The organism is Gluconacetobacter johannae (assembly GCF_014174305.1).
Taxonomy (GTDB): domain Bacteria; phylum Pseudomonadota; class Alphaproteobacteria; order Acetobacterales; family Acetobacteraceae; genus Gluconacetobacter; species Gluconacetobacter johannae.
The window spans coordinates 1-55493 of record NZ_JABEQH010000020.1 but is presented as its reverse complement, the minus strand read 5'-3'; the positions used below and the strand labels follow the sequence as shown (position 1 = coordinate 55493).

The following is a 55493-nucleotide window of genomic DNA, read 5'->3' as shown; positions in this document are numbered from 1 at the left end:
TCATGATCGACGACCTGACCACGCAGGGCGTCTCGGAACCCTATCGCATGTTCACCTCGCGCGCCGAATACCGGCTGAGCCTGCGGGCCGACAATGCCGACCTGCGCCTGACCGGGCGCGGGCTGGAATGGAGCTGCGTCGGCGCCGAGCGGGCCCGCCTGTTCCAGGCGGACCGCGATGCCATCGACGGCGCGATGCAGCGGGCGGCGGGCGAACATTTCCTGCCCGACGCCTTGAACCAGGCCGGCGTCCCGGTCTCGGCCGACGGGCGGCGCCGCACCCTGCTGGACGTGCTGGCCACAGCAGCGGCACCCGATGCCATCGACCGCGTCGCCCCCTGGTTCGCCGACCTGCCGGTGCGCGTCCGCCGCCATGTGGAAACCGAGGCGCGCTACAGCGGCTATCTGGCCCGCCAGGCGCGCGAGATCCGGCAGCTTGAGGCCGACACGCGCATCGTGCTGCCCCATGACCTCGATTATCGCCGCATCGGCGGGCTGAGCACCGAAATGCAGGAGCGCCTGGCCGCCGCCCGCCCGGCCAGCTTCAGCGCGGCGCAGCGCATTCCCGGCGTCACGCCCTCGGCGCTGGTGGCGCTGCTGTCGCATCTTCGGCAGGTGGCGTGATGTTTCACGTGAAACCGAACCCCGCAGGTGAGGCCGCGCCGTCGCCCGAACTGCGCCGCCGGCTGGACCTGTTCGCCGAGATCCTGACCCGCTGGAACGGGCGGATCAATCTGGTGTCGCCCCGCGACCTGCCCCATCTGTGGGACCGCCACATCGCCGACAGCCTGCAACTGGCCAGCCTGATCCCGCCCGGGGTCCGGCTGGCGGACATGGGCTCGGGCGGCGGCTTCCCCGGCCTGATCGTCGCCATGGCGACCGACGCCGACGTCACGCTGATCGAATCCGACGTCCGCAAGGCCGCTTTCCTGCGCGAGGCCGCGCGCCTGGTGGGCGTGCGCGCAACCATCGTGGCCCAGCGGATCGAACGGGCGGACATCGCGCCGGTGCAGGTCGTCACCGCCCGCGCGCTGGCCGCCTTGCCGCAATTGCTGGGCTGGGCCACCCGTTTCCTGGCCCCCGACGGATTTTGTCTGTTCCTGAAGGGCAGAAACGTCGAGGATGAGTTGACCTCGGCCGCTGCCGACTGGCACATGGCCATATCCCGATTACCAAGCCGCACCAACGCGGACGGTACCATTCTCAGATTGGGCGATATCAGGCGTGTCAGACACTCAGAAGAACGTGCAGCGGGTCCATGACGCCGTGCGCGCTCCTCGTATTCTTGCCCTCGCGAACCAGAAAGGCGGCGTCGGCAAGACCACGACGGCGATCAACCTGGCCGCGGGGCTGGCCGAGCAGGGCTTTTCGGTCCTGCTGATCGACATCGATCCGCAGGGCAATGCCTCGACCGGGCTGGGCGTCGGCTATGACGCCCGCCGGCTCGGCACCTACGCCCTGCTGATGGACGAAACCCCGCCGGGCGATCTGATCCAGGCCACCGAAGTTCCGAACCTGTCGATCGTCGCGGCGGATACCGAACTGGCCGGCGCGGAACTGGAACTGGTCATGCAGGACCGGCGGGAATTCCGGCTGCGCGAGGCCATCGCGCGGGCGGGGCAGGGCTTCGATGTGGTCCTGATCGACTGCCCGCCCAGCCTGGGCCTGCTGACCCTGAACGCCCTGGTCGCGGCCGACGGGGTCATCGTGCCCCTGCAATGCGAATTCTTCGCGCTGGAAGGCATCAGCCAACTGGTCCGCACGGTCGATCGCATCCGCCGCGCCTTCAATTCCGACCTGCATGTCGCGGGCATCGTGCTGACCATGTACGACCGGCGGAACAACCTGTCGGAACTGGTGGCCGCCGACGCGCGCGGCTTCTTCGGCGACCAGGTGATGGACACCCTGATCCCGCGCAACATCCGCATTTCCGAGGCCCAGAGCCATGGCCGCCCGGCCATGACCTACGACCCCAAATCCAGCGGCGCGATGGCCTATCTGGCCATGGCTAACGAAGTGGTGGCCCGGATGGGCATCAGCAAACCCAAACGGAAGGCCGCCCGGGCATGAGCACGAAGAAGGATCAGGCCCGCCCGCGTCTGGGCCGGGGGCTGGCGGCGCTGCTGGGGGACCAGGCCCCCACGATCGCCCGCGTGTCGGGCAAGGCGACCGGCGACCGGGCCGGCGCCCTGCCGGTCGATCTGCTGGAACCCGGTCCGTTCCAGCCGCGCCAGGTCATGGAACCCGAGGCCCTGAGCGAACTGGCGGATTCGATCCGCACGCGCGGCATCCTGCAACCGATCCTGGTCCGCCCGCACCCCGAGCGCGAGAACGTCTTTCAGATCATCGCCGGCGAACGGCGCTGGCGCGCGGCGCAGATGGCCGCGCTGCACGAAGTCCCGGTGCATATCCGCACGCTGGACGACGGCGACGCCATGGCGGCCGCCCTGGTCGAAAACCTGCAACGCGCCGACCTGAACGCGATCGAGGAAGCCGAGGGCCTGCAACGGCTGTTGCAGGATTATCGCCTGACGCAGGACGAACTGGCCGGCGCCCTGGGCAAGTCGCGGTCGCATGTCGCCAACATGGTCCGCTTGCTGAACCTGCCGGGGGCAGTTCGCAACGCCCTGCGTAATGGCGAGCTGACCGCCGGCCACGCCCGCGCCCTGCTGGCCCACCCCGACCCGGTGGCGGCGCTGAAGATCGTCCTGGACCAGGGCCTGAACGTCCGCCAGACCGAAGCCCTGATCCAGAAGACCGCCCGCCAGGCCCAAAAGCCCGCGCCCGCCGCCGCCGAACGCAAGGACCCGGAAATCCAGGTCCTGGAACGCGACCTGTCGGCCCGCCTGGGCCTGAAGGTGCAGATCGCATTCGACGGGAAGGGCGGGTCGATCCGCATCCTCTATCATTCGCTGGACCAGTTCGATGCGGTACTGGCCCGCCTGAACGGCTGACGGACCGTCTGAACCAGGGGGATTTTTTTCAACAAACCCCCTTGCCCTGACGGTGGTGCGCTGTTAGAAGCGCGTCACCCGAAAGGGCCAACTCCATGGGCGCATAGCTCAGTTGGTAGAGCAGCTGACTCTTAATCAGCGGGTCCAAGGTTCGAGTCCTTGTGCGCCCACCATGGAGCCCTTGAAATTCCACGATTTTCCGATCTGCCCTCAAAAGGGCAAAAACTTGCGGACCCGTAGCGGACCCCGCAGAACAAGCCGAAATGCGGACTTCGGCCGGACTCATGACAGAGCCTCACTGATCACCGCCAGGCGGCTTTCAATCTCATTCCCGACCCATTCCATGGCCATCGCGTAGGCCTCGGGCCTGACCCTGTCGTCATGCAGTGCCGCTCGACTGGCGCTGACTATCAGCACCGACAGCATGGCGAGGTCGCGGGTCTGTTGGTTGATTGCAGCAATGCGATCGGGCGTCGCCACAGGTAGCTTGCGGCTCATACCCTGGCCTCCTGCTGTTGATGCTGACGGGACACCCGAAACGCTGGGCGCCCCAATACCTCCTGCCAGTAACGGGAGCAGGTGACGTGCGGCAGGCCGAGCCGTGCGCCGATCTGCTTCCAGGTCAGTCCGGCCTCGCGCAGCCGGACCAGTTCACGGACCCGCGCCTCGGGCCAGACTTTGCGGGGACGGCCCATCAGGCTTGCGCCTCCCGCCAGAGACGTAGCGTGAAAGCCCCCAGGGCGCTGCTGGCACGGACGGACCAGCAGGCAATCGGGACCAGGACGAACAACGCGGCCTGTAGAGTGACGCGCCTCATCGCCGCCTCCCCGCCAGTGCCAGAATGTCGTGCGCAAGAGCCACGCCCCACTCGTCGGTATCGGGGCTATGCCTCGTGTCCTCGATCACCAGCCGCGCCTTCGCGACCAGATCCGCCATGGTGCGGGGGCGCCCCTCGTAGACCTTTGCCCGGGTTGCGATGTAGGCGCGGTTCACGCGCCGTCTCTCCGCCGCGGCAGCTGGCGCCCACTGCCCATCCGGGATAAGGCTGAGCGGGGCCTCTATCCGCCATGATCGGCGCTCGGTTCCCAGCGCGGACATGACCAGGCTGCGGAGGCGGCTCATGCCGCACCACCTTTCCGCAGGGCAGCGGCATCCTTGTCAGCGTTCTGAGCGATCCGCTCGGCATAGGCTGCCATCCACTGAACCGCGCCAATCCAGTCCGACACCACTTCCTCGGCGGGAGTGCGCACCAGATCCATGTCGCGACCAATCGCAAGGGCGACGTCGCGAAGGTCGCGTGTGTGGAGGGCCTGCCATTCGAGGGCGTAAGGATGGACCAGGACATCCTTCGTCCCGTCGGTGACGCCCTGGTGGTGGTCGATCGTCCGTTTCATCGTGACCACTCCCCCGACGGGTCTGCGGCGTCGGTGATTTCCTCCGACAGCCGAAAGAGTTCCTCCCCAGCCTGCTGCATGGCGAAACCGAGATGAGACAGCCGCTCCTGTGTCGCCTCGAAACAGGTCTGCCCGGCCGCGTTTCCGGCCCAGATCAGGAGCGTCGCAAGGTTCTGAACCTTGAAGCCGGCGGCCGCGATGGCATCCATGCGCTTCTGGCTCATCGGCCGCCCTCCGCCAGCACCAGCGGCGCATGAGCGGGCCGGGCCGTGTGGCTGGCCAGCGTCTCCGGCTGGGCGAAGCCGGCCAGGGCGACGAAAAAGAGGAACGCCATTGCAACCGATATCCCGGTTGCGCGTACGAGTGTCCATGCCCACGTCTGTGGGGATGTGCTATAGGCACGACTGGCCATTGCCGAGGTCTCCTCTCGGATGTGGTTAGGCCGGCTCCACGAGGACCAGTCGCGGTGCCGGCCAGCATTGGCCTTTCAGCCAAGGTCAGCTATAATCACTGATATTGCCCAAAGTCAATCATAGGAACCAATGTCAGATTTGACACCTGAGCAATGCCTGGGCGCTCGTGCGATGCTTCGCATGAAGCGCGATGACCTCGCGCGCAAAGCAGAGGTTGCTGTGGCAACATTGGCTGACTTCGAGGCGGGACGGCGCAACCCTCATCCCCGGACCCTCGTCGCTATCCGGTTGGCCCTAGAAGCGGCGGGAGTCGCATTCATTTCGGAAAATGGGGAAGGCGTTGGAGTCCGAATGAAGAGAAGTGTGGACAGCATCCATGAGGAATTATTCGGAAGGCCCCGGACAGAAGAGGAACGCCAACGCTATCGACCTTTGAATGAAACCCCTCAATGCAAGCCTTCGAGGGCAAACGTTACGAGCACATCGAAGCAAAACGAAGAGCAGGACACTTAACCCTTACTTGTCTTCCTGGAATCCGCCCGCATGGGGTTCGTTCCACAAGGAACCGTGCAACCATCCTGCGGGCTCGCCCTTGTCTTCTCATGGCAAGGAGAACAACCGATGGACGACATCACGCCCCTCATGACGATTGCACAGGCCGCTGCCTTATTAGGGCTGCACCCGGAGACGCTTCGTCGCGATATCCGCAGTGGCAAATTGGAGGCCTATAGACGCCCCCGGGCGACCCGGATCAGCCGACCTGCACTCCAAGCCTATCTCGAGCAGTTTAGAAGCCCGATGATTGATGCTGCCGGCATCGGGCCCGAAGAACGCCGATCCGTAGAAAGTGGCGTTGAAGTCGCTTTACGGATTGCAAAACTGAAGGCCATGGTGAAGCGATAACGTGCATTGTTATCTGGCGCCATCCGCACCGCCCTGGAGACCGCCGGCGTGGAATTCATCGCCGAGAACGGGGGTGGAGCTGGGGTGCGGCTGAGGAAGGACACGGGCCGGGGGCAATCGGCAACGTCGTAAATTGTCTTGACTTTTACCCGAATGGCGTGGCATACGAGCGAACGCATTGGGGCGTTAGCCCCCACCCCAAACCGGGGGTCGTGAGTTCGAATCTCACCCAGAGCGCCAATTTCTTCGGCTCTGGTAGCTCAGTCGGATAGAGCGCCGGTCTTCCATCAGCCCCCGCTTTCGAGCGGGGGTTTTCGTTTTGTCTCGAGAATTCGGCATTCCTCTTGAGATGACGCTGCTGTTCAGCGTGCTGGAGAGGCCGGATGAGGTTGACGAGAGTCACTGGCTCGATGGTCTTCGAGGAAAAGGCATCGACCGATGACGCCTATTTTTGTCGAGAAGTGGCCGTTTGATGAGGATTTCCCCTATCACCCCATCGGCTCTCAGCCAAAGCAGATTTTGATCTGCCCGAGCGATGAAACTGATGGCCGGGTTGTGGCTGGTCAGACTTACATTTTCAAGACAGCCAAGCGTTCATGGCAGGCGAATCAGCTTTGGTCTGAGATGATAGCGTCTCGCTTAGGGCAAAATCTCGGCCTCACTGTCCCGACATGTCATGTCGGCCTCAATCAGGAGACTGGGGCTCTAGGCGTGCTGATGCAGTCATTTATTCAAGGTCCTACAATCTCAAGGTCACGACGACTAATCCATGCCAAGGATATGCTAGCCCGCGTACTACGTGACCAAAAAACTGGGCGCCCGCACTCACTCCAGCTCAATTTATGGATTTGCCGATTGCTAGGGGCAAGATATGGATGGAGTGCGGTCGATTGGTGGGCAAAGACAATCGCCTTTGACACGTTGATAGGTAACTCTGACCGACATCCCGAAAATTGGGGATTCCTGAACGAGCCTGAGGTTGGCCTAACGATGGCGCCTCTGTTCGACAATGGCACTAGCCTCGGCTACGAGCACAACGATAGCAAAATCCAGGGCTGGGGGGTGAGGGAACTCGAACGATATGTATCCAAGGGCACCCATCACTGCTCTTGGGTTCTGGACGCGGATAAGGGCACACCCCATATTGACCTTTGTGAAATTTTGGTACAGGCGAACCCTGAAGCTGGAACAAGCATGCAAAATATGATTCGCTTCGGGCAATCGCTCGTGGACGACATCCTGCAAGAATGTTGCAGCTATTCCGTAGACATCTCGTTCACACCAGAGCGTGCCGCATTCGTTCGTTCGCTCCTCGGGCTGCGGCAGGAGCGTTTAGGTGCCATTTTGGGAGGCTGACATGGAAAACTGGATCCAACACGTCGCGAATCCCAAGAAGCTCTATTTGGCGTGGCAAGCACCTGAAAACTTTAACGAACGCTTTCGATGGATTGTGGCCGAACTTTTGCCAGATCCCGCGGGTCTCAGCCTTCGTTATGTTGATGACCCTGAGGAGTTCAAGCGACTGAATAGTGGTAAGACGATCGAGCGTATCCGAGAACTAGGTTATGCTGGATATCCGGCATTTAATCAGAAGCGGTCTTTGCATACGGAGGGTGTTGTCGACGCTCTACTACGTCGGCTGCCGCCCCGTAGTCGACCAGACTTCGATGCATATAAGAAGTTATTTCGTCTTGCCCCTGATCTTGTTCTCTCGGACATTGCGCTTTTAGCCATGACAGAGGCCAAGCTCCCTAGTGATGGCTTTTCTGTTGTTAATCCTTTCGATACAGAAGGTGCTAATCTGGATTTGATGCTGGAGATCGCTGGATATCGGCATTATGCGAGTACTCTATCTTCCCCGCCAAGGGTCGGCGATCGTGTTGTCATCGTCGATGAGCCCGAGAATTCCTATGACGAAAACGCTGTGATGGTGACGAGGGGTGGAGAAAAGATTGGTAACATCAATCGCTTGCAAGCTAAGGCATTTCGCTCTTGGCTAAACGAACGACAAGTTGAAGCTGTCATAGAGCGCCTAAACGGACGGCCGGATCATCCGCGGGCATTTGTTTTTGTGAAGGTGCGTCTGGTGGCTAACCAGTTTGCTGCTTAAGGCGGCAGTCAGCCGGTAGCCACCCGCACCGCAAACGCCCCGATCATCGCTGCCTCCGCCCGGCCATCGTCCTTCTTCCGCCTGAACAGGTCGGCGCAGGTCGGAAAGATCTGCATGGCGCGGGTTCGGGCGCCGTCCTTGTCGGCGGGGCAGCGCATGACCCGTTTCCACTCGTTCGGCCGGACGGTCGTCAGCGGCTTGCCCAGCATGGCCACGGCGCCCTCGATGATCCCGACACCCCGGCCGAACGACATGGCCGACACGCCTCCCATCTGAGGGCCCGCGTGAACCTGTTCCATCCAGACCTCGGCCGGGTCGTGGGCGCGCAGCAGCATCGCCAGCAGGGGCGCTGACACGATCTGCCGGGCCTTGCCGGAAACCGTGATGGCGGAGGTCGGCATGTCCAAGATCTCCACCAGTTCGCCGCGCCCGTTCAGGATGGCGACCGCGCCCTCGTTCCCCGGATCTATGGCGGCGATGATCCTCCGCTCGGAATCCGCGCTCATTGCGTCAGCCCCGCCGCGCGGTATGGGCTCCACGAGGGCGAGAGCCAGAAGCCTTGGCTGTTCTCCTGCCGCACCCGGTTCTCGTAGCGGCGCAGATAGCCGGGGTTCATCATCTCCTGGAGCCGGTAATAGACCAGATATTCCATCGCGCTCTTGGCGTAGAACGTGTTCAGCAGGGCCGCCTGGGGGATCGCCGCCGGCCATGGCACGTCATTGATGCCGAACCGCAGCAGCGCGCTGCCGGCCTCCTGGTTGGCCTTATGCGTGAAGCCGTAGTGGATGTAGCCGTCCTTGATCGACTGATACAGCAGCACGGCATCCGAGAGGACGCCGGCGGTCGGGCCGGCCAGCGTCGTCAGCGGGCCACCGCCGAACCGGTTGGCCTCGCCGAACAGGAAGTCGCCGAAGATCCCGGCCCCGCCTCCCTGCACAGCGGAGGCTGCGACGACCTTGGCGAAGTCGGACTTCGTCTCCGGCACCCTGGGGTCGCGCCCCTTGGCCAGATCCTTCAGCGACATCGAGACGTAGCCCAGGGCGGTGGTGGTCGCGATCAGCCACGCCAGGCCGGGCACGTCCGCGCCCGCCATCACGGCACGCTGGAATCCTCGGAAGTCGCCGGTTTCGTTGCCCGGCCCCATGCGCATCAGCTCGCGCTTCATGGTCCGCGACATGTAGGTGAAGGCGTAGCTTTTGAACTGCATCATCAGCCGGACCATCTCGCCCGCCACGGTGCCCGACTGGGTGCCCCAATTGGCCATGGTCCGGGTGCCGGCGGTGCCTTCCGTCATGCCCTCGCGCACCTGGTCGATGATGTAGGTCTGGAGCTTGCGTTGCAGGTCCGCTTTTGTGGCTTCGGGCTCGCCGCCGAGATGCGCCACCGCCTCGCCGGGCAGGTCGGTCAGATGGGCCGGCAGGATGTAGTGCCGCCCATCGGCCGCGAACATCTTGGCCTTCCTCAGCGCTTTCCATTCCGCCTCCTCGATGCCGTAGCGGCGCAGCGTGATCTGTAGGCGCTGGGGCAGGCTGCCGAATGCCTTGCCGGCCTGGCGCGCGAGGTTGTGGCTGAGCATCAGGGCGCAGGAGCGGCGCATGGCGTCGGTCCAGTAGGTGAGGCCCGTCCACCGATGGAACCGGCTCACCTGGGCGGACATGCGCCCGAGGCGGTCGTCCTCGGAGCGGAACCGGCTGACGACATCGCCCAGCAGGGAATCATGTGCGGCGCCCAGCATCGTGGCTGCATAGGCCCGTTCCTTCGACGCGGTGGGCAGAAGCCCGCGGACCATGCCCTCGTATCGCTCCAGGACCGGCACGCCGTTGTGGCGCAGCATGGCGGAGTTGACGCCCAGATCACCGATCGAGCTGAACAGGACGCCGCCCAGCATCCGGACCTGATTGACCAGACGCGCCATCGATCCAACCTTTGCCAGCGTCACATCCGCAGGCTGGTTAGCTTTGCCGGTGATGGTGTCGAAGATCCTGTCGTTCCACTGGCCTTGTAACCGCTTGACGGCTTCCGCATCCCCACGCTTGTTGGCGCGGGCGATCAGCCGGTCCATCCAGTCGCGATACATGGCCTCGGGGTTGGTGCCGAACTGCTCCATCAGGGCTGCATTCCGCGCGCCGTGCATCAGCCCCCGGAAGATGCTGTCCGCGATGTGCCCCCGGCCGAAGCGCTCGTTGTAGGTCATCCAGGAATCGGCATCCTTGAAATGCAGGACACGGCCATGGCTGAGCCGCTTGGCCATGGCCCCGGCTCCTTTCGGGCCCGCCGGACCACTGGCGCCCGTCGTGTTCTCATGAATGCCCGTCCGCAGGGCGTTGTAGATCTCCCGCAACCAGGCATCCCGGTCGCCCTCGACCCCGTCGAAGGTCCGTTCGTCCAGCAGTGGCCGGATGAAACTGACCCACTCTTCGGCCGTGGCGGCGGCGATCTTCCACATGTCGTGGCTCTGGCGCGTCACGTAATGCGCCTGCTTGCCGATCCACGCCCCGGCCTTGTTCAGGCGCAGGCGAATCTTCTCCTGGTAGGTGTGCAGGATCTTCGCGATCTTGGCCGCCGCCTCGTTGCCGGTCGGCTTGCCTGCCGCCGGGTCTTCCAGGCGCCACAGCTCGCGGCCGATATCACGGTCGAAATCATGCGACCGGTCGAGCAGGGCATCAAGCACACCCGCCTGCTTCAGGTCAGCTTCCAGGGTGGAGATGATCGCGGCTTCGGACTGGTGCATGCGGGCATCGACTGAGTCCGCAAGTCCGCGCTTGTTGCCTTCCACGCCGGTCAGGATCGCCCGCACCCGCTGGGCTTCCTCTCCCTCGCCGACAGCCGCGACCAGGCCGCGCCGGATGCGCAGGTTGATGACCTTGTTCCGCCGCTCGACGATCGCGGCCAGGTTCCATTCATGGCCCAGCTGCCTGGCTGCCTCGGTCGCGGCGTCGCGGGGCGCCATACCCTCGCGCACCAGGCGATCGATGCGGTTCTGCGCGGCCGTAAAGAGGTCGTGCAGTTCGTCTTCGCTCAGCTCCCGGCCGGCGGCCTTGATGGCGGCGGCGAAGCAGTCGCGATATGATCCGTCAGCCATTACAGCCTCCCGGCCATGCAGAGGGTCGCGGCCTCGATCGCTCGCGCATCGCCCTCTTCGGTGGAAAATTCAGTGTCGATCGCGGCCAGGGCCTTGCGCTCTTCGTCGGTGACGCTGGCCTCGAATTCCGCCCGGTCCTGCTCATAGGCGGTCCGTGCCTCGGCCAGCTCGCGCGCGGGATCACTGGCATCGGCCTCCGGCGCACCATGCGCGCCCTGGTCGACGCTCTGGCGGGCAGCCTGGACCTCGGGATGGTCGGCCAGCGCGCTGCGGCGCAGGGCATCCATGGCGGCGGCCTGCTGGTTCGGCGCGTTCAGGATGTTCTGCGCGGCGCCGATCTCCGGCTCGCCCGTCTCGGCCACGCTGCCAGCGGTGGCCCGAAGGTAACCCTGGTAGGCTTCAGCCACCCGGTCGAGATAGTGCGGTGGCCGAGGGCCACGCGCGCGCCGGACCTGATCGAGCGCCGCGGCAATCGCCGGTCGCCGGTCATCGCCTGTCGCCTGCAAGACCGCCCGGGCCAGGGCGGCAAGATCGCGGTCGGAGGCCGAAGACCCGATGCGCCGGGCGTAACGCCCCAGGCTACGGTGGGTGAGGGCGTGCAGCACATCCTGCCGGGACTGGATGCGCGCTGCTGCTGCGCGAAACTCCGGCGTGTTCCAGGCATCGGGCCCGGCGACACGCACGCGCTTCATACGGGACTGGATTTGCCGGATCTGCTTCGCCAGCGCGCTCTGGCGCCGCTCCAGACCGCCGGCATGCGCCAGGGTGCGGGCCATCTCCAGCGCCCGGTCGGCAGCAGACTGGCCACCGCCTTCGGTCACCATGCGCAGTTCGTCTTCCAGCGCCGCGCGCCGCGTCGCCGGCAGGCTGTCCTGGGCCAACTCATCGCGGATGGCCGTGATCCGGTCGCCGGTCGTGTCCTCGACCTGTCGGGAGTAGCGGTCCCGTGCCGCCTGGGCTTCCTGTCCAAGCTGGTCATGCTCGGCCTGAAGCGCATCCGCTCGGCTTTGCAGGTCTTCCGTCGAGGCGCCCGCCCGGTCGTTCTGCGCCGAGGCCGCTTCGTCGGTTGTCGTCGCCTCGTTCAGCAGGCCGTCCTGATCCGCTGACAGGCCTTCTTGTTGCCGCTGCCAGCCCGCCAGTTCGTCCGAGACGTTGGCCGCTTCGTTCTGGTGAAGCAGGCTGTCCTGGAAGCCCAGCCCCTCGCTCACAATGTTCGGCCGGTCTTCGACCAGGGCGGCGATCCCCTCGCGCATGGCGGCATCGTGGGCCAGCGGGCCGGCCTCTTCCATGTGCTGCGCGATCGGGTTGACGGCTTCAGGGGCCGCTTCGGCCGCCTCGGCGGGCTGAGACGCCGCGCGCCCGGCACCCAGCCGATCGGCAATCGCGCCGCCGGCAGCATGCAGCCCGCCACCGAATAAGCCGCCGATGCCGATATCGATCAGGGCGCGCGACATGCTCCAGTCGTTCTGGTCGGCATGGTCGAGGGCCGCGTTGGTCGGTTCCAGCAGGGCCTGCCCGGCCATGCCTTGGGTGGCACCGGCCAGCGCCCGGGTTGCCAGCGTGCTTTCGATCCCGGCCCGGCCAAGGATCGCCGCCGCGCGGGTCTCGCCAAGGCCAGGAACGAACATCGAGGCCACATTGAGCGGGTCGAACATCTGAGGCAGCAGGCGCGAACCAAAGCCGCCGATGCCGGCAATGACGCCGCCCGGTCCGCGCGCGATGATGCTGCTCCGCATCGCCTGGTCCTGCCGGGCCTTGTAGAGCGAGGACGCCACGGAATCCGCCGTGTTGCTCTTGAAGCCCTCCCCCGGATAGCGGGCGTTCGCCTGCTCGGGCGTCAGCATCTCGCCGTTGGGGTCGTAGGACGAAGCCAGCCGGCCCAGGCGCGCGGTCGGTGTCTCGGCCATGCCCGACTGGAATTCGGCCGCCATCTGCTCGCCGAGAGAGCTGGAGATCAGGTTGACGCCCTGGGCGCGCTCCGTCGCGCTGTCGATCGGGTCGCCGGTGTAAAGGCCGGTCATTTCACAAGGCTCGGGCTGATGGAGGCAACGGAATTGATGCCGGGAAGCCTGGGCGGGTATTTCCCGTTGCGGATATCCTGGAACAGGACGGTGATCGGCTTCCCATCCTTGCCAAGGACCGGAAGAAAAGTGCTGCTCGACATCAGCGTCAGGCCGGTCTCATGCGCGTTCGGAATCCACGATCCTTTCCGCGCATCGCTGAGGGCGATTTCCTGTCTCTGTGCCTGCGTCAGGTTCGGGTCGCCGCCCTCGGGCGCGAGGCTGTCCGGTGCGAGTCCGTCCATGACCCGGCTGGTCGCGTCCTCGGTGGCTGACAGCATGCCCTTCGGGACGCGCATCGTGCCGTTGAAGTCGTATTTCCGGCCCAGGATGCCGTCGTAGGCATCGTTCATCGCCGTCTGGAAGCCCTTGCCGTTCGCCATGTAGTAGAGAACCAGCCGTTTCACGCTCCCATAGATGGCGTTGTAGGTCGCCAGCCCGGCGCGGTTGCCCATCGTGGTTCCCAGAAAGTCCCTCATCAGGGTCGGCAGGCCGGACGTGGGATCGTCGATCTTTCCGGCATCACTCCCGGCATGGACCCCGGCGGCGGCCGTCAGTTGCTGTTCCGACCCGGCGTGGATGGCCCGTTCCATGTCCGCCCGCGCGATCACCTGGTTGGGCTGGTTCATGATCCCCAGCGCCACATAGTCCGGGCTCAAGCCAAAATGCTCCTGATACTCGCCGAAGACCCGGGGCCACGCGCTGTCGTCGCTGTCTCCGCCATACCGGCCCGCCAGGGCATCCAGGATCTGGGCCGCGCTTGTCTTGGCGGGGTCCGCGTCCGTCAGCATCTGCACGTCATGCTGGCCTTGCGCTTCGGTCAGGATGCGGGGGCGCAGGACGCCCTGATGGGTCTGCATCGCATCGCTGGCGGTGATGGCGTCCCTCTGGGCCTGCGCGATCGCGTTCTGGTCGTTCGACTGCATGGCGTGGGCCAGATGCTGTTGGGCGGTCTGCACGGTCGAGGCTTCGGACACCGCTGCCACCGGGTCTTTCGCCAGAGCCTCCTGCCGGCGCTGGGCGAAGGCCGCGACACGCTCCACGAACTGCTGGTGTAGCTGGTAATCCTCGGGGGCGATCTGGCCATTCATGCCGGTCGCAGGGCTCGCCGTGGCGCCCATCATCCCCTTCATCGACCGGACGGCCGCTTTCGATCCGGCGCTGTTCGGATCCTGAAGCGACCGGATGCCGTCCGCGATCTCCTGCGGCGTGCCGTTCTTCATGCCGGCGAAGACCGTCGCGGCCTGCTGGCCGGTCACCAGGTCGTGGGTTTTCTGTTCGGCTTCCTGCGCGGGGTAGAGGGTCTGGAATTGCCCGATGATCGGAGTGATCGCCGGCTGATAGGAATCATCCCCGTTCAGCTGCGCCGCCTGGATGCCCGACACCTGCTTCTCCAAGGCGGCCCGCTGCGTCGCAGTCTGGACCTGCCACTGGTTGCGACGGGTAATGATATTGGCCCGGACCCGATCCCCGACTTCCGGGTCCATGCCTGCCGTTGCTGCATCCACTTTGGACAGAATCTTGTCATAGTCTGGTGGGCTATATCCGGCAGACAGTGCCGGCTTGCCATGGTTTTGGAGCCCAGCCCGCGACACGTAGGACCGCGACTCCCGGAACGGGATCTGCTTCAGCCAATCCGTATCGCTGATCGCGCCAGTCCTCGGATCGCCGTATGTCTTCAGCCATTCATCGACCCGGCCGGGGCCGGCATTGTAGGCCGCCGTCGCCAGCGTCTGATTGCCCCCATAGCGGTCCAGGAGCATGTCCTTGTAGGACCGGCTGACCGTCATGTTGTAGGCTTGGTCGTTCCTCAGGCGGTTCTCGTCCCATTGCAGCCCCACCCGCGCCGCGGCGGCTTTAGCGCTGCTGGGCCGGATCTGCCCGGCGCCGACCGGAGCGTCCGCACCGCCCACACCCGATGTCAGGGGCGCGCCGCTGGAATCGAACTGCTGACGTCCGCTCTCGATGCGGATCTGGCTGTCCATCACGTCGTCCGGGTTGGCATCGCGCGGAATCGCCACCACCCCGTCATCGGCAGGCTGCCCCAGCAGTTCGCGCGTAACCGCATCGGCATCGGCCTTCACGACATGCGGGCGCAGGTTCGCCGCGATGCTGGCATAGGCGGTCGGACTGATCAGGCCACGGTTCGCCAGGAGCCGCTGCTGTGCCTCGATCGGCTGCCCGTTCTGCAAGGCGGCTGTGATGGCCTTGTCGAAGAACTGGTCGCGGTCGTCCTGCAGCTTCTGCTGCACAACCGGATCGGACGGCTTCATGCCATAGGTCGTGGCATAGAAATCGGTGAGAACCTGCTGGCTGCGGCCCAGCCCCAGCGACAGCGCGCGGGGGTCGCCATAGTTCTGGACCCCCACTTGATGCGCCATCTGGACCGTGGAACCGACGCTCTGCCTCGCATAATCCTGAGCCTGGGCGGCCACATGTTGGCGCGCCTGGTCGAGCGCCATCTGAGTGTAGCGCATGCTGTTCTGGTCGAACTGGTCACGGGCTGTGGTGCCAGCCTGCAGCCCCGACCCTGCGTTTTGTTGCGTTTGCTTCAGCTGATTGACGAAGCCGTTCCATGCGGCGATGGCCGCCGGCCCCTGTTGGTTGAGGAAACCCGGCTTCGTGCTGTCGTTGGGGTCGCCATAGAGCAGCGTGTTGACCTGGTCGATGTGGCTGTTCTGGGCGTTGTTGGCCCGGACCATGCCGGCCTGCTCGGCCTGTCTGTTCTGAGACGCGGCCAGGACATCGCCGGCCTTTCCCATCTGGTCGCCGAAGCTGCGCAGACTGCTGGCAATGCCGGCGCCGAAGGCATCTGGATCGATCTTGGTTTCAGGTGCCGCCGCGATTCCGTCAGGGGATTTGCCGGGCGTGAATGTCGGGACATTGGCCATCAGGCGGTTACCCCATCCCAAATCAGGACACCACCGACATCTGTGAAGCATCCACAAAAGCCGCCGGCTTTCAGGTGGACGCGCATGGCGTTCTGCAGGTGCTCCCGGTTCATGGTGCGCCTCAGGAAATCGCCTAGGCTTTCCAGGCCGTCACCGTCGGACGGCGCCGAAGCCATGTCGGCTTTATGCTGCTGCGAATGGGTCATAATCGGCCTCCACTCTCGGCGCGCCCCAGGGACTGCCGTGCGGGGATGGAAGGATGGGATAGGCGAACGTCAGGGCCAGCGCGTCCGCCACGTCGGGCGAGGCGCCGATACGCTTGCGGATGGCGTCCTTCGGTTCGATCTGGATTTCGTCGCGGGCGTTGTGGCCGAACTCGGGCGCGGTCAGGTCGGCGATCAGTTCGGGATCATCTGGGATGGCACCGGTCTTCAGCCATTCCCGCATCATCCCCCACATCTCGGCGCGCTTGTTGGCGTAGCGCGAGGCATCGCTGGCATAGTTCGCCCGGTCGGCCTTCCCGCCGAACTGGACGCCGAAGACCGCCGGCACCCGGAGCTGACGCAGGCGATCCACGACACCAGCCCCGATGCCGCCCGCGTCCACGAACACAGCCTCGCACCGGTATTGCTGGGCCGTGTCTGCCACCTTGGCCGCGATCTGCATCAGGTCGGCCACCCGTAGTTTCAGGAGCGGCCAGTTGCGCGCATCCTGGCCTTTGCGGACATAAATGACGGTCTGGTCGGAACCTTGCCGTGCCACATCCACGCCAATGACGATGGCGTCAAAGCTCCTGCCGGCGGCATCCCGCATCCGTGCCGCCTCAACGGTGTCGGACGGGATGAACTGGGCCGAGCCGGCACGCGGGAAAACGCCTCGCACGCGGATGCGGACGAAGTCGCTGTCCTCGCCATAGTCGTCGACCCATTGCTGGATCTGTTCCTTGTTGGTGATCCGGACCGTGCGGCTGTCAATCTGGCGCGTCGTCCAACGATGCTTGAACCGGCCGAAGCAGTCGCGGAAACGGCCAGTGTTGCGCGTGGGGTTGCCGGCCACCAGCCAGATGATGTCCGTGTTGTCGTCGGTCAGCGCGCCTTCGGTCGTCTGCCAGATCACGTCCGGAATGGCCGAGGCTTCGTCGAAGACGACCAGGATGCGCTTGCCTTGGTTGTGCAGGCCGGCGAAGGACTCGACCCGATCAGGCGACCAGCTGATGGCGTCGATGCGCCATGTCTTGGCGTGGGTCGGGTCAGACGAATAGATCGCGGTGGCCGCGACCTCGAACCATGACCGCCACAGGAAGACCCGGAACCAGCGGTTCAACTCGGGCCAGGTCTTGGTCGCCAGCTGCGCCGCGGTGTTGGCGGTGACGACGCCGCGCGTGTCCTCGCATGTGGTGATAGCCCACAGGATCACCCATGACACCAGCGCCGATTTGCCGATGCCGTGCCCCGACGCAATCGCGATCTGGATCGCCTGGGCCGGCGACAGGATGCCTTGACCGATTGCCCGCAAGATATCAGCCTGCCACGCATCCGGGCCGTCCATGCTGGCCAGATCGGTCCCAGGTTCACCCCAGGGGAAGGCCGACTGCACGAACCGGAGCGGGTCGGTGGAACACTCGGCCGCCAGCTGGACCAGATCGTCCTGAAGCTGCTGCGTCAGAGGGGCATCCGGATCCATCATTCGGCGCTCCACCTGATACTATATCTGGTGATGAAATCGAGTTTAACCCCAGAAATCTGCCAATCTCCGTCGTGTCGTGTGATAAGCGGACCCAGAGCGGACCTTTCGCGACAGGAAATCATGCTTTTTCGGCCTCGGCGCTCGGTGCGATCGCCAGCGTCTTGGCCGCCTCGATCTGGCCAGTCGTCGCCCCTTCGATCGTCAGTTCCCGCTTGCGCGCGCGGGCGAGCTGATCCGCGATGCTGATTGTGTGCTTCACATCAGCCGTCACCGACGATGCCGATAGCGCGGGCTTCTCGAACCGGATGGCAGCCTTGGCGGCATCGAGCTTCAGGTCCAGTGGCACTTCGGGATGGCGATACATGGCGACCAGCACGTCATGAGCGCCGAATTGCGGACCACTGGCCACGTCATGCCCCAGCGTCGCCGTGATCCTCTCCATCTGCTCTTCCAGAGCGACCGTGCGCTTGCGACGGGTGCCCTTCTTGAGCCCCGCCGGATTGCCCGATTGTCCCGGCTGGAAGACCATTGCTTGCGATTGCTCTCGTCCGTGTCTGGTATTGTCACCCTACCAGATTGAATACTTCACCGTCACCTCGGCAGAAGCAGACAAGTTCGGACATTACTAGACAGGGAAACATTTTTTCCTGTCGTCACCCGGCATCTTCGACAGGATCGCACCTGGCGTCACTGATGGACGAAAGCGGCGTTGCAAGTGACGGTTGCTGAGGTGAGAAAAAGGGGCTGCAAGTGAGCTCTTCGTTTTAGAATGAACCGTTGCATAGTTACGAGGTAACGGGGGCACAGGCTCAGGATCGTCTCGCCCGTTTGCACGGGACTCGCACGGAACCTGCACGGGTGGATAGACCGCACGGATGGTCTATCCCCCTATAGGGTTCCGACATCCGTGCGCGCGCGGAAGTTGCACGGAAGTTGCGCGGATCATGCTTCGTCATCCTCAAGCCATGTGACGCTGTCGGGGAGGCCGTCAGTCGAGCGTAGACCTTTCCCCGTTCCTCTATTCGACCTTCTGAAGGTCGCAGTGATGAAGCCAGCGGCCATCAGCCCGTCCATGACCTTTCGCTGCCCGTCAGCCGTGACGATGCCATGTTCGACCAACAGCCTCTTGATTGATCGTGCATCGGCAGAAAAGCGCGGGCTCCACGGTCCAGCCGGGCTGCCTCTTTCCACACCGACCTGAATGGCTGCCATGGTGTCCTGAGAGATCGTATCTTCTGGCGGTGCCCAGGGCAGCATGACAGCCACATGGTCACCGTTCGCCAATTCGTAGGACTGGCGCTCGAACCATTCTTCACGACCGATCGGGGCAGCATTGATCTTGGCGCCGTCAACGCGCGAGAAATAGCGGCGCTGGTCAGCCTTGATGCCGAAGGTGTTGGCCTCATCCTCGCTCATCACGGTAACCGTCAGGACGATGCGTGCCGCGCCAATGACAGCGGAGGCACCGCGGGCGATGTCCGGATCTCCAGCTGTCGCTGCCGAGCCTTTGCGCGTGTGGTGCAGGAGAACGAGCGCGAGATTGTGCTGGATGGCCAGGCTGCGGAAATAGGCCATCACCGTCCTGACGGCCGTGTTGTCGTTCTCTTCGGCCTCGTGCAGTTCGACCAGCGGATCGAGCATCAGCACGTCCGGCTGCATCGTCTCGATCATCTTGAGCATCTGGTCCATGGCCGGCGTGGCGCGCAGTTCCTTGGTTTCACGATCATAGGCCAGGAGCGTACCGATTGTGTCCGTGCCCAGCCTCATCACGCACCCGGCGAGATCGGCCGGTCGGGCACCGAAGAAGCGGAGGGCACCAGAGAAGCGGCGCCGCTGCTCGTCCCTGTCGTCTTCCGTGTTGTAGGTCATCACCTTGACCGGCTGGACATCCATCCGCCCATAGGGCTTTCCAAGCGCCAGAGCGGTTGCCCATCCGACCATCAGGCTCGATTTGCCGGAAGCCGGCGCCCCGACCACGACCGTGACGGCACCGCGCAGCAGTAGCCCGGTCGCGACCCAAGGACGTCGTGGGATATCCTGCTCCAGCCAGCCCTCGGCATCCTCGACCAGCAGCGCCGGTGTGGTGTCAGCACTGATCTGGGCTTTCCGCACACCTTCACGCACGATGCTGTCGATGTTCAGGGCTTCGCTCAAGCCGCGCCTCCCCGAGCCCGCAAGGCGGACGTTATCGTCTTCTCTATTTCCGGCACGGTGAGCCCAGCCTGGAGGGCAGCGGCGGCCATCGCCTCGGCAATCTGCCCGGCCGTCAGATGCCCCTCTGGGATGAACCGGGCCAGCGCATAGGTCTCGGCGTTCAGTGTGTCATTGCGTCGCCCTTGCCCGGCTGACGCGACCGCCTGGACAGCACCCCGGACAGCACCCCGCACATAGCGGTCAGCATCCTCGATGCCGCGCTCGATCTTTGCCAGATCGGCCTTGGGCGGTGGGGGCGGGACGGCCATCTCAGCCAGCCACGCAGGCCATGGGGCGGCAGGGGCCTTGCTCACCACGTCCAGCCCGGCGGCAGGCCACCAGATGATATAGCCGCCATCGGCCCGCACATCGATGCCAGGGGCGATCCGGCTGGCGCTATTGCGCATGCCTTCCCGATGGCGGAACAGCATGTGCAGGCCGCCCGACCGCGTGCGGTGGGTGCGGGTCGCCGGCAGCCGGGCGCAATGCTCGGCATGCCAGTCGTCTGCGCCTTCCTTATGGAGGTCCAGGTCCAGCACATCGATGCCGGACGCGGCCCCCGTGGCGACACCCACCAGCGGGCCCGGATAGCGCCGCCACAAGGTCATGATGGCATCCGCCTTGGTTGCTGCATCCTTGAACCCATGCGGGCAGGCCGGTTGCTTGTTCTCCTGGCAGGGGAAGACAGCGGCACCATGCTTGCCCAGGTTCACGGCCTGGATGATGTGGGGCGGCAGAACCGCGAGTTGGCTGGCGGCGCTCATTCCTCGTCCTCCTGGCCAAGGCTCTGGCGTCCCATCTGGATGAGATTGCGAAAGCGCTCTTCCGGGCTCATGCCCGCCTGGAGAACCTTCGTCGCGCCAATGCCGGCCCGATAGAATTCGTTCTCGAAGGTGCCATCGTCCGGCAGGAAGCCGCACTGCCTGAAAGCGCCGATCGTGCCCTGGGCAACGGAATGCGGGGCGATCAGCACTTCCCCCGCGTCGGTGCTGACCATCCGGACGCTGTCCTGGAACGACCCAGAGCGCGTCATCTGGAGGAAGATGCCCTGCGCGTCGGCCGGCAGTCCGGCCGCACTCACCAGGTCTGCGCAGGAATGCCACGGCAGCGCGACCACGCCGTTGGGGGCCGCGAAAAACCGGATGGCGCGTCCACGCAACTGGCCGGTATAGATAGGGTTGTGCAGGGGCTTCATCCGACTGCCCTCCCGGTCAAACGGAACCAGTGCCGGATTGCGGCGTCCATCGTCACATCCGCTCTGGCCTTAGCCACAGGCTCGCTCTCGCCCTTTCCGGTCCAGACCGTCATCGCGATCGTCAGAGCGGCAGTCAGTCCATGCTGGAACTGGTCGTCAGAACTGTTCTTGCTCTGATGGTAATCGGCCAGCATCACACCCAGCCGGTGAGGCATGACAGTCGCAAGGTCCGGGCCGCGATCCTCGCCGGCGTAGATTTCATCCAGACGGGAGAATGCTCCTTTGGCGGCGAGCCGGGCGTTCTCCTTTCCGTCCTGCTCGGACATTGCCCCTTGCGAAACCATGTCGTGGATAAACGTGCCGATGCGTTCGGTAATGCGGTGGATGGCGACGCCTAACGGTAGGCGGTATTCCCGGCACATGTCGGCCATCATGTATCCGGCCCCTTCCATGTTGACGCGGGTTTCCCCGTCGATCTGGGCCTTGTATTCCGGCGGCATCGTGGCCCAGATCTTCTCAGCCACCACCTCCGGGCCGATGTCCTTGGGGCGGTGGTCCATCACGGGCCAATCGTGAACGGCGCTGATGCGCTGGCAGAACTGACGGGCTTGCAAGGCATCCATGGCGCAGGCCAGCGGACAATCCGTGCCATCATTGAAAATGGCGGTGGGTAGGTAACGCCCCTCGACCGGGCGAACCCACAGGCAGCGCACAGCATCGGGGGCCAGGGTAGCCGGGTCCGCGATCACGTCGGGAATCGCGGAGGCGGTGCGATAGGTGCGTTTGCTCATCGCATAGCCCTCCCGGCCTCGATGGCAGCACTGGCGGCCGCGATCGACGGAAAGAGGACCGGCAGCCGGCAACCCGGCATCAGCACACCGACGCGCGGCTCGCCATCGGGGCGGCAGGCATCGGACAGGAGGATCAGGCGGGGCACACTTCCCCCGCTGCGGACGCACTTCGGGCGCCCGCGCTTTTTCAAGCTCGGCATGGCACTTTTCCGATATGCCAACCGCGATTTCTTCTGGACGATCGACCCGAAATGGCTCTACAAGCTGACCTGTCAGGGGTCAGCTATTTCGGATCGTCGGTCTGCGTTATCGCGGCCGGCGATTTCTGTTTCTGGCTCAGGGTGTGGCGTGACGCCCCGTTGCTTCGGCCGCCGTGTGACGGAACGTCCGGCTTGCCAGCCATTCCTCGACATCTTCCTGCCGGTACATGAACTTGCTGCCGATCTTGACGTAGCGGGGGCCTGTTCCCGCCGCGCGACTGCGCGCCAGTGTCCGCGGGTGAATTTGCAGATAGGTGCAGGTCTGTTCGTTGGTCCAAAGGGGACGCACTGCTTGCCTCCTTACTTCAAGGCCGCAAGCTACTGCGGCCGGCAAGACAATCATTTATATGACTGAGGGCGACTTCTGAGAGAGGGCTGAAATAGCTTTTTTCATCTCTATTCTTCCCCCCTTTCATGCTGTCGGAAGCGGCGCGGGAGGCGAGGTGTCGGTGGGCGCATCAGTTTCTGAAATTTTTTGGTGAATAAACTCGTGTCTGATCTGTTTATTTTCTGCAAATGATCGAGCCAACCGGATGAGTCGATCCGCTGGTTATTTTCTTTGATTTTTCCGCCCGACGCGAGCCACAGAGCATCACATGCCTCCCAAGCGGTGGGGTTTTTTTTCCCGATCTGCCTTTTGCGAGCGTCTCGCCACAGAAAGGCACATGCCAGCGCGCAGAGTTCCTTCGCTGACGATCCATCAGGGTTAGGATAGGATCGATAATTTCCTTTTCCCTTCTCGATGCGAGTTGCCAAAGCATCGGCTTGAAGTTGCAACTTCTTTAAGAACCGAACAGCGGCAATCTCGTCATCCAGACAGCTTGGGTCTCCCTGGAGAGGTGGATCATCGCCCGAATCCTCAGGGGGCTTTTGACCGCTGACGTTCTGTTCTTCTGCTGCAAACCATGAGGATAATTCTGCGCTTTCAAGAGCCTGCAATATCGTCGTGCAGGCGTCGCCGAGAGGCGCCATGCGTTTTCTGAGTTCAGTCCTCTTTAGCGTCCTTTCCTCAGACATTCTGGCTGCAGCAACTGCTCCCGCAAAAGATCTGATGGTAGTCATCAGCGCCGGTTGAGGTTCATCCAAACCAGAGATGATCTTCGCGCATAGTTCGATGTGATCGACAGTCATTGCACCACCGCTCCCGCCCAAAGATCTAGTGCATCGCGCCGCTCAGTCAGGAATTCCGCCCGCTGATAGACCGCCGCCACGCCGCTGATCGTGCCGCTGACGTGGTTCAAGATGCGGTCGGCCACATGCGGTGGCACGCCATGGGTGGCCAGCCAGGTCACGCCAGATCGCCGGAAATCGTGCAGGCGCCAGTCGGTCAGAGTGATTTTCTGTTCCGCCATCTCTTTCTCGATTGCATTCTTGGCGTAGCTATAGGCGCCGATCGATCCCTTGGCCCGGCCGGCGAACACGAAGGGGTTGCCTTCGATACGGGGAAGGGCGCGGATGATCTCCCGCACCGGAGCGGACAGGTGGACGACATGCGTCCGCCCGTTCTTCGCGCGCTCCCGCGGCAGGGTCCAGGTTGTCGGATTCTCCAGGTCGTCCAGCTCCGCCCACCGCATCGACGCGACTTCTTCTCGCCGCTGGAGCGTCAGCATCAGGACGCGGACATAGGCGCCCAGCGTAGGGGTGATCTTGCCACACGCCTCCCAGATCGCCCGCAATTCGGTCACGGTCAGAACGCGTTCGCGCGATTGCTCGCGGCCCAGGCGCTCCAGACCCTGGAATGGATTGATGGTCAATTTCTGCCGCTTCACGGCCCAACCATAGGCCGCCCGCGCATAGGCCAGTGCCCGGTTGGCGGTCACGACACTCTTGGCCTCACGGATCGCATCCAGCGCCTTCACGGCGTCTGCGACGGTGATGCTGCTGGCCGGTTGCTTCCGCCAGTCGGGGAAGGCCCGCAGGAGCGCAGCCTTGGCCTCGTTCAGGTAGCTTTCCCGCCGCTCGCCTTCGCGGGCTTCTGCCCAACTGGTCGCCAGGGTCTCGAAGGTGAACGAGGCGTCGGCGGCGGCTACCAACTCGGCCTTCTTCATGGCTTTGCGCTCAGCCATGGGGTCGCCGCCTTTGGCTGCCTCGCCAAGGACAGCCCGGGCTTGCGCGCGCGCCTCCTCAATGGTCAGCACCCCGAACGCTCCGAGCGGCACGCGCCGCTTGGCCTTCCCCACCGAATATTGGGCCAGGAACATCTTGCCGCCGGACGAAGATACGCGGAGCCCGAAGCCACGCGTCGTCGTGTCGAAGAACAGCACGTCCTTCTTGTCGGGCGGACAGACGGCCGACTCGACGGAACGAAGAGTGAATTTGAAGCCTGCCATGCGTGGTGCGCCCGGAATCTGCTGATGTGCTGCGGACCCGTAGCGGACCCCGCAGAACGTCTTTCGTTGTCCGGGAGTGTCATCGAAAGTCTGATGACTTGCAACAAAAATGGCTTCTATCTGCCGATTTTCAGGGGTCCGCGTCCGGCCCTGTCGGGCGCTGTCAGGGCAGATTTCGAGACTCTTAATCAGCGGGTCCAAGGTTCGAGTCCTTGTGCGCCCACCATGGAGCCCCCGGAAATCCATCATTTCCCGCTGTCATCCCCACAGAGCGCAAGCCTGCGGATCCCACAAAGCAAAATGATGCCGTCTGTTTGGCGAACGCGCTACGTGCGCTCCGCCAGATCAGCCACTCCATCAAGCCGATCGGCAATACGCGCGGCCAGGTGTTTCACGTCATCATTGGCCTGCGTGCGGTCCAGCAGGCCCGCCATTTCCTGGACGTCGGCCTGCAACTCGGAAATCAGAACCTGGAGTTGCATCCGAACCCCATCGTCGTCTTCGTTCCTGTAACCCGTCATTGCTGTCTCCCCGTTCCAGGCAACTTTTTACGATAGGCCAGCAGCAGGCGAAGGCAAGGGTTTCACCCTTGACCCACCAAAGGGCCAAGCCCTTTGGAAACCCAGAACTTTATGAAACGAATGGGATGCAAGGGCCGAGGCCCTTGCCGGGTTCCACCTTACGAGGCCACCCGTTCGGAAGCCGTATGAAACGGATAATCCGTGTATCCGCGTGCGTCCCCGCCGTAGAAGCGCGCGCGATCATAGCGGTTCAGCGTCCATCCTTCGCGCAGCCGCGCCGGAAGGTCCGGATTGGCGATAAACGACCGGCCGAACGCCACCAGGTCCGCATCGCCCGACGCCAGAACGGCCTCGGCGCTGTCACGGGAAAAACCGCCCGCCGCAATGATCGTGCGCGAAAAGCTGCGGCGCAGCACAGCCGCGTCCACGGGATCGGGCTCGGCATCCCCACCGATCCGGGGCTGCACGATGTGCAGGTAGGCAGTCCCCATGCGGTCCAGCGCCGCGGCGACATAGCCGAATGTCGCATGCCGGTCGCTGTCGGCCATCGACCCGTAGGCGCCGCTTGGCGTCAGCCGAACCCCCACGCGGTCCGCCCCCCAGATGTCGATGGCCGCCTGCGTCACCTCCAGCAGAAAGCGCGCGCGGTTTTCGATCGGGCCGCCATAGTCGTCGGTGCGCCGGTTGGTGCCGTCCTGCAGGAACTGGTCGGGCAGGTAGCCGTTCGCGCCGTGGATCTCCACCCCGTCGAACCCGGCCGCCAGGGCGCGTTCCGCGCCGCGACGGTAGTCCTCGACGATCAGCGCGATTTCATGCCGTTCCAGCGCCCGGGGCATGTCGAAGGGGATCGGCCCCCGCAGCGTCCAGGCCTGACCGTCGGCCCGGATCGCCGAGGGCGCCACCGGGGCCTCGCCATTCGGCTGCAGAGCGCGCGCCGATTGCCGGCCCACATGCCACAATTGCTGGAACATCCGGCCCCCCCTGGCGTGCACCGCGTCGGTAATGCTCCGCCAGCCGGCAATCTGCGCGTCGTCATAGATCCCCGGCGCACGCTCGAACCCGTAGCCCTTCAGCGACACGGGCGTCGCCTCGGTAATCAGCAGCCCGCCTTCGGTCGTGCGCTGGCGGTAGTAGTCCCGCATCAAATCGTTCGGCAGGTTGCCGGGGCTGGAGCGCATCCGCGTCAGCGGCGCCATCACGACGCGATGCAGAAGCGAGGCCGGGCCGACCCGCATCGGCGTGAACAGAAGCTGAGACATCGAATTCGTCCTTGTCGATCCGGCGAACCGCCCCGAATGGCTCCGCCGCTGGACATGAGCATGCCTATTCCCTTGCCAGGCTGGCAGACTGCGGGCAGACGTAACGTTTATTCCCAATAGGAATAACCATGGATCGTCTCCAGGCCATGACGTACCTCGTGCGGGTCGTCGAAACGGGTTCGTTCTCGGCAGCCGCCCGGCAGTTGAACGTGGGCCAGCCGGCGGTGTCCAAAGCGGTGGCGCTGCTGGAACAGCGTCTGGGCGTCCGGCTGCTGCTGCGCTCGACCCATGGCCTGACGCCGACCGAGGCCGGCCTGCGCTATGTCGAGGCCGCCACGCGGGCGCTGGAGGAAGCCGACGCGGCCGAACGCGCGGCACGCGGCAGCGGCGCGGGCCTGGGCGGGCGGCTGCGGATCTCCGCGCCGACCACTTTCGCGCGCCAGAACATCATCCCGCATCTGGGCCGCTTCCTGTCCGCCCACCCGGCCCTGGAGCTGGAGATCGTGCTGGACGACCGGCGCGTGGATCTGGTGGCGGAAGGGATCGACATGTGCCTGCGCGTCGGCCCGATGGAGGACACCAGCCTCATCGCCCGCCAGATCGCGCGGGGACGGCGGTCGGTCATCGCGACGCCGGCCTATTTCGACCGCGCCGGCCGGCCCGGCACGCCGGGCGACCTCGAACGGCATGAGGCCCTGATCTATACCCAGGGCCGAGGCACCGCCTGGACGTTCCGGCAGGGGACGCGCGACTGCCCCGTGACGCTGCGCGGGCGCCTGCGCCTCAGCGCCGCCGAGGGCATCCGCGCGGCGACCCTGGCCGATCTGGGACTGACCATCGCCTCCGACTGGATGTTCGCGCCGGAACTGGAAAGCGGCCGCGTCATGCGCGTGCTGGAAGACTGGACGCTGCCGCCGATCGACCTGTGGGCGGTCTTTCCCGCAGCCCGGCTGACCAGCGCGAAGGCCCGTGCCTTTACGGAATTTGTCAGTTCCCTTCTGGCGACATCCTGAACGCGGCACGCCGCCGGACCACCTCACTGGCGCACGTCACCGAAATGACGTTACACTCGCGCATTGGACAGGAGATGGTTTCGATGCGAACAGCGATAACCGCCGTGGCGATGGCGGCGACGATGGCGATCAGCGCCCATGCGGCCCCCATGGAACATCCCCAGGCCGACGCCCAGGCGCTCGACCTCGCGGAAAAGGCCATCGCGCTGCGGTCGGTCGCGGGGCCGGGGAACCGGACGCCCCAGGTCGCGGCACTCTACAAGGCGGCGCTGGTTGCGGGCGGTTTTGCCGACCGGGACATCACGATCACGCCCGTCGACGACACGGCCTATCTGATCGCACGCTGGCCGGGCAGCGACCCGTCGCTGAAGCCGCTGGTCATTTCCGGACATATGGACGTGGTGGAAGCCAAGCCGGCCGACTGGCAGCGCGATCCGTTCAAGCCGGTGGTCGAAAACGGCTATCTGCTCGGCCGAGGAGCGACGGACATGAAGCTGGACGGCACGCTGGCCATCGCCACGCTGGTCGAACTGAAACGCGAAGGGTATACGCCCCGGCGCGACATCATCATCGAATTCTCGGGCGACGAGGAAACGGCGATGAAGACCAGCGCCATCATCGCCGACAAGCTGGCGAATGCCGACCTCGTGCTCAACATCGACGGCGGCGGCGGCGTTCTGGACGAACATACGGGAAAGCCCGATTATTTCACCTGGACGGGGGCCGAGAAGACCTACGCCGATTTTGAAATGACGGTCACCAATCCGGGGGGCCACTCCTCGGAACCGCGCGCCGAAAACGCGATCGACCAACTCGCCGCGGCCCTGCTGCGGATCCAGCACTATCAGTTCAAGCCGGAACTGAACGAGCTGACCCGCAGCTATTTCCTGAGCGCCGCGAAGTGGGAGCCCGGGAAAATCGGCATCGCGATGCGCGCCTTTGCCGCGAACCCCGCCGACCGGAAGGCCATCGCCACCCTGACGGCCGACCCGTCCATGATCGGCAAGATCGGCACCACCTGCGTCGTGACCATGGTCAACGGGGGTCACGCGCTCAATGCGTTGCCGCAACGCGCGACCGCCAATATCAACTGCCGCATCTTCCCCGGCCATCCCCGCGCCGCCATCATGGCGGAACTGGAGAAAGTCGCCGCCGACCCGAACGTCCATTTCACCGATGTCAGCGCGGGATCGGTCGCCACCGACGCCTCGCCCATGCGCCCCGATTTCATCGCGGCCGTGGACAAGGCGCTGGGTGCGACCTATCCGGGGGTTCCGGTCTTTCCCAGCATGTCCTCGGGCGCCAGCGACAGCATGTGGTTTCGCAATCGCCACGTCCCCAGCTATGGCGCAAGCCCGCTTTTCATCAAGCAATCCGAGAATTTCAGCCACGGCCTGAACGAGCGCACGCCGATCGCCGGCATCCCGCTGGCAATTGACTACTACCGGTCGCTGTTCACCAGCCTGTCGCACTGAGGCCCTGGACCCGATCATGGATAAAACGACTGGGTTTCCAAAGGGCGACGCCCTTTGGCGGGTTCGTGCAGAGCCCGACCTTCCCGAAAAATCCATACAGAACCACGAGAGTGTTTCATGACTCCTCGTCGCGCTCTCGCAACTCTCCTTCCCGTCGTGGCCCTGGCGACGCTGACTTCCGCGCAGGCCGCGTCGCCGGTATCTTCCCCCTGGGCGCCGGTCGATCCGGCGCGCATGTCGGCCGCGATCCGCACGCTGGCCTCCGACGACTTCCAGGGCCGCGCCCCCGCGACGGAAGGCGAGGCCCGCACGGTTGCGTGGCTGATCGCGCAATATCGGAAGATCGGGCTGGAACCCGGTGGCGAGGCCGGCGGCTGGACCCAGGACGTGCCGCTGCTGCGGACGCGGATCGGCACGCCGTCGCGGCTGGACGTCACGATCGGCGGGTCGGACATGCCGCTGGAACTGAAGAAGGACATCTATCTGGCCACCCTGTCGCCGGTCGAACGGCTCCAGGTCAATTCGGCCCCGATGGTCTTCGTGGGGTATGGGGTGCACGCGCCCGAACGCCAGTGGGACGATTACAAAAACGTCGATCTCAAAGGCAAGATTGCCGTCTTCCTGGTCAACGATCCGGATTTCGACGCCAGGGCCGGCGAGCCCGTCGCCGGACGGTTCGGCGGCCGGACGATGACCTATTACGGTCGCTGGACCTACAAATATGAAGAGGCCGCGCGGCGCGGCGCCATCGGCGCGCTGATCGTGCATGACACGCCGGGCGCCTCCTATCCATGGACGACGGTGATCGCGCCGGGGGGCGAGGCGTTCGACATCGTGCGCGACGCCGCGAGCGACAAGCCGGTGCCGCTTCAGGGCTGGCTGGAAGGCGACGCCGCGACGCGCCTGTTCGCCCGCGCGGGGCTGGACCTTGCGGCCCTGCGCGTAAAGGCGCGCGACCCCGCGTTCCAGCCGGTGACGATTCCGGGCGCGACCCTGACCGCCGACGTGCCGGTTTCGGTCGCGCATCTGCACAGCCGCAATGTCATCGGCAAGCTGACCGGCGCGAAATACCCCGGCGAGACCGTCATGTACGGCGCGCACTGGGATGCCTTCGGCGTCGGTACCGACACGCAGGGCCGGCCGGTGATCCGGCGCGGCGCCATCGACGACGGGTCGGGAATTGCCGCCGTTCTGGAAATCGCCCGTGCATTCAAGGCCGGTCCGAAACCGGCCCGGACGGTGATGTTCGCCGCCTGGACCGCCGAGGAACGCGGGCTGCTGGGTTCGACATGGTACGCGGCGCATCCGCTGGCGCCGCTGGCGAAAACAGCGGCGAATTTCACCATCGACGTGCTGCAGATGGCCGGCCCCGCCCATAATGCCTTCGTCATCGGCGCCGGGCAGGACAGCCTGCAGGACGATCTGGCGGCCGCCGCCCGCACGCAGGGCCGCATCGTGCAGCCCGAGGCCCGGCCCGAGCGCGGCGCATTCTATCGCGCCGACCATCTGCCCTTCGCCCGCGCCGGGGTGCCGGTCGTGGCCATGATGGGCATGGCCGGCCCCTACGACCTGCTGTCGGGCGGTGTCGCGGCCGGCGAGGCGTGGCTGAAGGCCTATATGGCCTGCTACCATCAGGCCTGCGACATCTGGAGCGCGAACTGGGATCTGCGCGGCGCGGCCGAGGACACGGCGCTGCTCTACCAGATCGGACGCGACGTGGCGTTCTCGCACGTCTGGCCCCATTGGAAGCCCGGTTCCGAATTCGCCACCATCCGCGCGGAAAGCGCCGCCGAACGGGGGGGGCGAGTGAGAGCCGTTCGGAAAGTCGGGCTTTGCCCGAACCCACCAGGGCCTGAGGCCCTGGACCCCGATCATGGATAAAACGACTGGGATGCAAGGGCCGAGGCCCTTGCCGGGTTCGGGCAGCGCCCGACCTTCCTCTTCCCATATAACTTAGCGCCTCGGGCGCATTGTTTCTCTTTGAATCATGACTTCGCAGCCGGCGGCCCTATCGTGACAGGGGGACTCCTGTCACGATGAAACTCTCATGCTGCGGCGTATCTCTGCTGGATTGGCCTGCCTCTATTTGAACGCCGTCATGGTTCCAGCCAGCGCGACCACACTTCCGACGGATGATTTCCGAGACGCTTCGTCTCTGTACGCTGAAATCCCGTTTCACGCATCTGGATTTCGGCATCGATGCAGTTCGCTCCAGGACCGCGCCGCAAAGCACCTGCACCCTCCGCTCTCGTGACAAGGCGTTTTCAAGCCTGGATTGCACCTATTACGTCGGCAATGATTTTGGCGATTTCGAACCGATGCAGTTCAGCTTCTTCCGGCGAACCGGCGTCCCCTGACCCCGGATGGCGACAGGGGACATCATTTTTCGCATCCCTCGTGACCAAACCACACATTATCACATTTCGTGACATTCCTCAGGCTCGTCCATCGCGCCTCTTTCAACGATTATGACCCTCCCTGAACAGGAAGTGTCCGATGCCGAACCGATCCGTCATACCCCATGCCCACCCTGTCAACCGATCCCTCCGCGCCCGGCGGGAAAAGGGCATGAGACATACGATGCCGGCACTCGGCTGCCTGATTCTTCTTGCCACCCTAGGGGCCTGCCAATCGCCGGACGAAAATTCGTCGCAATGTCGGCGTGGACCGTCGCCGGGATCGCAGAGAGGGGAGGGCGGTCATGGCGGGTTCGGTGGCATGCGGGGCGCAGGCATGGGCGGCGGCATGATGGGCGGCCGCTTCGGCGGGTTCGGTCGGGTCCATCAGGACAGCGGGGCAGACCGCTGCCAACCGCGCCCGGGCGATGGACCGGACGGACAATCCTCAGCCGGACAGGGCGGCAGGTCCGGCAGGCAGGACACCATCACCCCCTCGGGCATCCATATTGGCGACCCCCGCTGAAGCCCGGTTCGTCATGAAGGGCCTGCTGCCCTGTCTGTGTGCCCTGGCGCTGCTGGCCGGATGCGCCTCACCTCCTCCGGCACGCGACGATGACGGCCAGCCCTTCATCGACGGTCCCCGCGGAAACCGCTCGGCCGGCGGCGGCCGGAGTATCTGGTCCGACGTCCTCCACACAGCCATGCAAACGGGCATGCAGGCCGGCATGGGCATGCTTCATCACTGATACAGTCCCTTGCGGCTACCCCCGCGCCATCTGCGCCAGATGCTCGACCATCGGGGTCAGGCGGCGGACGATCTGCCGGACGCCGTCCGGGCTGGGATGGATATGGTCGGCCTGCACCAGACCGGGATGGGCCGCGACGCCGTCCAGGAAGAACGGGTCCCACAGGATGCCGGGGCGGTGTGACAGGCGGTCGAACACCGCGCGGAAGGACTGGCCATACGGGGCGCCCATGTTGGGCGGGGCATACATGCCCGACAGAAGCACCGGCAGATGCAGCGCCTGCAGGCGATCGAGAATGGCCGTCAGGTTGCGCTCCATCAGCGCCGGATCCAGCCCGCGCAACCCGTCATTGCCGCCCAGTTCCACGATGACCGCGTCCGGCCGGTCGCCCAGCGCCCAGTCCAGCCGCGCCAGGGCGTCGGTGCTGGTGTCGCCCGACACGCCGCCATCCAGAATGGTGATACGGTCGCCGCGCGCGTCGAGCGCGGCCTGAAGCCGGACCACGAACCCGTCGCCATGCGCCAGGCCATAGCCCGCCGTCAGCGAATCCCCCAGCGCGAGGATCCTGACCGGCCGGGCAGGCCCGTCCGCCGCCCGGCCCGACGGGCCGATGCAGACCACGCCGCACAGGCACAGCACGGCAAAAAGGGTTCGGGCCATTCGCCCGCGCCATGTAGCGTATGAAACGAGGCAAACCGGAATGTCGGAAGGAGCACGCATGGACGGCGAAGGATTCCCCAGCGGACGACCGGCCCTGATAGAGGCGGAGGACCTGTGGCTGACAGTGCCGGCCCGTCCATCAGGGGTCAACCCGACGGGCAATCCGGGCGGCCTGGACATCCTGTCCGGCGTCAGCCTGCGGGTCGGCGAGGGCGAGGCCGTGGGGATCGTCGGCCCATCGGGGTCGGGCAAGACATCGCTGCTGATGCTGCTGGCCGGGCTGGAACGTCCGACGCGGGGCAGGGTGCGGATCGCGGGCACGGTGCTGGGCGACCTGGACGAAAACGCCCTGGCCCGCTTCCGCCGCCGGACCACGGGCATCGTCTTCCAGTCCTTCCAGTTGATCCCGACCATGACGGCGCTGGAAAACGTGCTGGTGCCGCTGGAACTGGCCGGCCGCGCCGACGGGGTGGCGACTGCGACGGCCGCCCTGGCGGCGGTGGGGCTGGACGGGCGTCTGGGACATCTGCCGACCGAACTGTCGGGCGGCGAGCAGCAGCGCGTCGCCCTGGCGCGCGCATTCGTCACCCAACCGCGCCTGCTGCTGGCCGACGAACCGACCGGCAACCTGGACACCCGCACCGGCGAGAGCGTCATGGCGCTGATGTTCAGCCTCCAGCAGCAGTACGGCACGACCCTGGTGCTGATTACCCATGATCCGGCGCTGGCCGCCCGATGCGACCGCCGGCTGCATGTCCGCGACGGCCGGGTGACGGCCGATCATCCCCTGCGGCGGGACGATCCATGATCCCCGCCCCGATGCCCGACCTTGCGCCCGACATCGCCGCCCGCGACACCGGGCCGACCGGCCTGGCGGCGTTGCGGCTGGCCGCGCGGCTGGCCCTGCGCGACCTGCGGGGCGGCATCGGCGGATTCCGGATCGTGCTGCTGTGCCTGGCGCTGGGGGTGGCGGCGATCGGGGCCGTCGGCGGGTTGCGCGCCATGATCCAGGACGGGATCGCGGACCAGCAGCGCACGCTGCTGGGCGGGGATCTGGCGGTCGAGAGCAGCGACCCGCTGCCCGACGCACTGTCCCGCTTCGTGACGGCGCATGGCGGGCGGATCGCGCATGTGCTGCGTATGCGCTCGATGCTGTATGCTCCGCACGCCGTCGCGAACGGCACGGCGAGCGGGCGGATGCTGGTCGAAATCGAGGCCGTCGACGCGGCCTATCCGCTGGTCGGCGCTGTCGCCAGCACGCCGTCCCGGCCGTCGGGTCAGCCGCTGTTCGCCGACACCGACCCGCCCGGCGTGCTGGCCGAGCCGATCGTGATCGACCGGCTGGGCCTGAAACCGGGGGACGTGCTGCGGATCGGCGCGGCCCGGTTCCGCCTGGCGGGGACATTGACGCACAGTCCCGACAATGCCGGCGGCGTGGTGCTGGCGCCGACCGTGATGATGGACCGCCGCGCCCTGGACGCCGCCGGCCTGCTGCAGGTCGGCGCGCTGGCCAACCGGTCGCTGCGGATCGCGCTCGACGGCCCGGACATGGGGCGAAGCGCGCGCGCGGCAGAACTGGCCCGCGCCATCGCCCGGCAATTCCCCGACCAGGGCTGGCGAATCCGGGGCGTGGCCGACGCCGCCCCCGGCCTGACGCGCACGATCGACCAGGTCGCGCAGTTCATGAGCCTGACCGGGCTGACGGCCCTGCTGCTGGGGGGGCTGGGCGTATCGGCGGGCGTCGCCTCGTGGCTGGAGGGGCGGGGATGCACCATCGCGGTCCTGCGCTGCCTGGGGGCGCCGGCCCGGCTGATCTCGTTGACCTTCGGCCTGCAGATCATGGGGCTGTGCGGCGTCGGCATCGCCGCCGGCATGGCGGCCGGCCTGCTGCTGCCGTCGGTGGGGGTCCATGCCCTGGCGGGCCTGCTGCCGGTGGCGCCGGCCCGGACGATGGCGGTGCGGCCGGTGCTGCTGGCCGGCCTGTTCGGCGCGCTGGTGGCCGCGTTTTCAGCCATCCTGCCCCTGATGCGGGCGGCCGCGACCCCGCCGGCCGCCCTGTTTCATGACCAGGGGCGCAGGCCGGGGCTGGACCGCGCCGGCCGGATCCAGACCGGAGGCGCGCTGGCGGCCTGCGCCATCCTGCTGGGCCTGCTGGCCGAGGCGATGACGCCTGGTCATCTGTTCGTCGCGGGGTTCCTCGGCGTGGCGCTGGCGGCGGCGGGCGCGCTGGCGCTGGCCGGGCTGGGGCTGCGCCGCCTCGTCGGCCGGATGGTGCGGCATATGGGGACGGAACATGGCGTGCTGCGCCTGGGGCTGGCGCTGTTCGCCCAGCCGGGCGCGCCGACGGCCCGCCTGGTCGTGGCACTGGGCGCGGGGCTCGCGGGCATGGCGACGATCGTGCTGGTCGAGGGCGCCATCATGGCGCAGTTGCGCGACCAGTTGCCGCGCCATGCGCCCTCTTTCTATTTCGTCGACATCCAGCCCGACGACCTCGACCGGTTCGACAGTGTGGCGCGCGCCCAGCCCTCGGTCAGCGAAATCCGCCAGCTTCCATCAATGCGTACCCGCATCGTCGCGATCGACGGGGTGCCGGCCGAACGGGTCCCGGCCACGCCGCAGACCCAATGGGCCTTGCGCGGCGACCATGGCCTGACCCTGTCGGCGACACCGCCGCCCGGCACGCAGCTTGCCGCCGGGGCATGGTGGCCGGCCGATTATGCCGGGCCGCCGCTGCTGTCGCTCGATGCCGGCCTGGCCGCCGGATGGGGCGTGAAAATCGGTTCGGTCGTGCGGCTGAACGTCCTCGGCCGGTCGCTCGATTTCCGGGTGGCGAACCTCCGCACGGTGGCATGGCGGTCGTTGCAACTGAATTTCGCGTTCGTGGTCTCGCCGGGCCTGCTGTCGCACGCACCGCACACCTTCGTGGCCACGGTGACGACCTCCGGCCGGCCGGACCAGGACGCCGCGGTGCTGGCGGCCGTCACCGACACCCTGCCCGGCGTCACCGGCATCCGGGTCGCCGACGTACTGGCCGAACTGGGGACGCTGGTGGGTCGTCTGGCCGTGGCGCTGGCGGCGGCGGCCTCGGTCGTCCTGGCATCGGGCGGCCTGGTGCTGGCGGCGACATTGGCGGCGGGTTGGCGGCAGCGCGTCGCCACGGCCGCCACCCTGCGGGCGCTGGGGGCCGACGCGGGGCAGATCCGGTCGATCTGGCTGGTGGAATTCATCGTGCTGGGGCTGGCCGCCGGCCTGTGCGCGGCAGGGCTGGGCACGCTCATCGCCTGGCTGGTGACGCGCGGCGTCCTGCATCTGCCCTGGACCGGCGCGTGGACCGACCTGGCCCTGACCCTGTCGGGCACGCTGGTTGCGATGATCGGATCGGGGATGCTGTTCTGCCGCCGGGCCCTGCGCGCCGCCGGGCGGACAAGATCGTGAAATGCTGGACAGATCGGGCCTTGCCCGAACCCACCAGGGCCTGAGGCTCATCAAACGCGCCGTTCGACTTTCAATTCGCCGACCGTCAGCTTCTCCACCCGCATGTCCCGGATGGTGACCCGTCCCAGCGCCAGCCGCCCGATCGCGACGGCCCAGATGGCAAGGGCGCCGATCGAGAGCGCCCCCACCGCGAATGCGCCCGCGGATCCCGCTCCGAGACCAAAAATCCGCAGTCTCCGGCGTCCGGGTGACGTTGCGTCCATGTCTACCTTCCTGCTACGCAGGCCGTCTGGCGGCGCCGCTCTCCCCTCAACGAGGACCGCAGGCGGCTCGGAAATCTATTTATCGATAACTCGGGAAGGTCGGGATGGGGCGATTATCCGTCAATATGCCCCAAGGGGCTGACAGACCAATCGCAAAAACGGGTAGAAAGAGGGGCAGCGTTCCACCCCTCGACCCGTCATACTGATTTTTCGTGAAAATCGGCAGGAACTGGTGGAGCCAATCGGAATCGAACCGACGACCTCCTGAATGCCATTCAGGCGCTCTCCCAACTGAGCTATGGCCCCGCCGTCACCGTCGCCATTCCGTCCGGCGCCGTGTGAGTGCGCGGGGTATAACCGCCGTCCGACCCCTTGGCAACCCCCTATTTACGACATCACCACCCCATGCTGGCGCAGAAAACCCAGCAGCTTCAGAAGCGGCAGGCCGAGGATGGCCGCGTGCTCGCCCTCCACCCGGTCGAACAGGTGAACACCGCGCCCTTCCAGCAGGTAGGCCCCCACCGATGACAGGATCGCCTCGCCCTCGGCCGCCAGGTAGCGGTCCAGGAACGCCTCGGAAAACGGCCGCATGGTCAGTTCCGGCCGCGCGACATGGCGCCAGATCGTCTGGCCGCCGCGCCGGACGACCACTGCCGTATGCAGCACGTGCGTCCGCCCCCGCAGCCGCAGCAGTTGGGTCCGCGCACCATCCCGATCGGCGGGCTTTTCGAACCATTCGCCGTCGCAGGCCAGGATCTGGTCGGCGCCGATGACCACCGCGTCGGGGTCGTCGATGCGCCCGGCCTTCATTTCGGCCAGCAGCAGGGCCGCCTCGTCCGGCGATGCGCCGTCGGCCAGCGCCGATTCCCGAATGGCGTGCTCGTCCACGCGGGCGGGGCGGGATTCGACGCACAATCCCGCCTGTTCCAGCAGAATTCTGCGGGTCCGGGACTGGCTGGCCAGTACTATCCGGGGCGACTCGGCCTGTAACAGGACCGGGGTCGGTACTAATGACGAGTCGCTCACGATCCGTGTCTCCGTACTGCGATAATCAAAGGGCATATTCGGCCCGAACGAGTACTGGGGTACATGGGGATAGTACTCCGGACGCTTCTTGGCCGTACCGAGTACCGTGGACAACGTCCATCGGGGCCCGTACGGTGGGTTGTACACAGCGCCTTGTCGGTAGTTTCTGGATAAGTCTACTAACCCCTTGAAGATTCATGTCGTGCAAACTGTACGCCCTGTGGGAAAGACGGGGTACGTTTTTGGAAACGTGGGTACCCCGTCATCCACAGGCCCTATAACCCTCAACAGCATTTCTTTCTTCTTATTTCATGTTTAGAGGTGGGACCCGAAAGCTGGTGACGGCGTACCGGACGTTCACGACGGTCCTGTCATCTTCGGCGAAAGTACGGGATATTCCCCCGATGACAGGAACGAACGACAGGGCGATGACGGAAACAGGCAAACCTCTGCTGCGGGTGCTTCAGGGCGAGGCCGTCTGGCCGCCCCCCCTGTGGCTGATGCGGCAGGCCGGACGATATCTTCCGGAATTCCGGGCCTTGCGGGACAAGGCGGATTTCATAACCCGCTGCATGACGCCGGACCTGGCGACCGAGATCACGCTGCAACCCATCCGGCGCTTTGCCATGGATGGGGCGATCCTGTTTTCCGACATCCTGATCCTGCCCTGGGCCATGGGCCAGTCGCTGGATTTCGTGCAGGGCACCGGGCCGGTCCTGGGTGCGATCCGGTCCGAGGCCGATCTGGCGCGGCTTGACCCCCAGCGCGTTGCCGACGCGACGGCGCCCGTGATGGAAACGCTGTCGCGCCTGCGCGCGACCCTGGACGGCCCCGACCCGATCGGCGCGGCCCAGGGCGGCAAGGTGGCGCTGCTGGGCTTCGCCGGCGCGCCCTTCACCGTCGCGTGCTACATGGTCGAAGGCCATGGTTCGCGGGATTTCGAGGCGACGCGGGGCATGGCCTACGCCAACCCGATGCTGTTCGACCGGCTGATGGACATGCTGACGCGGGCGACGGCGGACATGCTGTGCGCGCAGATCGACGCCGGGGCCGAGGCCGTGATGCTGTTCGACAGCTGGGCCGGCCTGCTGCCACCGTCGCAGTTCCGCCGCCATGTCATCGCGCCGACGCGGGCCATCGTGCGGGAAATCCAGACCCGTCGCCCCGGCATTCCGGTCATCGGCTTCCCGCGCCTGGCCGGGGTCATGGCCGCGGAATATGCGCGCGACACCGGCGTGAAAACCATGGCGCTGGATACCGGAACCGACATGGCGGCGATGGCCGGCCAGGTGCCGCCGGACCTGACCTTACAGGGCAATCTCGACCCGCTGCTGCTGCTGGCCGGCGGCGATGCGATGGCGGCCGAGGCCCGGTCGATCCGCGATGCGATGAAGGGCCGGCCGCATGTCTTCAATCTGGGGCACGGGGTCGTTCCCCCGACGCCGCCGGAACATGTCGGCGAACTCGTACGTATCGTCAGGGAGGGGTGAGCATGTTGCCCAGGGCGGTCCGGCCGGACGGGCGCCTGCGCCTCGTCATCTTCGATTGCGACGGGGTGCTGATCGACAGCGAGGGACTGTCCTGCCGGGCGGTTGCGCGCGAACTGCGCCAGATCGGGCTGGATCTGGACGATGAGGCGGCGGTCCATCGCTTTGCCGGCAAGGCCCTGACGGCGATCAAGATCGAAGCCGAGGCCGAAACCGGCCGCGCGCTGCCGGCGGACTGGGCCGCGACGATGCAGGGCAAGCTGGTCGAACTGATGCGGCGGGAAGCCCGGACCATCGACGGCGCGCACGGCATGCTGACCGCGGTGGTCGGGCTGGACCTGCCGGTGCGCGTCGGCTCCAATTCCTCCATTGCCGAGATGGATGTGAAATTCGGCCGTACCGGGCTGGACCGCTTCGTGGCCGACCGCATTCATTCGGCGCGGGACATGGGCAAGCCGAAACCCGATCCGGCGGTCTATCTGCACGCCGCCGCAATCGAAGGCGTGGCCCCGGACGACTGCATCGTGCTGGAAGACACCGATACCGGCGCGCGGGCGGCGCAGGCGGCGGGCATGGCCTGCGTGCTGCTGCGCCCGCTGGACCACCCGGCGCCGGACTGGCCCGGCCTGTTCCGCATCGGGCACCTGTCCGAATTCGCACCGTTCCTGGAACGGATTCTCGTCTCCCAGGGCCGGGACGGGGGACGGTCTTGATCGAGGGATTCCTGCCGTTCCTGGCATGGTTCAAGGCCCTGCATGTGATGTCCCTGATCGCGTGGATGGCGGGCCTGTTCTACCTGCCGCGCCTGTTCGTCTATCATTGCCAGGTCGTGCCCCGATCGGCGGAAAGCGAACGGTTCAAGGTCATGGAACGCAAGTTGCTGCGGCAGATCATGACGCCGGCGATGATCTGCACGTTCCTGTTCGGCATCCTGCTGGCCCTGACGCCGGGCACCGTCGATTGGCATGCCGGCTGGTGGTACACCAAGATTGCCGGCGTGCTGGGCCTGGCGGGCTTTCACGGCGCCTGCGCGTCCTGGCGGCGGCAATTCCAGTCCGACCGCAACACGCGGCCGGAAAATTTCTATCGCGCGGCAAACGAAATTCCGACCGTGCTGATGATGGTCGTCGTCATCATGGTGATTGTCCGGCCGTTCTGACGGTCGGGCCTGAGGCCCTGGACCCCGATCATGGATAACGGATTGGTTTCCAAAGGCCTGTGGCCTTTGGCGGGTTTCAGGACAGCGCCCTTTGGAAACCCAGAACTTCATAAAACGAACGGGATGCAAGGGCCGAGGCCCTTGCCGGGTTCGGGCGGAGCCCGACCTTCCTTTCAGGGCCTATGGGGCAAAGCCTTTATGAAATGACGCGGCCGCATGTTTTCCGATAGGTTCGGCCCGTCAGGATGGAGGTAGCGACAATGGACGCAACGGATCACGCATTCGGGACAGACCGCATAACGGTTCGCGTCGCCGCGGCGGGGGCCGAGCTTCATTCGCTGCGCGATGCGGCGGGGCGCGAGCATATCTGGCCCGGCCTGCCGGCGTGGCCGCGCCATGCGCCGGTCCTGTTTCCCATCGTCGGGCGACTGGCAGACGACACGGCCTGGATCGACGGCAAGCCCTACCACCTGACCCAGCACGGTTTCGCCCGCGATCGGATGTTCAGCTGGGTCGAGCGGACGGCGGCCGGATGCACGCTGGTCCTGACCGAGGACGAGGCCAGCCGGCAGATCTTTCCCTTCCGTTTTTCCCTGACGATCACGTATCGGGTCGACGGCGACACGCTGCATGTCGGCTATACGCTGTACAATCCCGATGATCGCGTCGTCCTGCATGCGTCGCTGGGCACGCATCCCGCCTTTGCCTGGCCCTTGCGTCCCGACGTGGCGAAGGGGGACCATGTCCTGGAATTCGCCCAGCCGGAACCCGCGCCGGTCCGACGGCTGGAAAAGGGATTGCTGCTGCCCGACCTGTTTCCCTCGCCGATCGAAGGGCGGGTCTTGAAATTGTCCGAAGATTTGTTCGCGACTGATGCGCTGATCCTGGATCATCCGGCCAGCCGGCAGGTCACGTTCCGCACCCTCGATGGCGACGGGCTGACGATGGAATGGCACGGGTTCGAGCAACTGGGCCTGTGGATGAAGCCGGGGGCGGATTTCCTGTGCCTCGAACCGTGGTACGGTTTTGCCAGCCCGGTGGATTTTTCAGGGGATTTCGAAACGAAGCCGGGTTTGCTGCATATTGCGCCCGGTGAAAGCTGGGCCGCCGCATGGTCGGTAAGGCTGGAGCCTGGTCTTAATCCGTCGTATGAATGATTCTTCGGCGGCGTATCTCAGGCACTGCCCTGAAACCCAGTCATTTTGTCCATGATCGGGGTCCAGGGCCTCAGGCCCTGGTGGGTTCGGGCAAAGCCCGATTTGAATACGGTCGTTTTTCGAATGTGTGGACGGTTTGCCAACGATCTGCCGAAAGAGCTGATGCAACAGGTCTTCCGGACGACGGGTCCGGCGCCGGACTGGCTGGCATCCTGGAACATCGCGCCACGACAGCCCGCGCCGGTCGTGCGGCGTCATCCGGCGACGGGCGAACGCAGGCTGGATCTGCTGATGTGGGGCCTGGTGCCCAACTGGGCACGGAACATGGACCGGCAGCCGATCAATGCGCGCGCCGAAACGGTGGCGACGTCCGGCATGTTTCGCGCGGCGTTCCGATCGCGCCGGTGCCTGGTCCCGGCGACGGCCTATTACGAATGGAAGACCGGTTCGCACCCCCGCGCGCCCTATGCCTTCGCACGACGCGACGGGGCGCCACTGGCGCTGGCCGGCCTGTGGGAGTCGTGGGAATACGAGGGCGATATCCTGCGTACGTTCGCGATCATCACTACCCGCGCCAGCGACGCGGTGCGGCCGATCCACGACCGGATGCCTGTCATTGTCGCCGACCGGGACCAGGATATGTGGCTGAATGCCCCGCCCCAGGTCGCAAGCGATCTGCTGCACGGGACCGGGGACGATGTCCTGCGCTTCTGGCCGATCGGCATGGCCGTGAACGACACACGCAACAACGGACCGGAATTGCTGCACGCGGGCTGACAATCGGGGGCGGGTGGTGAAGGCAAGGGTTTCACCCTTGACCCATCAAAGGGCATAGCCCTTTGGAAACCCAGGATTTTATAAACGAATGGGATGCAAGGGCCGAGGCCCTTGCCGGGTTCGGGCAGAGCCCGACCTGTTATTCCTCGAACGTCACCGCGACGTCGCCGTTCGCCGACAGCCGCACGGTGTCGCCTTCGACGCCGGCGATCAGGCCGATCGAGATGTAGTGATATTTGCCATCCGCGGCGTCTGTTTTCGCCAGCCGGATACGATGGCGCTCGACATGATCGACAGTGCCGACATGCACGCCGTCGGCGCCGATCACATCGGCGTGTTCCTTGATCCGGGTCAGGTCAACCATCGGATTTACCCCAATGCTCCAGACCCGGTCTAACGCGGCATCGCATGCCCGGTTGCGGCGCTGGTCAGGGGTGTTCCGCGTGGTGGATGTCATCCGCCGTGGACGATGCCGGGGCCGGCGTGCGGATAAGCCAGTAGACGACGCCCAGGGACAGGACGGCGGCCGACAGCGCCAGCATTTCCATGACATTCACGCCGCTGAGGTCGAGGACGATGAATTTCCGCACCGTGGCCATCATCCCGATCAGCAGCACCGAGCGCATGCGGACCATGCTGTGCGGCTGGACATCGGGCAGCACCAGGATGGAATGTTTGAATTCCAGGGCGATCAGGACGGTAAAGAACATGCCGAACAGACTCTGCAGCACCTGCGGGCTGGTGGGCGACAGACCGGTTGTCAGCAGCATGTGTCCGACGGCCACGACGACATGGAACAGCGACAGGCTGGCGATGATGACAATCAGGAATGTCAGCACCAGCATCGCGCATTCCTCGAACAGGTCGAACGCCTTCGCCGTCTGCAGGAAGCCTGGTATTCGGGAAATCATATTGGTCCGCCTCTGTCTGTTCCACGCGATGGCGGCGAAGGTAACAGAAACGCGATCTCTTAGACATCGTAAGGCCGGAAAGCATGGAAGGCGGGCTTATGCCGCCTGTGCGCCGGCTTCGGCCAGGATGGTACGCAGGACCGGCCATAGTTTCGGCTGGTCCGCGACGCTGACGGTAAAGCGCAGCATGGTGGACGGGGCCTGCATCGGCGAGAACAGCGAGCCGGGCGCCAGCAGTACGCCATGTTCCGTGGCCACGCGTGCGACGGTTTCGGAATCGCGCCCGCAATCGGCCCACACGAACATGCCCGCATAAGGCAGATGCGGCAGCCTCAGGCCACAGCCGGTCAGGGCCTCGATGCAGCGATGGCGCGCCTGGTCGACACGCTGGCGGACACGGGTCAGGTGCCGCGCATAATGGCCTTCATGCAGAAGGCGATGCACCACGCTTTCGCCCAGGCGCGGCGTCGTCAGCCCGGCCAGCAGCTTCAGTTCGGTCAGGCGCGCGATCAGTTCCGGCCGCGCGGCCAGCATCCCCACCCGCAGGCCCGCCGCCAGCGTCTTGGCGTAGCCGCCGACCAGGATGACGCGGCGCAGGCGGTCCAGCGTGGCCAGCCTGATGGGCACGCCGGGGTGGAAATCCGCATAGGTATCGTCTTCCACGATCAGGAAATCGTGCCGTTCGGCCAGGCGCAGCACGTCATGGGCCGCCGCCGCGCCCAGCGTATGGCCGGTCGGGTTGTGCACCGCGCTGTTCATCAGGAACAGCCGGGGCCGATGTGTCGCGGCCAGCCGGTCCAGCGCCTCCAGGTCGGGGCCGTCCGGGCCGCGCGGCACGCCGACGATGCGCGTGCCATAGGCCGCCAGCCGTCCGAACAGCAGGAACCAGCCGGGGTCCTCGACCAGGACGGTGTCGCCGGGTTGCACCAGCAGACGCAGGACCAGATCCAGCCCCTGGGTCACGCCGGCGGTCGTCATCAGGTGATGGTCGGGATGGGCGGCGATGCCCTGGCTTTGCAGGGTCGAGGCCAGTTGCGCGCGCAGCGGCGGGTGTCCACGGGGATGGCCATAATCGAGAAATTCCGCGCCGGCCTGGCGACCGACCGCGCGGATGGCGGCCGTGACCATCTCCGCATCCAGCCAGCCCGGGGGCAGAAGGCCGGCGCCGGCCGGAATGGCGACCGGCGCGCCGTCATCGAACATGCCGCGCAGCAGCCATGCGACATCCAGCCGCGATGACGGCGCCCCGGCCGGCGAGACCGCATCGGCGATCGGCGGCGCCGCCGCCCGCGTTCGCACGAAATAGCCCGACCCATGGCGGGGTTCGACCAGGCCGCGCGCCACCAGCCGCTCGTAGGCCTCGACGACGGTGAAGCGGCTGACGCCGGCGCTGTCGGCCATGCGCCGCACCGACGGCAGGCGGCTGCCCGGACGCAGGGCATGATCGGCGATGCGGGCCGACAGTTCGTCTTCCAACTGGGCGATCAGCGTCCGGTCGCCGCCGCGCACCGGCCGCCAGCGGGGCAGCAGGACCGAGGGGCGGGGGTGTTCAACTGGCATGGTCCGATTCCCAGTACAGTATGGATAAAGGCAGATAAACTGTACCGGTCCTGTTCCGGCCAGATCGTCAATACTGCCGGCAGCCGCCTTTCCGCAAACGGAGATTTACGCATGTCCGCCTTCTGGCATAGTTTCGGACCCTTGGCCGTGTTCGCCCTGGTCGCCTCGATCACGCCCGGCCCGAACAATACGATGCTGGCGGCATCGGGCCTGACCCACGGCTTCCGGCGGACGCTGCCTCATATGCTGGGCGTCTCGGTGGGCTTCGTGGTCATGGTGGCGCTGGTGGGCGTGGGGCTGGGCACGGTCTTCGACCGGCTGCCCTGGCTGTATGTGGTGCTGAAATATGTCAGCGCGGTCTACCTGCTGTGGCTGGCGTGGAAGATCGCGCGGGCGGGCGCCGGCGCCTCGTCGGCCGGGGGCGGGCGGCCGCTGGGCTTTCTCCAGGCGGCGGGTTTCCAGTGGGTGAACCCGAAGGCGTGGGTCATGGCCATCGGCATCGTGTCCGCCTATACGCCCCGCGACGATTTCCTGTTCAACCTGCTGGTCGCCTGCCTGATCTGCGGGGCGATCAACCTGCCGACGGTCAGCCTCTGGGCGGGGTTCGGCGCCGGCATGCGGCGCTGGCTGGCGCGTCCGGCCATCCTGCGCGGCTTCAATGTGGGGATGGCGCTGCTGCTGGTGGCGTCGCTCTACCCCCTGATGCAGGAGGCCGCCACGCGATGAAGACGATCGGCCTGATCGGCGGCATGAGCTGGGAGAGTTCGGCAGTCTATTACCGCCTGATTAATGACGGCGTGCGCCGGCGCCTGGGCGGGCTGCATTCGGCGCGCTGCCTGATATGGTCGTTCGATTTCGCGGACATCGAGGCCCTGCAGCGCGCCGGCCGCTGGGACGACGCGACAGCGCTGATGATCGACGCGGCGCGACGGCTGGAACGCGGCGGGGCGGCCTTCGTGATGATCTGCACGAACACCATGCACCGCATGGCCGACGACGTGCAGGATGCCATCGGCGTTTCGTTGCTGCATATCGCCGACCCGACGGCCGACCGCATCCGCGCGGACGGGCTGCGCCGCGTGGGCCTGCTGGGCACGGCCTTCACCATGGAGCAGGATTTCTACAAGGGCCGCCTCGCCGGGCGGCACGGGCTGGACGTGCTGGTCCCGGACGCGGACGACCGCCAGACGATCCATCGGGTGATCTTTCAGGAACTGGTGCAGGGGCGATTGCTGCCGGCCTCCCGCCAGGCGTGCCGCGAGATCATCGGGCGGCTGGTGGAACGCGGGGCCCAGGCGGTCATCCTGGGCTGCACGGAACTCATGCTGCTGCTCGGCCCGCAGGACAGTCCGGTGCCGCTGTACGACACCACTGCGCTCCATGCCCAGGCCGCAGTGACGATGAGCCTGGAGTGATCCCGATGGCCTCCGTGCCATAAATAATACGACAAGAAGAATAGTCCTTCTTGACCCGGCGCCGCGAAGCTTTCATCCATAACAGAAGAGCGCGCTTGGGACCCCATATCGCAATGTCTGTGCACATGGTTCGTAATACTGTGTCCAAAGACTATGCCCTGATGTCCACCGCGTGTTGAAAAGGGGACAGGAAGGGGCGCACGTTACAGGAGCAAGGCAGGCATAGTTTCGCCGGCAGCCCCTGTCTGGCGCCGTCTCGTTGATATGGAGAACTTGATTGGGTTGGAGACCTTGTCGACCGGTTGAGTTCAAACGGGGCATGGACAGTGCTGTCCTGCTGGTGCTTGCCTTCGGGGCATGCGCCCTGACGACGCGCTTCCTCTGCTCCGACGAGTTCGGCTATTCCGCGTTCTGGCCGGCCAACGCGGCAATGCTCGTCGCCCTGCTTACCCTGCGGGCGCGCCTCTCGGCCTTCGTCCTGGTGGCGTGCTTTCTCCTGAATGTCTTCATTAACAAACTGAGCGCCCTGTCGCCGACCGAGTCGCTGCTCGCCTGCGCTCTCAACGTGATACAGGTGCTGATTGCAGCACCCTTCACCCGGCGTTTCTGCGGCGCGCTGACGGATCTGACGCGGCCGCGCCGTTTCGTGGCGTTCACGATCATTGCGATGCTGTCCGCCGCCGCCGAGGCAGGGATCGGTGTCATGATCGAGGTCGTGTTCCTCAACGACCCCGCCACGCCGCTGGCGGAATGGATGCAATGGGTTTTGTGCGACGCGCTGGGCCTGCTGCTGGCGACGCCCGTGGCGCTTTACCTGGTACGATCGTCACCGCGCGCGCCGACGCATCCCGATTTCGACGCCAAGGTCGTCACCCTGCTTCTGCTGTGCATCCTGTTGACGATCGTGAGTTTCTCCTGGTCCCGGTCGCCGCTGTTTCTGTTCATCTATCCGATGCTGGCGACGCTGGCCTTCCATGCCAGGCCAACCTGGATCCTCATCCTGATCTTCTTCGTTTCACTCTTCGCCGCGGCGCTGACACAACATGGCTTCGGACCGATCGCCCTGCTGTCGCCGGATGGGCATCTGATGCGCGAGGGCATGCTGCAGCCGTATCTGTTCTCGCTGTTCCTGGTGGTGCTGCCGATCAACAACGCCATCGGCGAGGGGCGCCGCTCGACCCGTAGGCTGCTGCTGCTGAAGCTCAATCTGCAACATGCCGCGACGCACGACATGCTGACGTCGGCGATGAATCGCCAGAGGTTTGAAGCGGTCCTGGGGTCGATGATCCGCAACGCCGCCTCCGGCGCCGTGCTGTTCATCGACATCGACGATTTCAAGGGCATCAACGACAGTCTGGGGCACCAGGCGGGAGACGATTTTCTCAGGGTGTTCAGCGCCAGGCTGATCGAGTTGATCCAAGGGCTCCAGGGCTGCGTGGCGCGCTATGGCGGCGACGAATTCGTGGCGATCATTCCCGGAACGTTCTCATACGAGAAGCTCGACCTTCTCTGCGCCTCCATATCGGACAGTCTGCGCGAACCGTACCGATTTTCCGGAATCGAACGGTCGATAACCGCCAGCATCGGCGCGGCGAAGATTGATTCGAACAACCTCGATACCGACGACATCATGCGTAGGGCCGATATCGCCCTCTATACGACCAAGGCGTCGGGTCGCAACGGCTACACCCTGTTCAACGACCATGTCGTCGAAGTCGCATGCGCGAAGGTCGCATCATGAATGCCGTTCCGCGGCCTTTTTGCGCCGGACCCCGATCTCAAGAGGGAACGGATTTCCGGCCTCTTGGCTAATACGCTGATTTTTTTGAAAAGAACGTCGGCCAGTGGTGGAGCTGAGGGGAATCGAACCCCTGACCTCCTCATTGCGAACGAGGCGCTCTCCCAACTGAGCTACAGCCCCACTGCCTGACGGGCTGGATAAATAACGGCCCGCCGGCGTTTGTCAAGCGGGGATCCGTGGGCAGGGTGGAGTTGTGCCGCCCTGCGGCTGGCGATAGGATTTCCGTCCAGCCATCGCAGGGGATTGCCGCGTTGATCACTCTTGTCTTCACCCTGTTATTCGAACTGATCCGGCTATACACGTGGGTGCTGGTGATCTCGTGCGTATTCAGTTTCCTGTATGGATTCGGCGTGCTCGATACCCGTAACCGGATCGTGTGGAATATCGGCGCTTTCCTGAATCGCCTGACCGAACCCGTCCTGCAGCCGATCCGCCGTATCCTGCCCGCGATGGGCAACATGGATTTCAGCCCGCTGGTGCTGCTGCTGCTGATCCAGTACCTCCTCACCCCGCTGCTGCGGCAGCTTTACTATGCCCTGATCGTCGGCGGCGTACCCTGAAAAACCGGGCAGGCCTTCGCCGTTATTCATGATGCGAACATAATTCCGGCCCAGGATGGCCGGTCTGATGAGAGAAAGGACCTGGCCATGACCGGACGTATCGCCGTTTCGTCGGCTCTTGCCGTTCTGGCGCTCGCGGCGGGTGTCGAGGCGGCGCGGGCGCAGATGCCGAGCATGCCGGGGATGCCCGGCATGAACATGGGCAGCGGGCTGGGGCTGCCGTCGGTGACGTCGGCGGCGCCGGGCAATCTGGCGGGCGTGCTGGGGTTCTGCGTGCAGAACAATTACCTGGGCGCCGGCGCGGCGTCCCCGGTCATGAGCGCCCTGGGCCAGAAGACCGGCACCGACAGCAGCCAGTACCAGGCGGGGCAACGCGGCCTGCTGGATACCGGAAATGGCGGGACATTCTCGCTGGCCGGCGCCGGTCAGGGCATCAAGCAGCAGATGACGCAGAAAATCTGCAACATGGTCCTCAGCCGCGCGCAATCCCTGCTGTAACCGCGGGGCCGCTGCCCTCGCACGCCACCCGCCGCCTCAGTCGCCGATACTGAGCAGCACCTTCGACGCGCTCTGCCGGTCGGATGAGGCGGCGAAGGCGGCGTCATAGGAGGTGAAGCCGAATTCGTGGGTGACCAGCCCGTCGGCGATGCCCGGATGCGTCGCCAGCAGGTCCAGCGCGTCGGCGAATTCGGAATCGAAGCGGAACGAGCCGCGTACATCCAGCTCGCGCGCGATGATCTGCGCCATCGGCACCTCGATATTGCCAGGGGGGAACATCCCGACCTGAACCAGGATGCCGCCCCGGCGCGTATGCGCGATGGCGAAGGGCAGGGCCCGGACGACGCCCGTGGCCTCGAACACGATGTCGAATTCCTCGTCGGGCGCGGTGGTGGCGGTGTTCCAGGTCTCGGTCGCGCCCAGGCGGCGGGCGACCGACAGCGGAAAATCATGCAGGTCGGTGGCCACGATGCGGGCGGCCCCCCGCACGGCCAGGCCGGCGACGATCAGCGCCCCGATGGGGCCCGATCCCTGCACCAGCACCGAGGCCCCGGCGCAATTCCCGGCACGGGCGATGGCGTGCAGCGCCACCGCGAACGGCTCGGCCAGCGCCGCGCGGCGCAGATCCAGCCCCGGCGGCAGATGATGCAGTTGCGACGCGGCGACGGTCATGATCCGGCGGAACCCGCCATGCGTGTGGGGCAGGTAGGCCGCGCTGCCGAAGAACCGCATGTTGCGGCACAGGTTATGCAGCCCGCGCCGGCATTCGGGGCATGTCCCGCACGGGCGGGCCGGGTGGATCGCGACCGGGTCCCCGGCCTGGAAACCGGTGACGTTCGCGCCGCAGGACAGGACGACGCCCGACACCTCATGTCCCAGGACCATGGGTTCGCGCAGGACGGACGCGCCCACGCCCCCATGGTGCAGGTAGTGCATGTCCGACCCGCAGATGCCGCCCCAGGCGATGCGGACACTGACCTCGTCCGGGCCGGGGGGCGGAAGTGCCATCGAATCCAACCGCAGGTCGCCCGCGCCATGGATGACCAGGGCGTCGGTGGTGGAAAGATCCGTCATGAGATCCATCGCGTCGATATCCGCAGGGAAGGGGGAGCCGGCTGGGCGTGTCGCGACTATTGATCCGGATCGGGGGCGACAGAAATCACGATAAAGTCACTCTCGGCCGCCACGATGTTTTCGGTGCTATCGCGGCTCATCATGTCGCCGCATCGCGGCGTCGTAGAGGCACGGAGCACAGGGTATGGCGGATCAGGCAGAAACAGGCGGCGCGGCCAGCGGCATATCGTCGGTGGTCAGGGACCTGGACCTGATCGCCCGGCAGGAGCAGGACCTAGTCCTGCCCGGCCTGACCGAGGCCGACGCCTGGGAACTGGGATGCTGGCTGCGGCAGAGGGCGGCGGACAGACACCACCCGATCGCGATCGACATCCGGCGCGGCGGGCAGACGCTGTTCAGCGCATGCCTGGAGGGGGCGACGCCGGACAACCTGGGCTGGATCGCGCGCAAGACCCGCGTGGCCGAACGCTTCCACCGCCCGTCCTATGCGATCGGGCTGCTGCTGCAGCAGGAAGGCAAGACCATCACCACGCGCTTCGGCCTGCCGGAGGCCGAGTACGCCCCCTTTGGCGGGGCCTTTCCGCTGCGTGTGCGCGGGGTCGGGGTGGTGGGCACGGTCTGCGTGTCCGGCCTGCCGCAACGCGAGGATCACCGGCTGGTGGTCGAGGCGCTGGGCGCGTTCCTGGGCGCTCCCATAGACGGGATTCAGCTTCAGCCCTGATCCCATCTATAAATTTTGCAGCGCACAAATACGAATTTGTGAAGTGGATCGTCTTCGCGGGCGCTTGCGGCGCGTCGGGCGATGGCCTCTATCATGACCGCTCGTAGCCTGCGGGGGCGGTGCGCCATGCCGTCCTCGGGAAACGGATTGCCCGGACGACCGACAGACAGGGCCGGAACGTGAGGAAAGAGGGCCGGATGCGGCCCGACGGAACTCTCGAAGCCGTATCGTGTTTTTGGTGCAACGTCCGACCGCCACGGCAATCTCAACAATAACATAACGGGAACGGACCGGGGCCTGGCGCCTCGAGGGAGGACGGAATGACGCATCCGACCGGATGGGGTCTGATAGGTGCCAGCAATGTCGCACGGGAATGGATCATCGACGCGATCCGGGCACAGCCCGGAAGCGAGGTCCGCGCGGTTCTGAGCAGCAGCGCCGAGCGTGGCGCCGCCTTCGCCCGCGACAACGACATTGCCTGGCACACCACGTCGCTCGACGACCTGCTGTCCAGGCCGGACATCGACGCGGTGTACGTCAGCACGAACAATCGCCTGCATTTCGAGCAGACCATCGCCGCGGCGCGGGCCGGCAAGCACGTGCTGTGCGAAAAACCCCTTGCCCTGTCGGTCGAGGATGCGAACGAGATGGTCCGCGTCTGTCGCGCCTGCGACGTGGTGCTGGGCACCAACCACCATCTACGCAATGCGGCGACCCATATCGCGATCCACGGCATGATCGAGGACGGGCGGGTCGGGCGGCTGATCGGCGGACGGGTCTTCCACGCCAATTATCTGGCCGCCGCCCTGCAGGGCTGGCGCGTCAACGACCAGGGCGGCGGGGTGATCCTGGACAGCACCATCCATGATATCGACACCCTGCGTTTCCTGTTCGACCAGGACCCGATCAGCGTCTTCGCCATGACGCAGAGCGGCCGTCTGGCCCAGGACGGGATCGAGGACGGGATCATGGCCGTCCTGCGCTTCCCCGACGACATGCTGGTCCAGATCCACGGCGGCTACACCGTGCCCTATGCGCCGGGCGGGGTGGAAATCATGGGAGAGCGCGGCGTCATCATCGGCCGCGATTGCATGAGCCAGCGGCCGATCGGCACGGTGTCGGTGCGCGATGGCGACGGCGAACGCGAAATTCCGTTAAAGCACCATAATCTTTATCATCGCGCATTGGAGCTGTTCACCGATGCCATCCATGGCGGCGGCCTGCCGGCCGCCACCGGCGAGGACGGGGTTGCCTCGCTGGCCATTGCGCTGGCCCTGCGTGAATCCGCCAGAACCGGGCGTGAGATCGGGGTAGACCTGCCATGAAACAGCCAATTCTTGCCGGGGCCGCCGCGATGCGCGCCGCCGGCCCGCTGCCGCGCGCAGCGACCCGGGATGCCGGGATGGCGCATCACGCCGTGACCACGGCCGACCTGCGCCGCGCGGCCTGGACCAGTTCCCTGGGCAGCGCCCTCGAATATTACGATTTCGCGCTCTACAGCCTGGCGGCGGCGCTGGTGTTCGGGCCGCTCTTCTTTCCGCACCAGAGCCCCAGCATCGCGCTGATCTCCAGCTTCGGCACCTATTTCCTGGGCTTTGCCGTCCGGCCTGTCGGCGGCATCCTGTTCGGGATGATGGGCGACCGGTACGGGCGCAAGATGGTCCTGCTGATTACCGTCACCCTGATGGGCGGCGCCAGCACCGCGATCGGCCTGATCCCGACCTACCAGAGCATCGGCATCTGGGCGCCGGTGCTGCTGATCGTGCTGCGCCTGTTGCAGGGGCTGGGGGCCGGCGCGGAACAGGCGGGCGCCGCCGTGCTGATGACCGAATATGCGCCGAAGGGGCAGCGGGGATTCTATGCCGCGCTGCCGTTCCTGGGCATCCAGATCGGCACCGTCGTTGCGGCGGTCGTGTATTTCGCGCTGCTGTTCCATGTCCAGGACGTCCTGGACAGCTGGATGTGGCGCCTGCCGTTCCTGCTGAGTTCGCTGATCCTGCTGGTGGCGCTGTACATGCGGGTGAAGCTGAAGGAATCACCGGCCTTCGTCGAGATCGAGGAAGAGGAACGCGCGCAGTCGCAATCCCTGCCCGAGGTCGTGCGGGAATCGTGGAAGACGATCCTGCTGGGCATGGGCCTGCGGATGGCGGAAAACGGCGGATCGTCCATCTACCAGGTGCTGGCCGTCAGCTATTCGGTCAATGTGGTGGGCATGCGTAATGCGACGGGCGCGCTGTCCCTGCTGTGCGCCGCGATCGTGGGGGCGTTCATCGTGCCGACCGCCGGCATGCTCAGTGACCGGTTCGGGCGGATCAGGGTCTATCGCGCCTTCGCGATCCTGCAACTCGTGGCCGCGATCCCGGTGTGGTACACCCTCAGCCTCGGCTACCTGCCGCTGACCATCCTGGCCCTGTCCATCGCGCTGGGCTGCGCCACCTGGGGGATGTTCGGAACGCAGGGGGCCCTGTTGCCGGAAATGTTCGGCAGCCGTCACCGGTATCTGGGCGTGTCGATGACGCGCGAGATCTCGGCCGTGCTGTCGGGCGGGCTGGCCCCGCTGGTGGGGTCGGTCATCATCGCCATGGTGTCGAGCCATTATGCCGGCGCGGCCCGTCCGGGCCTGATCTCGTGGCTGCCGCTGGCGCTGTATGTCATGCTGCTGGCCTGCATGACCATCGTGGCCACCCTGTTCGCGCCCGAACCGCGCGATCGCGACCTGCTGGACCGGCGGGACCTCATCAATACCTGAGGAGCCGCGCCGCCTCCGGATGGTTTTCCCCGCCGGGGGCGGTATCGTGGCGTCGTTTTTGGCGTGCAGGAGTATCTACGTGACCGCTTCAGTCGATCATCTGGCCGGGTCCTTTCTCCGGGTCCGGTCGGGTGCGCCACCCCTGGCCCGCCTGCCCGACGGGTGCCGGGTCGTGTCCGCCGCCGACGCCTATGCGGTGCAGCACGAAACCATCCGCGCCCTGGGCGGGCGGATCGCCGGATGGAAGGTCGGGGCCCGCACGCCCGACGCCGAGCCGTTCGCCGCCCCGATCCTGGAGGCGACCCTGTTCGACAGCGCCACCGTGCTGCCGCCGGGCCTGTGCCGCCATATCGGCGTCGAGGCCGAGATCGCCTATCGGTTCGGCCGCGCGCTGCCCCCGCGCGACGCGCCTTACACCACCGCCGAAATCCGCGACGCGATCGCCTCGGTCCACACGGCGATCGAAATCGTGGACACGCGCTTCGTCACCCCCGGCAGCCAGCCGGCGCTGGACCATCTGGCCGACCAGCAGAGCCATGGCGCCCTGTTCGTCGGCCCCCCGGTGACGGACTGGCAATCGCTGGTGCCGCTCGAGGAACGGGTGATCCTGACCATCGACGGCAAGGTGGTCGCCGATCATGTCGGCGGCAATTCGGCGGGCGACCCCATCCGCACGCTGGTCTGGCTGGCCGGGCATGCCGCGCGGTACGCCGGCGGCCTGGCCGAAGGCGCGATCGTCACCACCGGCTCGGCGACCGGCACCCTCTTCGTGGCGCCCGGCGCCCGCGTCAGCGCGACCTTCGCGCACCTGGGCACGCTGTCCATCACCTGCTGACCCCTGTTCCATTCCCCCGCCCGCTCCGCCGGGCGAAGACCGGAGACCATGAATGAAACCCGACATTCTCCTGCTTGAACCGATGATGCCGCAGATCGAAAAGGCGCTGGACGATGCCTATACCGTGCATCGCTTCACCGACGTGGCGGCCCTGAAGGGGGTCGCGTCGTCCATCCGCGGAATCGCGACCGGCGGGGGCGTAGGCGTGCCGCCCGACGTGATGGCGGCGCTGCCGGAACTGGGGATCGTGGCGATCAACGGCATCGGCACCGACGCGGTGGACCTGAACGTGGCGCGCGAACGCGGTATCCGCGTGACGACGACGCCCGGCGTGCTGACCGCCGATGTCGCCGACATGGCCCTGGGCCTGATCCTGGCGACCTGCCGTGGGCTGGCGGTCGGGGACCGGTATGTCCGGGCCGGGTCGTGGGGCACGGCGCCGCTGGCGCTGGGGCACACCGTCACGGGGCAGAAGATGGGGATCCTGGGCCTGGGGCAGGTCGGACGTGCGATCGCCGTGCGGGGCCAGGCGTTCGGCATGCCGATCGCCTATCACGACATCCGCGAATTCCCCGAGACCGGCTACACCTACCATGCCGACCTGGTCGAGCTGGCGCGCGCCAGCGACATCCTTGTCGTCGCGGCGTCCGGCGGCGCGCAGTCGCGCAACATCGTCAACCAGGCGGTGCTGGAGGCCCTGGGCCCCGAGGGCGTGCTGGTCAATGTCGCGCGCGGCAGCGTGGTTGACGAGGAAGCCCTGGTCGCCGCCCTGCAGGCCGGCACATTGGGCGCCGCCGGGCTGGATGTGTTCCAGCACGAACCCCATGTGCCCGACGCCCTGAAGACGATGGACAATGTCGTGTTGCAGCCCCATCGCGCCAGTGCCACGGTGGAGACGCGCCTGGCGATGGGCGACCTGGTCGTCCGCAACCTCGCCGCCTGGTTCGCCGGGGAGTCGCTGCTGACCCCGGTCGTGTAGCGTGAGGACGCCCCGGTGCGGCTCCCGTCCCGGGGCGTGCCGGGGCCAGGGACCGCAGGAAGGGGTTTTCGGTGCATTCATCGCCTGACACGGGGCCGGGAACCCTGGCCCATGTCATCCTCGACGACCTGGATGACGGGCTGCTGGCCAGCCGGACCCGGCGGAATGAGGTCGACCAGGCGATCGCGGATTTGCGGCAGACGGCCCGTTTCATGCCCGAGGGGCTGACCGGGCCGTTCAACCTGCATCTGTCGGTCCAGACCAACGGGCTGGTCTTCGACCTGCGTCACGCCGACGACGACCGGCCGTTACGGATCTATCGGATCTCGCTGATGCCGTTCCGGCGGCTCATCAAGGATTACATCCTGCTGGTCGACAGTTTCGATGAAGCGGTGACCGAGGGCAACACGATGCGGGTCCGGGCCATCGACATGGGGCGGCGCGGCCTGCACAATGACGGCGCCGAACTGATGATCGACCGCCTGCGCGGCAAGATCGAGATGGACGCCGAAACCGCGCGCCGGCTGTTCACCCTGGCCTGCATCCTGCAACAGCGCCGATAAAAGGAAGGCCGGGCGTCAGAGCCTGTTTGAAAATGCGCGCTGGCGGCGATCCGACGCGCGTTTTCTGCGCTTCGGTGCTCGAAAACACACGCCGGGCGCTTCACTGCGTTCCGCTCTCGCTCGCCAGCCCACATTTTCAAACAGGCTTGTCTTATGCATTCCGTGTCGCTGCGTGCGACAAAGGACTGA

Annotated in this window: 59 protein-coding genes and 3 tRNA genes (1 of these 62 running past the window's edge); 32 read left to right on the top strand and 30 right to left on the bottom strand. The window is 65.8% G+C overall.

The annotated features are described in order from the left end of the window. The 5 genes from mnmG to HLH21_RS14060 all read left to right on the top strand — a co-directional run. Nucleotides 1-623, top strand: the end of a protein-coding gene (gene mnmG / locus HLH21_RS14080) for a tRNA uridine-5-carboxymethylaminomethyl(34) synthesis enzyme MnmG (RefSeq protein WP_182944381.1). The gene continues 1240 nt to the left of window position 1, outside the view; only the last 623 of its 1863 coding nucleotides appear in the window; its start codon lies off the left edge, out of view; the stop codon is at nt 621-623. After that, complete coding sequence (gene rsmG / locus HLH21_RS14075; protein ID WP_182944380.1) at nt 623-1261, top strand: 16S rRNA (guanine(527)-N(7))-methyltransferase RsmG; 639 nt, start codon at nt 623-625, stop codon at nt 1259-1261. Before mnmG ends, rsmG begins: the two co-directional genes overlap by 1 nt. Then, nucleotides 1224-2069, top strand: coding sequence for a ParA family protein (locus HLH21_RS14070; protein WP_220789827.1), 846 nt, complete (start codon nt 1224-1226; stop codon nt 2067-2069). The genes rsmG and HLH21_RS14070 overlap by 38 nt, the downstream gene beginning before the upstream one ends. Continuing rightward, nucleotides 2066-2953 (top strand): ParB/RepB/Spo0J family partition protein, encoded by an 888-nt coding sequence (locus tag HLH21_RS14065; protein ID WP_182944379.1) that lies wholly within the window; start codon nt 2066-2068, stop codon nt 2951-2953. The genes HLH21_RS14070 and HLH21_RS14065 overlap by 4 nt, the downstream gene beginning before the upstream one ends. A 97-nt stretch (nt 2954-3050) precedes the next feature. Continuing rightward, nucleotides 3051-3126: transfer RNA gene (locus HLH21_RS14060), tRNA-Lys, on the top strand. Between the two features lie 109 nt (nt 3127-3235). Here the strand turns inward: HLH21_RS14060 and HLH21_RS14055 are convergent. The 5 genes from HLH21_RS14055 to HLH21_RS14035 all read right to left on the bottom strand — a co-directional run bounded on the left by HLH21_RS14055 (nt 3236) and on the right by HLH21_RS14035 (nt 4571). After that, nucleotides 3236-3451: a hypothetical protein gene (locus HLH21_RS14055; protein WP_182944378.1), complete on the bottom strand. Its 216-nt coding sequence runs from the start codon at nt 3449-3451 to the stop codon at nt 3236-3238. Continuing rightward, entirely contained in the window at nt 3448-3648 is a 201-nt protein-coding gene (locus HLH21_RS14050) for a hypothetical protein (protein ID WP_182944377.1), read from the bottom strand. Before HLH21_RS14050 ends, HLH21_RS14055 begins: the two co-directional genes overlap by 4 nt. Before the next feature lie 118 nt (nt 3649-3766). Next, nucleotides 3767-3946 (bottom strand): hypothetical protein, encoded by a 180-nt coding sequence (locus HLH21_RS14045; RefSeq protein WP_182944376.1) that lies wholly within the window; start codon nt 3944-3946, stop codon nt 3767-3769. Nucleotides 3947-4071: 125 nt separating this feature from the next. After that, nucleotides 4072-4347 (bottom strand): hypothetical protein, encoded by a 276-nt coding sequence (locus HLH21_RS14040; RefSeq protein WP_182944375.1) that lies wholly within the window; start codon nt 4345-4347, stop codon nt 4072-4074. After that, complete coding sequence (locus tag HLH21_RS14035) at nt 4344-4571, bottom strand: hypothetical protein (protein WP_182944374.1); 228 nt, start codon at nt 4569-4571, stop codon at nt 4344-4346. The genes HLH21_RS14040 and HLH21_RS14035 overlap by 4 nt, the downstream gene beginning before the upstream one ends. A 318-nt stretch (nt 4572-4889) precedes the next feature. On the opposite strand from HLH21_RS14035, the gene HLH21_RS14030 reads away from it, so the two are divergent. The 4 genes from HLH21_RS14030 to HLH21_RS14015 all read left to right on the top strand — a co-directional run bounded on the left by HLH21_RS14030 (nt 4890) and on the right by HLH21_RS14015 (nt 7773). Beyond that, complete coding sequence (locus HLH21_RS14030; RefSeq protein ID WP_182944373.1) at nt 4890-5273, top strand: helix-turn-helix domain-containing protein; 384 nt, start codon at nt 4890-4892, stop codon at nt 5271-5273. Between the two features lie 108 nt (nt 5274-5381). After that, complete coding sequence (locus tag HLH21_RS14025) at nt 5382-5663, top strand: helix-turn-helix domain-containing protein (RefSeq protein WP_182944372.1); 282 nt, start codon at nt 5382-5384, stop codon at nt 5661-5663. 438 nt (nt 5664-6101) lie between these two features. Beyond that, nucleotides 6102-7019 (top strand): HipA domain-containing protein, encoded by a 918-nt coding sequence (locus HLH21_RS14020; protein WP_182944371.1) that lies wholly within the window; start codon nt 6102-6104, stop codon nt 7017-7019. A 1-nt stretch (nt 7020) separates the two neighbouring features. Continuing rightward, nucleotides 7021-7773 (top strand): HIRAN domain-containing protein, encoded by a 753-nt coding sequence (locus tag HLH21_RS14015; RefSeq protein WP_182944370.1) that lies wholly within the window; start codon nt 7021-7023, stop codon nt 7771-7773. A gap of 8 nt (nt 7774-7781) precedes the next feature. Here the strand turns inward: HLH21_RS14015 and HLH21_RS14010 are convergent, their stop codons facing one another. The 16 genes from HLH21_RS14010 to HLH21_RS13935 all read right to left on the bottom strand — a co-directional run bounded on the left by HLH21_RS14010 (nt 7782) and on the right by HLH21_RS13935 (nt 26041). Then, the gene (locus tag HLH21_RS14010; RefSeq protein ID WP_182944369.1) at nt 7782-8279 is read right to left on the bottom strand and encodes a RuvC family protein; all 498 of its coding nucleotides are present in this window, start codon (nt 8277-8279) and stop codon (nt 7782-7784) included. Then, entirely contained in the window at nt 8276-10855 is a 2580-nt protein-coding gene (locus HLH21_RS14005; RefSeq protein ID WP_182944368.1) for a hypothetical protein, read from the bottom strand. The genes HLH21_RS14010 and HLH21_RS14005 overlap by 4 nt, the downstream gene beginning before the upstream one ends. Beyond that, nucleotides 10855-12876, bottom strand: a complete 2022-nt coding sequence (locus HLH21_RS14000) for a coiled-coil domain-containing protein (protein WP_182944367.1) — start codon at nt 12874-12876, stop codon at nt 10855-10857. Before HLH21_RS14000 ends, HLH21_RS14005 begins: the two co-directional genes overlap by 1 nt. After that, a complete protein-coding gene (locus HLH21_RS13995) occupies nt 12873-15857 on the bottom strand; it encodes a transglycosylase SLT domain-containing protein (RefSeq protein ID WP_246379788.1) in 2985 nt (994 codons plus the stop codon). Before HLH21_RS13995 ends, HLH21_RS14000 begins: the two co-directional genes overlap by 4 nt. Next, complete coding sequence (locus tag HLH21_RS13990; protein ID WP_182944365.1) at nt 15806-16012, bottom strand: hypothetical protein; 207 nt, start codon at nt 16010-16012, stop codon at nt 15806-15808. The genes HLH21_RS13995 and HLH21_RS13990 overlap by 52 nt, the downstream gene beginning before the upstream one ends. After that, nucleotides 15990-17489: a terminase gene (locus HLH21_RS13985; protein ID WP_220789826.1), complete on the bottom strand. Its 1500-nt coding sequence runs from the start codon at nt 17487-17489 to the stop codon at nt 15990-15992. Before HLH21_RS13985 ends, HLH21_RS13990 begins: the two co-directional genes overlap by 23 nt. Nucleotides 17490-17610: 121 nt before the next feature. Further along, nucleotides 17611-18021: a hypothetical protein gene (locus HLH21_RS13980; protein WP_182944363.1), complete on the bottom strand. Its 411-nt coding sequence runs from the start codon at nt 18019-18021 to the stop codon at nt 17611-17613. Nucleotides 18022-18434: 413 nt separating this feature from the next. Continuing rightward, nucleotides 18435-19646 (bottom strand): AAA family ATPase, encoded by a 1212-nt coding sequence (locus tag HLH21_RS13975; protein ID WP_182944362.1) that lies wholly within the window; start codon nt 19644-19646, stop codon nt 18435-18437. Then, entirely contained in the window at nt 19643-20449 is an 807-nt protein-coding gene (locus HLH21_RS13970) for a bifunctional DNA primase/polymerase (protein WP_182944361.1), read from the bottom strand. The genes HLH21_RS13975 and HLH21_RS13970 overlap by 4 nt, the downstream gene beginning before the upstream one ends. Next, complete coding sequence (locus HLH21_RS13965; RefSeq protein ID WP_182944360.1) at nt 20446-20880, bottom strand: hypothetical protein; 435 nt, start codon at nt 20878-20880, stop codon at nt 20446-20448. Before HLH21_RS13965 ends, HLH21_RS13970 begins: the two co-directional genes overlap by 4 nt. After that, on the bottom strand, nt 20877-21671 hold the full coding sequence (locus HLH21_RS13960; RefSeq protein WP_182944359.1) for a hypothetical protein: 795 nt from the start codon (nt 21669-21671) through the stop codon (nt 20877-20879). Before HLH21_RS13960 ends, HLH21_RS13965 begins: the two co-directional genes overlap by 4 nt. Nucleotides 21672-22007: 336 nt before the next feature. Continuing rightward, entirely contained in the window at nt 22008-22220 is a 213-nt protein-coding gene (locus HLH21_RS13955) for a helix-turn-helix transcriptional regulator (protein ID WP_182944358.1), read from the bottom strand. A gap of 107 nt (nt 22221-22327) precedes the next feature. Beyond that, a complete protein-coding gene (locus HLH21_RS13950; RefSeq protein WP_182944357.1) occupies nt 22328-23062 on the bottom strand; it encodes a hypothetical protein in 735 nt (244 codons plus the stop codon). Then, entirely contained in the window at nt 23059-24462 is a 1404-nt protein-coding gene (locus HLH21_RS13945; RefSeq protein WP_246379774.1) for a tyrosine-type recombinase/integrase, read from the bottom strand. The genes HLH21_RS13950 and HLH21_RS13945 overlap by 4 nt, the downstream gene beginning before the upstream one ends. Before the next feature lie 125 nt (nt 24463-24587). Continuing rightward, on the bottom strand, nt 24588-24782 hold the full coding sequence (locus HLH21_RS13940; protein ID WP_182944356.1) for a hypothetical protein: 195 nt from the start codon (nt 24780-24782) through the stop codon (nt 24588-24590). A gap of 158 nt (nt 24783-24940) precedes the next feature. Continuing rightward, nucleotides 24941-26041: an alkene reductase gene (locus HLH21_RS13935; RefSeq protein ID WP_182944355.1), complete on the bottom strand. Its 1101-nt coding sequence runs from the start codon at nt 26039-26041 to the stop codon at nt 24941-24943. 128 nt (nt 26042-26169) lie between these two features. On the opposite strand from HLH21_RS13935, the gene HLH21_RS13930 reads away from it, so the two are divergent. From HLH21_RS13930 to HLH21_RS13910, 5 genes are all read left to right on the top strand, one after another. Next, nucleotides 26170-27054 carry a LysR family transcriptional regulator gene (locus HLH21_RS13930; protein ID WP_182944354.1) on the top strand — a complete coding sequence of 295 codons (885 nt, stop codon included), beginning with the start codon at nt 26170-26172 and terminating at the stop codon, nt 27052-27054. An 83-nt stretch (nt 27055-27137) separates the two neighbouring features. After that, nucleotides 27138-28529 carry a M20/M25/M40 family metallo-hydrolase gene (locus HLH21_RS13925; protein WP_182944353.1) on the top strand — a complete coding sequence of 464 codons (1392 nt, stop codon included), beginning with the start codon at nt 27138-27140 and terminating at the stop codon, nt 28527-28529. A gap of 117 nt (nt 28530-28646) precedes the next feature. Continuing rightward, on the top strand, nt 28647-30410 hold the full coding sequence (locus HLH21_RS13920) for a M28 family metallopeptidase (RefSeq protein ID WP_182944352.1): 1764 nt from the start codon (nt 28647-28649) through the stop codon (nt 30408-30410). Between the two features lie 251 nt (nt 30411-30661). Further along, nucleotides 30662-30886, top strand: coding sequence for a hypothetical protein (locus HLH21_RS13915; RefSeq protein WP_182944351.1), 225 nt, complete (start codon nt 30662-30664; stop codon nt 30884-30886). A 578-nt stretch (nt 30887-31464) separates the two neighbouring features. Continuing rightward, nucleotides 31465-31674: a hypothetical protein gene (locus HLH21_RS13910; protein WP_182944350.1), complete on the top strand. Its 210-nt coding sequence runs from the start codon at nt 31465-31467 to the stop codon at nt 31672-31674. 15 nt (nt 31675-31689) lie between these two features. Here HLH21_RS13910 and HLH21_RS13905 read toward each other — a convergent pair whose 3' ends face one another. Then, complete coding sequence (locus HLH21_RS13905) at nt 31690-32334, bottom strand: arylesterase (protein WP_182944349.1); 645 nt, start codon at nt 32332-32334, stop codon at nt 31690-31692. A 58-nt stretch (nt 32335-32392) separates the two neighbouring features. Between HLH21_RS13905 and HLH21_RS13900 the strand changes: the two genes are divergently transcribed. Together HLH21_RS13900 and HLH21_RS13895 are read left to right on the top strand one after the other, a co-directional pair. Further along, entirely contained in the window at nt 32393-33142 is a 750-nt protein-coding gene (locus HLH21_RS13900) for an ABC transporter ATP-binding protein (protein WP_182944348.1), read from the top strand. Then, entirely contained in the window at nt 33139-35769 is a 2631-nt protein-coding gene (locus HLH21_RS13895; protein WP_246379772.1) for an ABC transporter permease, read from the top strand. The genes HLH21_RS13900 and HLH21_RS13895 overlap by 4 nt, the downstream gene beginning before the upstream one ends. Nucleotides 35770-35819: 50 nt before the next feature. On the opposite strand, the gene HLH21_RS13890 is transcribed toward HLH21_RS13895, so the two are convergent. The 3 genes from HLH21_RS13890 to HLH21_RS13880 all read right to left on the bottom strand — a co-directional run bounded on the left by HLH21_RS13890 (nt 35820) and on the right by HLH21_RS13880 (nt 37058). Then, nucleotides 35820-36032 carry a hypothetical protein gene (locus HLH21_RS13890; protein ID WP_182944347.1) on the bottom strand — a complete coding sequence of 71 codons (213 nt, stop codon included), beginning with the start codon at nt 36030-36032 and terminating at the stop codon, nt 35820-35822. Between the two features lie 230 nt (nt 36033-36262). Further along, nucleotides 36263-36338 (bottom strand) — tRNA-Ala (locus HLH21_RS13885). Between the two features lie 81 nt (nt 36339-36419). Then, nucleotides 36420-37058 carry a Maf family protein gene (locus HLH21_RS13880; RefSeq protein ID WP_264811686.1) on the bottom strand — a complete coding sequence of 213 codons (639 nt, stop codon included), beginning with the start codon at nt 37056-37058 and terminating at the stop codon, nt 36420-36422. A 428-nt stretch (nt 37059-37486) separates the two neighbouring features. Between HLH21_RS13880 and hemE the strand changes: the two genes are divergently transcribed. The 5 genes from hemE to HLH21_RS13855 all read left to right on the top strand — a co-directional run bounded on the left by hemE (nt 37487) and on the right by HLH21_RS13855 (nt 41638). Further along, the gene (gene hemE, locus HLH21_RS13875; RefSeq protein ID WP_182944345.1) at nt 37487-38548 is read left to right on the top strand and encodes a uroporphyrinogen decarboxylase; all 1062 of its coding nucleotides are present in this window, start codon (nt 37487-37489) and stop codon (nt 38546-38548) included. Nucleotides 38549-38550: 2 nt separating this feature from the next. After that, nucleotides 38551-39258: an HAD family hydrolase gene (locus tag HLH21_RS13870; protein ID WP_182944344.1), complete on the top strand. Its 708-nt coding sequence runs from the start codon at nt 38551-38553 to the stop codon at nt 39256-39258. Then, on the top strand, nt 39255-39704 hold the full coding sequence (hemJ, locus tag HLH21_RS13865; RefSeq protein WP_182944343.1) for a protoporphyrinogen oxidase HemJ: 450 nt from the start codon (nt 39255-39257) through the stop codon (nt 39702-39704). Before HLH21_RS13870 ends, hemJ begins: the two co-directional genes overlap by 4 nt. Nucleotides 39705-39964: 260 nt before the next feature. Next, complete coding sequence (locus HLH21_RS13860) at nt 39965-40861, top strand: aldose 1-epimerase family protein (RefSeq protein WP_182944342.1); 897 nt, start codon at nt 39965-39967, stop codon at nt 40859-40861. 123 nt (nt 40862-40984) lie between these two features. Beyond that, nucleotides 40985-41638 carry an SOS response-associated peptidase gene (locus HLH21_RS13855; RefSeq protein WP_182944341.1) on the top strand — a complete coding sequence of 218 codons (654 nt, stop codon included), beginning with the start codon at nt 40985-40987 and terminating at the stop codon, nt 41636-41638. A gap of 139 nt (nt 41639-41777) precedes the next feature. Here the strand turns inward: HLH21_RS13855 and HLH21_RS13850 are convergent, their stop codons facing one another. From HLH21_RS13850 to HLH21_RS13840, 3 genes are all read right to left on the bottom strand, one after another. Beyond that, nucleotides 41778-42002 carry a DUF2171 domain-containing protein gene (locus HLH21_RS13850; RefSeq protein ID WP_182944340.1) on the bottom strand — a complete coding sequence of 75 codons (225 nt, stop codon included), beginning with the start codon at nt 42000-42002 and terminating at the stop codon, nt 41778-41780. A gap of 64 nt (nt 42003-42066) precedes the next feature. Continuing rightward, on the bottom strand, nt 42067-42549 hold the full coding sequence (locus HLH21_RS13845) for a phosphate-starvation-inducible PsiE family protein (RefSeq protein ID WP_182944339.1): 483 nt from the start codon (nt 42547-42549) through the stop codon (nt 42067-42069). A 96-nt stretch (nt 42550-42645) separates the two neighbouring features. Further along, a complete protein-coding gene (locus HLH21_RS13840) occupies nt 42646-44109 on the bottom strand; it encodes an aminotransferase-like domain-containing protein (RefSeq protein WP_220789825.1) in 1464 nt (487 codons plus the stop codon). A gap of 111 nt (nt 44110-44220) precedes the next feature. Here HLH21_RS13840 and HLH21_RS13835 point away from each other — a divergent pair, with 111 nt between their 5' ends. From HLH21_RS13835 to HLH21_RS13825, 3 genes are all read left to right on the top strand, one after another. After that, nucleotides 44221-44835, top strand: coding sequence for a LysE family translocator (locus HLH21_RS13835; protein WP_182944338.1), 615 nt, complete (start codon nt 44221-44223; stop codon nt 44833-44835). Beyond that, nucleotides 44832-45524, top strand: coding sequence for an aspartate/glutamate racemase family protein (locus tag HLH21_RS13830; protein WP_182944337.1), 693 nt, complete (start codon nt 44832-44834; stop codon nt 45522-45524). The genes HLH21_RS13835 and HLH21_RS13830 overlap by 4 nt, the downstream gene beginning before the upstream one ends. Nucleotides 45525-45843: 319 nt before the next feature. After that, nucleotides 45844-47265 carry a diguanylate cyclase domain-containing protein gene (locus HLH21_RS13825; RefSeq protein WP_182944336.1) on the top strand — a complete coding sequence of 474 codons (1422 nt, stop codon included), beginning with the start codon at nt 45844-45846 and terminating at the stop codon, nt 47263-47265. 104 nt (nt 47266-47369) lie between these two features. Here HLH21_RS13825 and HLH21_RS13820 read toward each other — a convergent pair. Beyond that, a tRNA-Ala gene (locus HLH21_RS13820) sits at nt 47370-47445 on the bottom strand. Between the two features lie 131 nt (nt 47446-47576). Between HLH21_RS13820 and HLH21_RS13815 the strand changes: the two genes are divergently transcribed. Beyond that, nucleotides 47577-47885, top strand: a complete 309-nt coding sequence (locus tag HLH21_RS13815; protein WP_182944335.1) for a YggT family protein — start codon at nt 47577-47579, stop codon at nt 47883-47885. Nucleotides 47886-47972: 87 nt separating this feature from the next. Beyond that, on the top strand, nt 47973-48383 hold the full coding sequence (locus HLH21_RS13810) for a YjjA family protein (protein WP_182944334.1): 411 nt from the start codon (nt 47973-47975) through the stop codon (nt 48381-48383). A 36-nt stretch (nt 48384-48419) separates the two neighbouring features. Here HLH21_RS13810 and HLH21_RS13805 read toward each other — a convergent pair whose 3' ends face one another. Further along, a complete protein-coding gene (locus HLH21_RS13805) occupies nt 48420-49457 on the bottom strand; it encodes an L-idonate 5-dehydrogenase (RefSeq protein ID WP_182944396.1) in 1038 nt (345 codons plus the stop codon). Between the two features lie 184 nt (nt 49458-49641). On the opposite strand from HLH21_RS13805, the gene HLH21_RS13800 reads away from it, so the two are divergent. From HLH21_RS13800 to HLH21_RS13775, 6 genes are all read left to right on the top strand, one after another. Then, entirely contained in the window at nt 49642-50178 is a 537-nt protein-coding gene (locus tag HLH21_RS13800; RefSeq protein ID WP_182944333.1) for a heme-degrading domain-containing protein, read from the top strand. 320 nt (nt 50179-50498) lie between these two features. Continuing rightward, nucleotides 50499-51503, top strand: coding sequence for a Gfo/Idh/MocA family protein (locus HLH21_RS13795; RefSeq protein WP_182944332.1), 1005 nt, complete (start codon nt 50499-50501; stop codon nt 51501-51503). After that, on the top strand, nt 51500-52927 hold the full coding sequence (locus tag HLH21_RS13790; protein ID WP_246379768.1) for an MFS transporter: 1428 nt from the start codon (nt 51500-51502) through the stop codon (nt 52925-52927). Before HLH21_RS13795 ends, HLH21_RS13790 begins: the two co-directional genes overlap by 4 nt. 79 nt (nt 52928-53006) lie before the next feature. Continuing rightward, a complete protein-coding gene (locus HLH21_RS13785) occupies nt 53007-53762 on the top strand; it encodes a 2-keto-4-pentenoate hydratase (protein ID WP_264811693.1) in 756 nt (251 codons plus the stop codon). Nucleotides 53763-53814: 52 nt separating this feature from the next. Beyond that, nucleotides 53815-54741 (top strand): 2-hydroxyacid dehydrogenase, encoded by a 927-nt coding sequence (locus HLH21_RS13780; protein WP_182944330.1) that lies wholly within the window; start codon nt 53815-53817, stop codon nt 54739-54741. Nucleotides 54742-54812: 71 nt separating this feature from the next. Further along, the gene (locus tag HLH21_RS13775) at nt 54813-55304 is read left to right on the top strand and encodes a UPF0262 family protein (protein ID WP_182944329.1); all 492 of its coding nucleotides are present in this window, start codon (nt 54813-54815) and stop codon (nt 55302-55304) included. Nucleotides 55305-55493: the final 189 nt, after the last annotated feature.

Coding starts and splice junctions, on each gene's coding strand:
- rsmG (WP_182944380.1), top strand. CDS start 623: ATGTTTCACGTGAAACCGAACCCCGCAGGTGAGGCCGCGCCGTCGCCC.
- HLH21_RS14065 (WP_182944379.1), top strand. CDS start 2,066: ATGAGCACGAAGAAGGATCAGGCCCGCCCGCGTCTGGGCCGGGGGCTG.
- HLH21_RS14055 (WP_182944378.1), bottom strand. CDS start 3,451: ATGAGCCGCAAGCTACCTGTGGCGACGCCCGATCGCATTGCTGCAATC.
- HLH21_RS14050 (WP_182944377.1), bottom strand. CDS start 3,648: ATGGGCCGTCCCCGCAAAGTCTGGCCCGAGGCGCGGGTCCGTGAACTG.
- HLH21_RS14040 (WP_182944375.1), bottom strand. CDS start 4,347: ATGAAACGGACGATCGACCACCACCAGGGCGTCACCGACGGGACGAAG.
- HLH21_RS14035 (WP_182944374.1), bottom strand. CDS start 4,571: ATGAGCCAGAAGCGCATGGATGCCATCGCGGCCGCCGGCTTCAAGGTT.
- HLH21_RS14030 (WP_182944373.1), top strand. CDS start 4,890: ATGTCAGATTTGACACCTGAGCAATGCCTGGGCGCTCGTGCGATGCTT.
- HLH21_RS14025 (WP_182944372.1), top strand. CDS start 5,382: ATGGACGACATCACGCCCCTCATGACGATTGCACAGGCCGCTGCCTTA.
- HLH21_RS14020 (WP_182944371.1), top strand. CDS start 6,102: ATGACGCCTATTTTTGTCGAGAAGTGGCCGTTTGATGAGGATTTCCCC.
- HLH21_RS14015 (WP_182944370.1), top strand. CDS start 7,021: ATGGAAAACTGGATCCAACACGTCGCGAATCCCAAGAAGCTCTATTTG.
- HLH21_RS14010 (WP_182944369.1), bottom strand. CDS start 8,279: ATGAGCGCGGATTCCGAGCGGAGGATCATCGCCGCCATAGATCCGGGG.
- HLH21_RS14005 (WP_182944368.1), bottom strand. CDS start 10,855: ATGGCTGACGGATCATATCGCGACTGCTTCGCCGCCGCCATCAAGGCC.
- HLH21_RS14000 (WP_182944367.1), bottom strand. CDS start 12,876: ATGACCGGCCTTTACACCGGCGACCCGATCGACAGCGCGACGGAGCGC.
- HLH21_RS13995 (WP_246379788.1), bottom strand. CDS start 15,857: ATGCTTCACAGATGTCGGTGGTGTCCTGATTTGGGATGGGGTAACCGC.
- HLH21_RS13990 (WP_182944365.1), bottom strand. CDS start 16,012: ATGACCCATTCGCAGCAGCATAAAGCCGACATGGCTTCGGCGCCGTCC.
- HLH21_RS13985 (WP_220789826.1), bottom strand. CDS start 17,489: ATGGATCCGGATGCCCCTCTGACGCAGCAGCTTCAGGACGATCTGGTC.
- HLH21_RS13980 (WP_182944363.1), bottom strand. CDS start 18,021: ATGGTCTTCCAGCCGGGACAATCGGGCAATCCGGCGGGGCTCAAGAAG.
- HLH21_RS13970 (WP_182944361.1), bottom strand. CDS start 20,449: ATGAGCGCCGCCAGCCAACTCGCGGTTCTGCCGCCCCACATCATCCAG.
- HLH21_RS13965 (WP_182944360.1), bottom strand. CDS start 20,880: ATGAAGCCCCTGCACAACCCTATCTATACCGGCCAGTTGCGTGGACGC.
- HLH21_RS13960 (WP_182944359.1), bottom strand. CDS start 21,671: ATGAGCAAACGCACCTATCGCACCGCCTCCGCGATTCCCGACGTGATC.
- HLH21_RS13950 (WP_182944357.1), bottom strand. CDS start 23,062: ATGACTGTCGATCACATCGAACTATGCGCGAAGATCATCTCTGGTTTG.
- HLH21_RS13940 (WP_182944356.1), bottom strand. CDS start 24,782: ATGACGGGTTACAGGAACGAAGACGACGATGGGGTTCGGATGCAACTC.
- HLH21_RS13935 (WP_182944355.1), bottom strand. CDS start 26,041: ATGTCTCAGCTTCTGTTCACGCCGATGCGGGTCGGCCCGGCCTCGCTT.
- HLH21_RS13930 (WP_182944354.1), top strand. CDS start 26,170: ATGGATCGTCTCCAGGCCATGACGTACCTCGTGCGGGTCGTCGAAACG.
- HLH21_RS13925 (WP_182944353.1), top strand. CDS start 27,138: ATGCGAACAGCGATAACCGCCGTGGCGATGGCGGCGACGATGGCGATC.
- HLH21_RS13920 (WP_182944352.1), top strand. CDS start 28,647: ATGACTCCTCGTCGCGCTCTCGCAACTCTCCTTCCCGTCGTGGCCCTG.
- HLH21_RS13915 (WP_182944351.1), top strand. CDS start 30,662: ATGATTTCCGAGACGCTTCGTCTCTGTACGCTGAAATCCCGTTTCACG.
- HLH21_RS13910 (WP_182944350.1), top strand. CDS start 31,465: ATGAAGGGCCTGCTGCCCTGTCTGTGTGCCCTGGCGCTGCTGGCCGGA.
- HLH21_RS13905 (WP_182944349.1), bottom strand. CDS start 32,334: ATGGCCCGAACCCTTTTTGCCGTGCTGTGCCTGTGCGGCGTGGTCTGC.
- HLH21_RS13900 (WP_182944348.1), top strand. CDS start 32,393: ATGGACGGCGAAGGATTCCCCAGCGGACGACCGGCCCTGATAGAGGCG.
- HLH21_RS13895 (WP_246379772.1), top strand. CDS start 33,139: ATGATCCCCGCCCCGATGCCCGACCTTGCGCCCGACATCGCCGCCCGC.
- HLH21_RS13890 (WP_182944347.1), bottom strand. CDS start 36,032: ATGGACGCAACGTCACCCGGACGCCGGAGACTGCGGATTTTTGGTCTC.
- hemE (WP_182944345.1), top strand. CDS start 37,487: ATGACGGAAACAGGCAAACCTCTGCTGCGGGTGCTTCAGGGCGAGGCC.
- HLH21_RS13870 (WP_182944344.1), top strand. CDS start 38,551: ATGTTGCCCAGGGCGGTCCGGCCGGACGGGCGCCTGCGCCTCGTCATC.
- HLH21_RS13860 (WP_182944342.1), top strand. CDS start 39,965: ATGGACGCAACGGATCACGCATTCGGGACAGACCGCATAACGGTTCGC.
- HLH21_RS13855 (WP_182944341.1), top strand. CDS start 40,985: ATGTGTGGACGGTTTGCCAACGATCTGCCGAAAGAGCTGATGCAACAG.
- HLH21_RS13850 (WP_182944340.1), bottom strand. CDS start 42,002: ATGGTTGACCTGACCCGGATCAAGGAACACGCCGATGTGATCGGCGCC.
- HLH21_RS13845 (WP_182944339.1), bottom strand. CDS start 42,549: ATGATTTCCCGAATACCAGGCTTCCTGCAGACGGCGAAGGCGTTCGAC.
- HLH21_RS13840 (WP_220789825.1), bottom strand. CDS start 44,109: ATGCCAGTTGAACACCCCCGCCCCTCGGTCCTGCTGCCCCGCTGGCGG.
- HLH21_RS13835 (WP_182944338.1), top strand. CDS start 44,221: ATGTCCGCCTTCTGGCATAGTTTCGGACCCTTGGCCGTGTTCGCCCTG.
- HLH21_RS13830 (WP_182944337.1), top strand. CDS start 44,832: ATGAAGACGATCGGCCTGATCGGCGGCATGAGCTGGGAGAGTTCGGCA.
- HLH21_RS13825 (WP_182944336.1), top strand. CDS start 45,844: ATGGACAGTGCTGTCCTGCTGGTGCTTGCCTTCGGGGCATGCGCCCTG.
- HLH21_RS13810 (WP_182944334.1), top strand. CDS start 47,973: ATGACCGGACGTATCGCCGTTTCGTCGGCTCTTGCCGTTCTGGCGCTC.
- HLH21_RS13805 (WP_182944396.1), bottom strand. CDS start 49,457: ATGACGGATCTTTCCACCACCGACGCCCTGGTCATCCATGGCGCGGGC.
- HLH21_RS13800 (WP_182944333.1), top strand. CDS start 49,642: ATGGCGGATCAGGCAGAAACAGGCGGCGCGGCCAGCGGCATATCGTCG.
- HLH21_RS13795 (WP_182944332.1), top strand. CDS start 50,499: ATGACGCATCCGACCGGATGGGGTCTGATAGGTGCCAGCAATGTCGCA.
- HLH21_RS13790 (WP_246379768.1), top strand. CDS start 51,500: ATGAAACAGCCAATTCTTGCCGGGGCCGCCGCGATGCGCGCCGCCGGC.
- HLH21_RS13780 (WP_182944330.1), top strand. CDS start 53,815: ATGAAACCCGACATTCTCCTGCTTGAACCGATGATGCCGCAGATCGAA.